Origin of the sequence: Pseudomonas sp. A25(2017) (assembly GCF_002001065.1) — a bacterium.
GTDB lineage: Bacteria > Pseudomonadota > Gammaproteobacteria > Pseudomonadales > Pseudomonadaceae > Aquipseudomonas > Aquipseudomonas kilonensis.
Window position 1 is genome coordinate 1 of the sequence record NZ_MUOA01000064.1, and the last position, 57,671, is coordinate 57,671.

General features: G+C 62.0%; 44 protein-coding genes (1 of these 44 running past the window's edge). 21 read left to right on the top strand and 23 right to left on the bottom strand.

Translation table 11 applies throughout. The features are described from left to right. Positions 1–507: 507 nt before the first annotated feature. The gene (locus tag B0E42_RS15505) at positions 508–7,566 is read left to right on the top strand and encodes a TcdA/TcdB pore-forming domain-containing protein (RefSeq protein WP_077506783.1); all 7,059 of its coding nucleotides are present in this window, start codon (positions 508–510) and stop codon (positions 7,564–7,566) included. Between the two features lie 11 nt (positions 7,567–7,577). Here the strand turns inward: B0E42_RS15505 and B0E42_RS15510 are convergent, their stop codons facing one another. Next, complete coding sequence (locus tag B0E42_RS15510) at positions 7,578–8,174, bottom strand: MarC family protein (protein ID WP_014336378.1); 597 nt, start codon at positions 8,172–8,174, stop codon at positions 7,578–7,580. Positions 8,175–8,420: 246 nt separating this feature from the next. Here B0E42_RS15510 and B0E42_RS15515 point away from each other — a divergent pair, with 246 nt between their 5' ends. From B0E42_RS15515 to B0E42_RS15525, 3 genes are all read left to right on the top strand, one after another. Beyond that, on the top strand, positions 8,421–9,197 hold the full coding sequence (locus B0E42_RS15515) for a hypothetical protein (protein ID WP_018605683.1): 777 nt from the start codon (positions 8,421–8,423) through the stop codon (positions 9,195–9,197). Between the two features lie 59 nt (positions 9,198–9,256). Beyond that, positions 9,257–9,985, top strand: a complete 729-nt coding sequence (locus B0E42_RS15520; RefSeq protein ID WP_053177933.1) for a hypothetical protein — start codon at positions 9,257–9,259, stop codon at positions 9,983–9,985. A 98-nt stretch (positions 9,986–10,083) separates the two neighbouring features. Continuing rightward, the gene (locus B0E42_RS15525) at positions 10,084–10,617 is read left to right on the top strand and encodes a hypothetical protein (protein ID WP_077506784.1); all 534 of its coding nucleotides are present in this window, start codon (positions 10,084–10,086) and stop codon (positions 10,615–10,617) included. Positions 10,618–10,646: 29 nt separating this feature from the next. Here the strand turns inward: B0E42_RS15525 and B0E42_RS15530 are convergent, their stop codons facing one another. From B0E42_RS15530 to prmA, 7 genes are all read right to left on the bottom strand, one after another. Further along, positions 10,647–13,421, bottom strand: a complete 2,775-nt coding sequence (locus B0E42_RS15530; protein WP_053177934.1) for a hybrid sensor histidine kinase/response regulator — start codon at positions 13,419–13,421, stop codon at positions 10,647–10,649. 99 nt (positions 13,422–13,520) lie between these two features. Then, complete coding sequence (purD, locus tag B0E42_RS15535; RefSeq protein ID WP_077506785.1) at positions 13,521–14,816, bottom strand: phosphoribosylamine--glycine ligase; 1,296 nt, start codon at positions 14,814–14,816, stop codon at positions 13,521–13,523. A gap of 221 nt (positions 14,817–15,037) precedes the next feature. Next, on the bottom strand, positions 15,038–16,645 hold the full coding sequence (gene purH, locus B0E42_RS15540) for a bifunctional phosphoribosylaminoimidazolecarboxamide formyltransferase/IMP cyclohydrolase (RefSeq protein WP_053177935.1): 1,608 nt from the start codon (positions 16,643–16,645) through the stop codon (positions 15,038–15,040). A gap of 83 nt (positions 16,646–16,728) precedes the next feature. Next, on the bottom strand, positions 16,729–17,049 hold the full coding sequence (fis, locus tag B0E42_RS15545) for a DNA-binding transcriptional regulator Fis (protein ID WP_003186237.1): 321 nt from the start codon (positions 17,047–17,049) through the stop codon (positions 16,729–16,731). After that, on the bottom strand, positions 17,046–18,053 hold the full coding sequence (dusB, locus tag B0E42_RS15550) for a tRNA dihydrouridine synthase DusB (protein ID WP_053177936.1): 1,008 nt from the start codon (positions 18,051–18,053) through the stop codon (positions 17,046–17,048). The genes fis and dusB overlap by 4 nt, the downstream gene beginning before the upstream one ends. Before the next feature lie 185 nt (positions 18,054–18,238). Continuing rightward, positions 18,239–19,471, bottom strand: coding sequence for a DUF3426 domain-containing protein (locus B0E42_RS15555; RefSeq protein WP_053177937.1), 1,233 nt, complete (start codon positions 19,469–19,471; stop codon positions 18,239–18,241). A 30-nt stretch (positions 19,472–19,501) separates the two neighbouring features. After that, on the bottom strand, positions 19,502–20,380 hold the full coding sequence (gene prmA, locus B0E42_RS15560) for a 50S ribosomal protein L11 methyltransferase (protein ID WP_018605709.1): 879 nt from the start codon (positions 20,378–20,380) through the stop codon (positions 19,502–19,504). Between the two features lie 193 nt (positions 20,381–20,573). Here prmA and B0E42_RS31155 point away from each other — a divergent pair, with 193 nt between their 5' ends. After that, positions 20,574–24,545: a dermonecrotic toxin domain-containing protein gene (locus B0E42_RS31155; RefSeq protein ID WP_077506786.1), complete on the top strand. Its 3,972-nt coding sequence runs from the start codon at positions 20,574–20,576 to the stop codon at positions 24,543–24,545. A gap of 80 nt (positions 24,546–24,625) precedes the next feature. On the opposite strand, the gene accC is transcribed toward B0E42_RS31155, so the two are convergent. The 5 genes from accC to B0E42_RS15590 all read right to left on the bottom strand — a co-directional run bounded on the left by accC (position 24,626) and on the right by B0E42_RS15590 (position 30,941). Beyond that, positions 24,626–25,981: an acetyl-CoA carboxylase biotin carboxylase subunit gene (gene accC / locus B0E42_RS15570; RefSeq protein ID WP_018605713.1), complete on the bottom strand. Its 1,356-nt coding sequence runs from the start codon at positions 25,979–25,981 to the stop codon at positions 24,626–24,628. 17 nt (positions 25,982–25,998) lie between these two features. Then, positions 25,999–26,463 carry an acetyl-CoA carboxylase biotin carboxyl carrier protein gene (accB, locus tag B0E42_RS15575; protein ID WP_018605714.1) on the bottom strand — a complete coding sequence of 155 codons (465 nt, stop codon included), beginning with the start codon at positions 26,461–26,463 and terminating at the stop codon, positions 25,999–26,001. 47 nt (positions 26,464–26,510) lie between these two features. Beyond that, positions 26,511–26,963 carry a type II 3-dehydroquinate dehydratase gene (gene aroQ, locus B0E42_RS15580; protein ID WP_018605716.1) on the bottom strand — a complete coding sequence of 151 codons (453 nt, stop codon included), beginning with the start codon at positions 26,961–26,963 and terminating at the stop codon, positions 26,511–26,513. A gap of 308 nt (positions 26,964–27,271) precedes the next feature. Next, the gene (locus B0E42_RS15585; RefSeq protein WP_077506787.1) at positions 27,272–29,218 is read right to left on the bottom strand and encodes a methyl-accepting chemotaxis protein; all 1,947 of its coding nucleotides are present in this window, start codon (positions 29,216–29,218) and stop codon (positions 27,272–27,274) included. A 52-nt stretch (positions 29,219–29,270) separates the two neighbouring features. Then, positions 29,271–30,941 carry a PleD family two-component system response regulator gene (locus B0E42_RS15590; RefSeq protein ID WP_077506788.1) on the bottom strand — a complete coding sequence of 557 codons (1,671 nt, stop codon included), beginning with the start codon at positions 30,939–30,941 and terminating at the stop codon, positions 29,271–29,273. 284 nt (positions 30,942–31,225) lie between these two features. Here B0E42_RS15590 and B0E42_RS15595 point away from each other — a divergent pair, with 284 nt between their 5' ends. The 6 genes from B0E42_RS15595 to B0E42_RS15620 all read left to right on the top strand — a co-directional run bounded on the left by B0E42_RS15595 (position 31,226) and on the right by B0E42_RS15620 (position 38,050). Next, on the top strand, positions 31,226–32,293 hold the full coding sequence (locus tag B0E42_RS15595) for a DUF2333 family protein (RefSeq protein ID WP_018605722.1): 1,068 nt from the start codon (positions 31,226–31,228) through the stop codon (positions 32,291–32,293). A 3-nt stretch (positions 32,294–32,296) separates the two neighbouring features. After that, on the top strand, positions 32,297–32,854 hold the full coding sequence (locus tag B0E42_RS15600) for an NUDIX hydrolase (protein WP_024617882.1): 558 nt from the start codon (positions 32,297–32,299) through the stop codon (positions 32,852–32,854). Between the two features lie 168 nt (positions 32,855–33,022). After that, a complete protein-coding gene (locus B0E42_RS15605) occupies positions 33,023–33,394 on the top strand; it encodes a translation initiation factor Sui1 (RefSeq protein ID WP_077506789.1) in 372 nt (123 codons plus the stop codon). Between the two features lie 211 nt (positions 33,395–33,605). Then, positions 33,606–35,519 (top strand): arginine decarboxylase, encoded by a 1,914-nt coding sequence (speA, locus tag B0E42_RS15610; protein WP_014336393.1) that lies wholly within the window; start codon positions 33,606–33,608, stop codon positions 35,517–35,519. A 429-nt stretch (positions 35,520–35,948) separates the two neighbouring features. Beyond that, positions 35,949–37,256 (top strand): type VI secretion system Vgr family protein, encoded by a 1,308-nt coding sequence (locus B0E42_RS15615; protein ID WP_077506790.1) that lies wholly within the window; start codon positions 35,949–35,951, stop codon positions 37,254–37,256. Next, positions 37,253–38,050: a DUF4123 domain-containing protein gene (locus B0E42_RS15620; protein WP_077506791.1), complete on the top strand. Its 798-nt coding sequence runs from the start codon at positions 37,253–37,255 to the stop codon at positions 38,048–38,050. The genes B0E42_RS15615 and B0E42_RS15620 overlap by 4 nt, the downstream gene beginning before the upstream one ends. A 3-nt stretch (positions 38,051–38,053) precedes the next feature. Here B0E42_RS15620 and B0E42_RS15625 read toward each other — a convergent pair whose 3' ends face one another. Continuing rightward, positions 38,054–39,403 (bottom strand): MATE family efflux transporter, encoded by a 1,350-nt coding sequence (locus B0E42_RS15625; RefSeq protein WP_077506792.1) that lies wholly within the window; start codon positions 39,401–39,403, stop codon positions 38,054–38,056. A gap of 183 nt (positions 39,404–39,586) precedes the next feature. After that, complete coding sequence (locus B0E42_RS15630; protein ID WP_018607618.1) at positions 39,587–39,880, bottom strand: hypothetical protein; 294 nt, start codon at positions 39,878–39,880, stop codon at positions 39,587–39,589. Positions 39,881–40,044: 164 nt separating this feature from the next. Here B0E42_RS15630 and B0E42_RS15635 point away from each other — a divergent pair, with 164 nt between their 5' ends. From B0E42_RS15635 to B0E42_RS15650, 4 genes are read left to right on the top strand one after another with little or no spacing between them, the layout of a single operon-like run. Next, entirely contained in the window at positions 40,045–40,350 is a 306-nt protein-coding gene (locus tag B0E42_RS15635) for a MazG-like family protein (protein ID WP_003186192.1), read from the top strand. Beyond that, the gene (locus B0E42_RS15640) at positions 40,347–41,096 is read left to right on the top strand and encodes a methyltransferase (protein WP_018607621.1); all 750 of its coding nucleotides are present in this window, start codon (positions 40,347–40,349) and stop codon (positions 41,094–41,096) included. The genes B0E42_RS15635 and B0E42_RS15640 overlap by 4 nt, the downstream gene beginning before the upstream one ends. Positions 41,097–41,107: 11 nt before the next feature. Further along, a complete protein-coding gene (locus B0E42_RS15645) occupies positions 41,108–41,725 on the top strand; it encodes a DUF4136 domain-containing protein (protein WP_014336399.1) in 618 nt (205 codons plus the stop codon). A gap of 20 nt (positions 41,726–41,745) precedes the next feature. Next, positions 41,746–42,303 carry a DUF4136 domain-containing protein gene (locus tag B0E42_RS15650; protein WP_024617878.1) on the top strand — a complete coding sequence of 186 codons (558 nt, stop codon included), beginning with the start codon at positions 41,746–41,748 and terminating at the stop codon, positions 42,301–42,303. A gap of 259 nt (positions 42,304–42,562) precedes the next feature. On the opposite strand, the gene B0E42_RS15655 is transcribed toward B0E42_RS15650, so the two are convergent. Together B0E42_RS15655 and B0E42_RS15660 are read right to left on the bottom strand one after the other, a co-directional pair. Continuing rightward, positions 42,563–43,417 carry a MaoC family dehydratase gene (locus B0E42_RS15655; RefSeq protein ID WP_077506793.1) on the bottom strand — a complete coding sequence of 285 codons (855 nt, stop codon included), beginning with the start codon at positions 43,415–43,417 and terminating at the stop codon, positions 42,563–42,565. Between the two features lie 2 nt (positions 43,418–43,419). Further along, positions 43,420–44,772, bottom strand: a complete 1,353-nt coding sequence (locus tag B0E42_RS15660) for a 3-oxoacyl-ACP reductase (protein ID WP_018607629.1) — start codon at positions 44,770–44,772, stop codon at positions 43,420–43,422. Positions 44,773–45,029: 257 nt separating this feature from the next. On the opposite strand from B0E42_RS15660, the gene B0E42_RS15665 reads away from it, so the two are divergent. Beyond that, positions 45,030–46,307, top strand: coding sequence for an acetyl-CoA C-acetyltransferase (locus B0E42_RS15665; RefSeq protein ID WP_018607631.1), 1,278 nt, complete (start codon positions 45,030–45,032; stop codon positions 46,305–46,307). Here B0E42_RS15665 and B0E42_RS15670 read toward each other — a convergent pair. Next, positions 46,294–47,322: a bile acid:sodium symporter family protein gene (locus B0E42_RS15670; RefSeq protein ID WP_077506794.1), complete on the bottom strand. Its 1,029-nt coding sequence runs from the start codon at positions 47,320–47,322 to the stop codon at positions 46,294–46,296. The genes B0E42_RS15665 and B0E42_RS15670 overlap by 14 nt on opposite strands. Positions 47,323–47,401: 79 nt before the next feature. Here B0E42_RS15670 and B0E42_RS15675 point away from each other — a divergent pair, with 79 nt between their 5' ends. Together B0E42_RS15675 and B0E42_RS15680 are read left to right on the top strand one after the other, a co-directional pair. Continuing rightward, positions 47,402–48,193, top strand: a complete 792-nt coding sequence (locus B0E42_RS15675) for a helix-turn-helix transcriptional regulator (protein WP_077506795.1) — start codon at positions 47,402–47,404, stop codon at positions 48,191–48,193. A gap of 240 nt (positions 48,194–48,433) precedes the next feature. Continuing rightward, the gene (locus B0E42_RS15680) at positions 48,434–49,327 is read left to right on the top strand and encodes a PA4780 family RIO1-like protein kinase (RefSeq protein ID WP_077506796.1); all 894 of its coding nucleotides are present in this window, start codon (positions 48,434–48,436) and stop codon (positions 49,325–49,327) included. A gap of 1,107 nt (positions 49,328–50,434) precedes the next feature. Here B0E42_RS15680 and cueR read toward each other — a convergent pair. The 3 genes from cueR to B0E42_RS15695 form a co-directional block, all read right to left on the bottom strand. Next, positions 50,435–50,836, bottom strand: a complete 402-nt coding sequence (gene cueR, locus B0E42_RS15685) for a Cu(I)-responsive transcriptional regulator (RefSeq protein ID WP_014336407.1) — start codon at positions 50,834–50,836, stop codon at positions 50,435–50,437. Then, positions 50,833–53,226 (bottom strand): heavy metal translocating P-type ATPase, encoded by a 2,394-nt coding sequence (locus B0E42_RS15690; RefSeq protein ID WP_077506797.1) that lies wholly within the window; start codon positions 53,224–53,226, stop codon positions 50,833–50,835. Before B0E42_RS15690 ends, cueR begins: the two co-directional genes overlap by 4 nt. Before the next feature lie 222 nt (positions 53,227–53,448). After that, a complete protein-coding gene (locus B0E42_RS15695) occupies positions 53,449–53,832 on the bottom strand; it encodes a hypothetical protein (protein WP_018603226.1) in 384 nt (127 codons plus the stop codon). Positions 53,833–53,980: 148 nt separating this feature from the next. Here B0E42_RS15695 and B0E42_RS15700 point away from each other — a divergent pair, with 148 nt between their 5' ends. Continuing rightward, complete coding sequence (locus B0E42_RS15700; RefSeq protein ID WP_053177948.1) at positions 53,981–54,178, top strand: heavy-metal-associated domain-containing protein; 198 nt, start codon at positions 53,981–53,983, stop codon at positions 54,176–54,178. 95 nt (positions 54,179–54,273) lie between these two features. Further along, positions 54,274–55,476, top strand: a complete 1,203-nt coding sequence (locus B0E42_RS15705) for a multidrug effflux MFS transporter (RefSeq protein ID WP_018603229.1) — start codon at positions 54,274–54,276, stop codon at positions 55,474–55,476. A gap of 1 nt (position 55,477) precedes the next feature. On the opposite strand, the gene B0E42_RS31160 is transcribed toward B0E42_RS15705, so the two are convergent. Then, positions 55,478–55,648, bottom strand: a complete 171-nt coding sequence (locus B0E42_RS31160) for a hypothetical protein (RefSeq protein WP_168188525.1) — start codon at positions 55,646–55,648, stop codon at positions 55,478–55,480. A gap of 218 nt (positions 55,649–55,866) precedes the next feature. Then, a complete protein-coding gene (locus B0E42_RS15710) occupies positions 55,867–56,880 on the bottom strand; it encodes a zinc-binding alcohol dehydrogenase family protein (protein ID WP_053185478.1) in 1,014 nt (337 codons plus the stop codon). Positions 56,881–56,993: 113 nt separating this feature from the next. Between B0E42_RS15710 and B0E42_RS15715 the strand changes: the two genes are divergently transcribed. Beyond that, on the top strand, positions 56,994–57,671 hold the 5' portion of the coding sequence (locus B0E42_RS15715; RefSeq protein ID WP_053177950.1) for a LysR family transcriptional regulator. It continues 252 nt past the right edge of the window; the window shows 678 of its 930 coding nt (coding positions 1–678); its start codon is at positions 56,994–56,996; its stop codon lies beyond the right edge, outside the window.

The following is a 57,671-nucleotide window of genomic DNA, read 5'->3' on the forward strand; positions in this document are numbered from 1 at the left end:
GGCCGTTACCGCAGCGATGGATATGTACTCGGCCATAAGCCTGGCCAGCTGTCAGACTGACTTCGTGAGCAAGCTCCTACCCAAAAACTCAGATATCTGATCTTCTAAATAGATTCCAAGGCGCAGGTTACACGGTGGCGAAAGGGTTCACTCTCCTATACGTGGTCACAGCATGCTGTGCCAACAACGACAGAGAAACATCGCCCTCAGGACCGTGCATTCGATTCTTTCGCTTTAGTTGTCGCCCGTATAAATAAAATAGCAAGTTGCAATCTTGACTCTTCTTTGAAATGCATTGAAAACCTTCCCGTTTGAGTTGTTGGTTTTCAAGCGTTAGTTTGCGTGCCTGATAAGTTGTCGGTGTGCGCTTGTCAGTGCTTGGCAAACGTTTTAGATGTCGCCAGGTTGCAAAATATTAAATCGAATCAATAGGTCGCCAGAACACGTGCTGGCGGCGGCGTTGTTATAGGCCTGTTTTTAATGGAACAGGCCAAGGAGTGTCTTTTTATGCAGGAAGCAAATATCAAGACAGGCGACAGTGCGCTCGGCTTCATCAGCCTTTTCAAACTGGCCGACCTCGAACGGGCACTGTTGCCCTACAAGAACAATGAGCACTACGACGCGGTCATCCGTTATTACTTTGCCTGTGTCGGCATGCCGGATTCCCACAGGCTGCTCGAGCCACTGGGGCTCTTGAAGCAGACGCTCGCCAAGCTGGTGGGCACGCGCAGGGTCAAGCGCAGCCAGGAGACACATATCTCTGGCCCTGCCAGGGCGGGGATTGATCTTGCGCAGATATACGACAAAGTCGAACAGCATGAAGCGCGCCTTCAGTTCAGTGCCGAGCAGATGAAAAAGTTGCCCGCGGAGGTGCCCAAGACGTTGCACTTCGTCTGGCTCGGCGGTGGCCTTGGCGACATTCAGCGCGATTACCTCAATGTATGGCGACAGGTGTTGGCCCGGCAGGGTTATACCCTGAATCTTTGGTATGACAGCGATGCACTGCTGGCCTGGCAAACCAATAAGCTTATTGTCGAGGCCGCCAAGGCCAATGTTTTTTTACATGACGTAGATGTGCGTATTAGTGAAATCGAGTTGGGTGCCCTGTACAACGAACATGCCCTGGTTCTGAAACAACAGATGCAGGCCCATATTAATACCGCGGTGACGAATGGCAGATCCGCCGATGAGGCCCGGATCGATTTACTGGCCCGCGCCTACGGTCAGGATACGCAAGTGCTGCGCCAACAATTGGAACGCAATCGGCGCAGTGTCCTGGACATGGACGGCTTCAAGTTGCGTGATCTAGCCGACGGCGCAGTTTCGCTGCAATTGCAGGAGGTCTATGACCGGCAGATGCGCTTGCTCGGCAATATGGCGGCAGCCTCGGATGTGGTGCGCGCTGAAGTCCTGTTTGCCGAAGGTGGCAGTTATACCGACATCGACCACCTTCCACCGTTATCGACAACCCTGGGCGGCGTCGACATCAGCGGGTTTAGCGATGATGCCCGCCTGGGCACCCTGCAATTGCTGCTGAACGAGAACCCCGGATGGATGCCGGGTCGCCAGGCTTCCTCCCGTTATCGCGTGCATATTCCCGCCGAGCATCTGCCGGCACTGCAAGCGTTCGTGCAAGGCCGGCCAAGCTTGAGCGAGGTCTTCGCATTGCCGACGGAGCGGTTGGCCCGACCTTTCGCGCTGCGGGCCTTGAGCATGGAAATGTCGTTATCCAATGCCTTCCTGATGGCCCATCCGGGCGCTGAGATGCTTGAAAGCGTGATCGATCGTCTGCGCGCCAATCACGAGTTGATTGAAGCGTCGGTCCAACTGGCCGCCCAACGCGATGTGACATTGAGCGACGTTGCTGGGATGTTGGCTCTGGTGGAAGAAGTCTTCGAAACAACCAATGGACCGCTGAGCCGCCTGCCGATGGGCGAAGTGCTCAGGGCGATCGCGCGAATATCGGGCGTAGCGACCCACTTCGGCGACGGCATTCGCTTCGAGAGCGAAGGAACCGTCCATCTGACGGGCCCCGGCGCCATGCGTGACGGCATGGCCGACTACGCGAACACACACTTGAGCGCGGAAGTTGCCAGCACCTTGCACAAGGAGGCAGGCATAGCCCCTCACCTGACGGTGAACGGCGCCACAGAAGAAGAGCAGGATCACTCCTGGAAAGAAAATGGCAACCAACCCGAAAAATGGGTCAGCAACGAGCAGGCACGCTGGCGTGAAGGTCAGTACCGCACGCGCTACAGCGGCGACATCGCCCAGTTGCTCAAGCATTCGACCGTTGAGTTCCAACAGGGCTGGCCGCTGATCGAAGGCCGCGCCGTGCTGCTGACCGATCTCCTGGAGCGATTGGTCGAGGGGCTCGGTGAGCCGTTCATCGAGGCGATGAGCCGGGGCCACGATGGTGAGATTCGCTTCGACAAGCCGCTGCCGTTGAGTTTCGATGATCGCCAGCGTATCCGGCAGCAGCCTGCCGATGCACTGGTTCCGGTGTTCCTGAGCGACGCAAAGATGCAAAGCCTGGGGATCGACGACGTACTGGGCGAGATTGCCAGCGGCTTGCGGCGCGTCATTGAGGCCAGCCCTGTGCAAAGGTTGTCGCTGGGCGTGTTGCTCGGCTTGGAGACTCTGGATAACCCGCATTTCAACGCGGCTACCAGCGCGCTGGAGAACCTGGCCAACAGCGTTGCCGAACAGGCTGTGGCCGGCCGTTACGCGGTCATCGAGCGGCAATTGTTCAAGCGCAAGGCGCCAGGGTTCATGAGCGGCCTGGCGAGCGATTTGGCGGATGTGCCGCTGCCGTCCGACAGCGCGCTGGCGCTGAAGAAAACCGCTTTGAAACAGGCGCGGACGCTGTTCCAGTGGGGGCGTCATGTCGCACGGATCCAGAAGGTGGCAACCCTTGAGCATCGCCTCCAAGTGGTCGAACGCTCCGGGCAGGTGCTGGACGGATTCGGCCACACCGGTGTGCAAATGGTCCCCCAGGATTTGCTGCTCAACGGCGATGGCGAGGCGATTGGTGGGCGCTGCTATCCCTTGGCGTTGGTGATGAGTGCAGCGCTTGCCCAGGGCGACGTCGCCTCCGGGCACTTGCGCGAGCGCTTCTTCCTGGCGGTACTCGAACCCGGACAAGCCGACTCCCAGGCCTTTGTGCAAAGCCTGGAAGCTCTGCGGGACGTGTCGCTGGGCGAGGTGGGTACGCGGCTTGGCCAGGCGAGCCTGGACCAGATCACTGCCGCACTCGAAAGACACGTCGCGCCCCGTACGCTGATGCTCAACTCGGACAACCATTCGATGCTGGTGGCCAAGACCGCTAGCGGAGAACGCGCCAGCTATCATTTTTTCGACCCCAACTTTGGCCTGTGCAAATTCGACCATGTGGACGGGCTGCAACGTGCGCTGGAACACTTTTTCCAGACCGAGGGCATGGCCCGCTATTACGCCGCCTATGGTTCTGAAACTCGACCGCAATTCGATCTGATCGACCTGCACAGCGCCAAGATCTCGACCTTGGAACTGTCTGACGGTTTCACGGTGGAGCACCTGCTCAAGCCCGATCCCTTGCCAGGAAAACCGGCGCTTGAGATTCGCCAGCGCTTGAACAGGGCCTATGGAAAATCCCTGGTCGACAATTCGCATCTGGGCAGCAGTTTGCTGGCGTTGGACAGCCATTGGTGGGGACAGCAGATCGCCCAGGCAACGGTCGGTTTGCAGGCGCTGCATGACTCGCCGACGCCGCTGGTGCCCTTGTTCGAAACGCTGGAGATCACGCCCGAAGGCCAATACCGAGTGAGCTTGATCGATCCCGCGCAACCGCAACAGCAGGTCCGCGTGCTCAGTGACGATCATCGCCTGCTGCGGATCAAGAACTGGTTGTCGGAACAGTTCTCGACCCTGGCCCGCCAACCTGTGCAGACCGGTGGCGTCCTGGATCCGACCGAGGCCGGCAGTGTCCATACCCTCAACGCAGGCTTCACCATCCAGGCCTTGATGAACGCCTTGCGCGGGCGGGAAGGGGATGACCGAACGTTGACCACTGCCGTGCGCTTGCATGCCTACGTCAACTACGCGCAGTTGGTGCACGGCAATGTCGTGGATGTGGCGGGGCTGGTGCAGTTGGCTCGCACCGCCCTGGCGGAAGAACGGCTCATTGCCGGCACGTGTGCGCCGGTCGTTGGTCAGGCGCTGGGGCATGCGGCCAACGAGGGCGTCGGCGCGGTGTTGGGGCTGGCCAATGTCGGCTTTGATATCTATCAGTTGAAGACCGCGCAAACCGGCATCGAAAAAGCTCAATTCGGTACTCAGCTGACATTCGACTCTGCCAGCCTGGCCTTGACGGCGGGCGGCGTTGGCGCGGGGTTGGCCGGGGCGTCTACCGCTGCGGCGGTGCTTGGCGGTGCGGGTGTGATTCTGGGTGGGGTGGCCGTCGGGGTGGCCGCCCTGGCCCAGGGGTTTGCCAGCATCGCGCAGCAGGCGCGGGACGTCGGTCAGTTTTTCGATGAGCTGGAACAGGCCTATCGTGGTGACGGCTACCACTACGATCACACGCTGGCCGCGTGGGTGGCACGGCCTTCAATGATCGTCAGAAGCATCGACCTGGCGGAGGGGACATTGCAGCTCGACAGTCCGAAGCTGTATCCCCTGCATGATCATTTTGGTGTGCCGGGCTTCGATCCCGATGAGGCGCGGGCGATCGACATCCGTCAAGAACTGGGGCTGCCCGGACGGATCGGATTCGTCCCGCCGGCCGGACAACCCATCGTGCTGCCCTGCACGCCGCAAACCACTTACGGCTATGAATACAAGGCGCTGCCCTTTGCTCGCTGGCGCCATGATCGCGGCTTCGACACGGCCCGGCGGCTGGAGAAGAGGCAAGCGGACGGCACCTGGCTGTTCTTGTTCTCGTTCTATTCGTTTCCGTCCGACTACATTCTCAATCGCCTGAGTCCGGTGTATGGCGAAACGGTCATCCGGGTGAACCTGGATGCGCTGGAGCGGACACTGGTGATTCCCGTGCTGCCAGAAGCCTGGCATGGAAAGTTGTCCTATCGGCTCAGGGGCGCGGGTGCGCGCTGTACCGTGACGCTCAATCCCGGGGTCGATATCAGCCTTGTTGCACCGAACCAGACGTATTGCCGCTGGGTGTTGCAGGCAACCTGGGCCAATGAGAGTGATATCCGTGTCGAGTCTTCCGGCGAACTGTACATCGGCTCCGTCCATGTCACGCGTTCCGGCGGCCGGCAGGAAGTGCTGATCCGTACCGCTGATCAATTGTTCAGCGTCACCGGGGACAAGCGCCAACTGGAGCTGATCGAGCAGACGGCGCCCGAGGGGCTCGATGAGCAGGCGCTGCTTGACCACTACACGGCCCTGGCGCGCGAGCATCGATTGGCGCTGCCCTATACGCCGATCCATCACTATCTGATCCCGTTCGAGGATCCCCGGCAACTGCGCTACACCACGGCCTGGTATGACGCGGGCGAAGACCGCTTTCTCTATATCCGCGACGACATGGCTGTGCTCGGCGAGCCGCAGCTGTCGGTCGTCATGGGCACGTCTGCGTATTTCTACGATCCCGACGGGTTCCAGATATGGCAGACGGATTGCGCGACGGGTTTGCTCAAGTGTCGCTACCTGTTACTGCTCCAGGAGGGGCAAAGCACCATTCGCAGCCTGGAAGCGGATGCGCAGGGGGTGATTCATGTGGTGCAGGAATACCGCCTCAATGATCAAACTGTCCGGCAATACCGCTACCTGATTCATGACGGGCAATTGCTGTTGAGTTCCGTCACTTACGACACTGCGCCGCAACTGCAGGCGCTGCTGCTGACCACCGATACCCTGCCCGAGTGGTCGTCCGTACTGGGCGACGTTCTGCGGCTGCCCCCCGGGCCTTCGAATAACGGGGCGACGACCGTCGATTGGCAACCGGCTTCGTACGTTTCGATCTGCTGGACGATTGCGCCCGACTCCCGAGACCTGGCGTGGGTACGCAGCAGCGATCGACGGCTGATCCTTGCGCAACCCGCCAGTTCTCATCCCCGTGGCTGGGATGACTCGATCAAGAACCTGGACGGGGTGATGCTATTGCCGATGGCCGACGACAGCGATGTGTTCTTCGTTTACCTGCGAGTGACCTCCAACCAGACGCTCTGCCGACTGCAGCGCAGCGTGTACGACGGTAGGGCGCTGTGGACCCAGCAATGGGTGCAGCCTGAGGGGCTCAAGCAGATCCTGGCCGTCGACGGGGGGTATGTGGCGCTCGATGAAAACGGGCTGTTTTTCAACCTGGGCGCGCAAGAGACGTTGCAATTTGCTGGCGTGAGCGAACAGTGGCTCAAGGGGCGTGCCCGGTGGTGGCAGGCGCTCGAGCCGTTGGCCACGCGCTACCCGGGCAAGGATTTTGCCATTGCCGGTCTGCGCAACGTTGCCGGTGACGGCAACCTGTGTGCCTGGTACGTGAACAGCCGATTGTTGTTGTGCGATCCGGGACTCGACAAGGAAGTTCGCTTGCTTGGCGTGACGCCCGATAACCAGTCGGTCTGGTTGTTCGATCGGTCGAGCGGTGAAGTATTGAACCAGGCATTCTTCGACCCGCAGCGGCTTGACCAGGCATTCGGCACTGGCTCGCAATTGTTGCCGGGCGACAGCCTGCCGGCGTATCAACGGGAGTGGGCGAGCTGGCGGTTTGCCGAGGTCACGCTTGAGGGCAGCGGCTTGCGCGGGACCCGCGTGGACGGCGTGTCGCTGGCGCTGCGTTATCAGGAAGCGGGGACCATCACCGGGGTCAACCACGACTGGGTGAGCGCCCAGGGCGAACGTCTGGTCGAAGCCCTCCAGCGCCTGCTGGAGCAAGCGCAGCATACGGAGTTCGTGTCGGTGGAATCCGAGCCTGGAAGCCTGCAATGGTATGACGTGCAAAGTGCCCGGCTGCTGCGGGTGACCGGCCAAAACCTGCCCAGGAACTTTACCTTGCTCGGCACTCAGGCTCAGGTCAACGTGCTGCTGCACAAGCATCAGGATGGGCGGGTGCTCATCTATCCGGACAAGCGCAGCATCGGGCCGTTCGATTATGTCCAGCGCAACGCCCAGGTGCTGGTCGTCGAAGGGGCGAAGGTCGGCCGCGATCTCTTGCCGCTGATTCCCGATGAGGTCAATACGTTGATCCTGCGCTTGGGCCAAGGCGCGGTGACGTGTCATTTGACGAAGACGGAGTGGCTGAAACTGGACTCGGTCATTGTCGACTGTCGACATGCCCTGGGTGAGCCACCCGCCACGGCAAGCACATTGATCTGGGCATTCGATGAGCCTGGAAAACTCGTGTTCGAGATTGTCCAGGCGCATCTGGTCATTGTCGATCCGGACAGTGAACACTGCCTGATCTTGCGTGATGTGTGTTCCGCCGATCCGGACTTGCGCGGTGAAATATGCCTGGGCTTCAACGCTGCGCAGGCCCGCCCGGTGTCGACGTTGGTGGCACGGTTACGGGACCTGGGAGGGGTCGGCAGTGCAACCCTGAAAGAGCTGCAGGCGCCAGCGCCGGTCCAAGGCTAGGCGGTCCCCCTTCAGGGGACCAGGTAGCCCCTCACCCCGGTAAAAATGATCTGCGCCGCCAAGGCGCAGACAAACAGCCCCATCAGGCGGCTGACGATCTGCAAGCCCTGGTCGCCGAGGATTCGTTCGATACGGCTGGACAGGTAGAGCACGACACCGACGGTGAAGCTCGCCAGGGCGATGCTGATGATGGCCATGAGTTTGTCGTCCCAGTGCGGCTGGCTCACACCCATCACCAGCAGGGCGCCGATGGTGCCGGGGCCGACGGTCAACGGAATGGTCAGTGGGACGATGGTCACGTCCTGCTGCACGTTGTCGGTCTGTACGGCCGACTTGCCCTGGGCCATGCCCAGTGCCGAAATGAACAGCACACTGCCGGCGCCGATACGGAAGGCGTCCACGGTGATGCCGAACACGCTGAAAATCACCCGTCCGAACAAATACAGCAACACGCTGGAGACCAGCGTCGCGGTCGCGACCTTCCAGGCCAGGCGGCGTTGTTCCTTGCGCGAATAGCCGCGAGTCAGCCCGATAAAACACGACAGCACGAAGAAGGGGCTATAGAGCACCAGCATCTTGAGGTACACGCTGAATAGCACGTGGAGCATGGTTCAGACTCATTGCGAAAGACATCGCTGGAGTCTATCAGCCTCTGAATCGACTGTCGGCATTTGATTGGATGTAATGGCGGGACGTTTTTTATTCGAAGGGTTGTTTTGACTTTGTTTTATTAATGTTGCTGGGTTGACTTTTATTTTGAAGTTACAAGTCAGGTGTTGTTGTGCCTGATTGAGTTGGTTAGTGTGGGGTCGCAGGTCATGGAGTGACTTGCTTTATAACTTAAGGAGTAACTTATGAGTTTTGAAGTGTGTGATAGCAGTGTGGCCGCCTGTGTGGCGCGTCTGGAAAGTTATGATATTTATCCCGATGTCAGTCCCCGCTCGTTGTATTCGGGTGATATCGAGCCCCCTGCGAAGGGATCGGTTGTCGGTGAAGGCATCCTGGCGTTCGCCGGTGGTCTTTCTCCCCAGCATCAAGAGGACGCGCAGCATGCTTTTCTCTTTGCTTCCCTGGTCGCCAACAGGCAATTCCCTCTCGAATCCCAAGGGCGAGAGTGGTACTACAAGTTTGTTGAAGTCATGACGAACGCCGGTTGGGTCGCTACCCAGCGGTTCTATGATGACCTGAGCATTGCCGGTAACACCGTGCGGATGGACAAACTGGTGTTGGACATCCTCGCGTCCGTAGTGTCGGGTATTGCCCTTGGAAGCGCGGCGTCGGCGTTGCTGTTGAAGGTCGCTGACAGTGCGATTACTGCCTTGCAGAAGAAAGAAAAGACGCTGACTCTTTTTGAGCGAAACCTGCTGGAACATGGGGTGGGCGGAATGGCGGCCGGTACCTGCGTCGAGATTGATGGTGAAGTCAGCATGTTGCTTGGCACCGTGCGCTTTATCCGGCGCAACAGCGCGACCCAGGTCTTGTTTGCAGATTGGAGCAGTCGCGAAGTGAAGTTGTATAAAGGTGAATCGGTTTTCAGGAAAGTGCCGAGTATTGTCGAGCGCACCCGGGGCATCATTATTGGCAGGTTGGGTAATCATGCCGTAAGCAAGATCGAAGAATACGAAATCTAAGCTTCATTTCAATAAGGCAGCCGGAGGGTCGGTTGCTTTTTTTCAAGAGGAATAAAAGCATGGACAAGGCATATTCGGTTTTTGTTAACGCGGCGGCGATTGTTTTAGTTCCCTCCATTGTGCGGGACGCAGCAGTTGACGACCTGATGAACTCGGTCTTGCTCGCGCAATTGGTGGCTAACAAAAATCTGCAACGCATACCAAACGCTGATTGGTACGGTAGTTATATGGACGTCCTGAGAGTCGCCTGGATATCAGGTGCCAAGCGGCGAAAGGACCTGCTACCGAAACAAGAAGGGACCAGCTCGCCATTGGAGTGGGTTGCAGAAATACCCTTGGACGATCGTCCGGATCAGCAACAGCAGATCATGGCGGTGTTGGACCGTGTCGCAGCGTTACCCGGCTCGCTGCCAGCGCTGAGTATCCTGCGCAAGCATATGCAAAAACACAACGAACCTGATCCGCCGCAGAGCCCTTCATCGTCCAGCCCCGTGCGCTTGTTGGTGATCGTGGCGCACAGCCCAGTTTCGATGACCGGTATCTGTTTGCAGTTCAACACAGGGAAATCAATCGATGCCAACCCTTGGCGGCAAGGCTTTGATGGCAAGGATATTGACGGTTGTGTGTCAGCGCGTTACGTCCGCATGCAACTGAGCGAAACATTGTTCGCGCCTGCCCGTGATGTTATCGCCCGTAAGGTTGCGGCTTTCGTCGGCGACAACATTGCCGATATCACCAAGGCGATCGATGATTCAGATGTTCTTCCTGCCGAAGAGGTCTGCAGATGAGGGGGCCGATTCCATCTGCCGCAGTCGTTGGCGGCAGTGTCGTTTCGTTCGCCGCCGGTCTACCTGATTCCCATCGGGAAGATGTGTACTTGAGCACGATGTATGCGCAACGGGCCACCTGGGCGGCCTATCGCGACGGGTTGTCTGGTCACTGGTTCGACTATTACTGCAATCAGCTCAGATTCCTGGGCTGGGACGTACCGCGCCCGCAGACGCTGCCGGTCATTGAAGGTCCGATGGGGGTGGGAGCGACACAACATATCGAGGCTCGTCTTGGCGAAGCTTTTCACGCCCCGGCCAGTGGTGCGTTGGTGGCATTGGAGAGTAATCCCAAAGCGCTCGAGCTGTTCGAATCAACCAGCCTGTCGCGCGACACGGGCATTTTCCAGATGATTCCCTGTGTGCCGAACGGCACCCATCGAATTGAAATGGGTGTCTATCACTGCCAGTTCCAGCTGCGTCGACAGACGTCTCGATTCTTGTTCATCGAGCGCGGCGACTGGGTGCGCAACAGCGTCGAGCAAATGACCGTCATCAACTTCAATACGCTGTACTACGCCACCTTCAGGGAAAAGGTAAAACGTTCGGTGATGTCCCAAACATCCGCCTACCTCAGCGCCCTGGAACTCTGAGGCGTGCTCTCCCGCAGGCTTGGCTCGGTTCAATAAGTCGATGCAGTCGGTTTTTGCTGATCGCGCTGGGCCACCCAGTGTTCGATCAGCTCACGCAACTGCGACAGCTCCACCGGCTTGGCCATGTGGCCGTCCATCCCGGCCTGGCGCGCGCGTTCCTTGTGCTCGGCCAGGATGTGCGCGGTGAGCGCCACCACGGGAGTGCGGGTCCGCTGGTTGCCCATTTCCCAGGCGCGCAATTGCTGGGTGGCGGAAAACCCGTCGAGGATCGGCATCTCGCAGTCCATCAGGACCAGGTCGTAGCGCTGCTCCTTCATGGCCTTGAGGGCTTCTTCGCCGTTGCTGGCAGTGTCGGGTTGCAGGTTGAGCTTGCCGAGCATGCCGCGGATGACCTTGGTGGAAATGCTGTTGTCCTCGGCCACCAGGATGCGGAAATCGCTCGGCACCTTCACCGGGAGGGGAGGGCCGGCGTTCACCTGCACATTCGTCGCCTGGCCCCGGTTGCGCTGGTTCAGCTCGTCCGCCAGGGTGGTCTTGAGGGTATAGCCGGCCACCGGTTTGGCGAGGATGCGCTTGACCCCGCTGTTGCGTGCCACGATCTTGCTCGGCGCATTGCTGATACCGGTGAGCATGATCAACAGGATGTCGTGGTTCAGGCTCGGGTCTTCCTTGATCTTGGCCGCCAGTTGCATGCCGGTCATGCCTGGCATGTTCTGGTCCAGCAACACCACGTCGAAATAATCGCGCAGGTGCGCCTTGGTGCGCAGCAGCGCCAGGGCTTCCTTGCCCGATGGCACCGCACTGACGTTCAGGCCCCACGCGCTGCACTGTTGCACCAGTACTTTGCGGCAGGTGTCGTTGTCGTCGACGATCAATACCCGCGCCCCTTGCAGCGGGCCATCGAGGTCGGAAGTCGGATGTTCGAGGCGATCCGGGTCCAGCGGCAGGGTCAGCCACAGGGTACTGCCCTGGTTGCTGCCGCTTTTGATGCCGAATTCCCCGTGCATCAGCACGATCAACTGACGGGCGATGACCAGGCCCAGGTTGCCGCCCAGGCGCGTGGCCGAGAGGAAATTCTTGCTGTGCAGCTCGGCGTGCATCAGCGTGTCGCGCTCTTCGGCGTCCATCGGCGTCCCGCTGTCCTGCACGGCGATGCGCAGGCGCGGCTGATTGCTGCGCTCGTCGAGGGCGACGACGATTAGCACTTCGCCCTCGTCGGTCTTCTTCAGGGCGTTTTCCAGCAGGCTCAACAGCGCCTGGCGCAGCCGCGTCGGGTCACCGCTGATCACTCGCGGCACCTGGGGCTGGATGAAACTGATCAGCTCGACATTCTGCTGTTCGGCCTTGGCCCGGAAGATACTCAGGCAATCCTCGATCAGTGCATTGAGGTCGAACTGCACGTCGTCCAGTTCGATCTGCCCGGATTCGAGCCGGGAGATGTCGAGGATCTCGTTGATCAGGGTCAGCAGTTCATTGCCGGCGCTGTGGATCGTCTGCACGTAGTCGCGTTGCTTGACCGACAACGGCGTACCCAGCAGCAGCTCGGTCATGCCCAGCACGCCGTTCATCGGGGTGCGGATCTCGTGGCTGATCTTGGCCAGGAACTCGGCCTTGGCATTGATCTCGGCATTGCTCGCCGCCAGGTCGCGGCTGATGCTGAACCGGCTTTCGTTGATCGAGCGCTGGCGTTCGCCCAGGGCGACACTCATCAACAGGCCGCTGATGCAGATGAAGGCCAGCAGGGTGATGATCAAACCCTGGGGAGGAACTTCCGTGAGCCCTTGCAGGGCTGGAAGGATGATCAGCGTGCCCAGGTTGAAGACCACCATGGCCGCGACGAACAACCGGGCCGGGCGGTAGCCCTTTTGCCAGTGCCAGGCGCTGACGAACAACATGCTCAGGCCGGCCAGGGCCACCAGGGCATAAGTCATGATATTGAGTGGCAGCGTATTGACGAACAACAGCAACAGGCTGCACAGCATGACGAACACGATGTCCCCCAGCAGCAGCCGGTTCAACGGGTGCGGTCCCAGGGGCGCGAAGAAACGGTAGGCGAACATCAGGCCGCAGGGCGCGGTCAGCAACAAAGCCAGGTAGGCCCCGGGTGTCTGGACGGCAGGCCAGTTGGGTAGCCAGGGCCCGGCCAGGTTCAGCAACAGTGCGAGGCTGAGCATCAGCAGCCCTTCACAGGCTGCCAGCCACAGGCAACTGCGTGAGCGGGTGTAGGCATAGCGGGTGAGGTTGTGCAGGATCAGCATGGCGATGCAGCCGAACAGCAACCCATAGATCAGCGTCTGGTTCTGATCGGCCGCGGCCACGACGGCCGATTGCAAGGTGATGTAGGGGCGCAGTTCATGGCGCGAGGACAGTCGCAGGTAGACGTCCAGCGATCTGTCGCTGCGTGGCAGGGGCAGCATGAAATCGCTGCTCGGTACCGCCGGTTCGGTGTGCGGCGTGGCATTGCCGCTGACTTGTTGGTCAACCAGGGCGTCGCCGTCCAGCACATAGAGGTTCAGGCGTGACAGGTCGGGCGCGAAGATGCGCAGGATCTGTTCATGCCGGTCGGGGGCCAGGCGGAAACGCAACCACAATGCCCCGCCGGGCTCGGCGGCCTTGAGGCGGTCCAGGTCGATGGGGCTGAATTGATTGGTGTAGCGGGCGGAACGGATGTCGCTCAGCGTCAGGTCGCCCTGTTCGTCGAGCAATACCGCCCAGCCACTGCCTGGCGCGGCCTGGGCCGGGAGCATGCAGAGCAGCGTCAGCAGGGTGACGGTAAGGCCTATGGCAATCCTGAGCCAGCGCACGGCGAAATCCCTTCGTAGGTTGATGCCAGATTATAACTATGCGCGGCGCCGGAACAGTCAGGCAAGGGCCGCAGACCCTTGCCTGGCTGAATGGCTGGGTTATTCCAGATTTTCGCCACGCTCGCGGGCAATGGCACGGTAGCCAATGTCCTTGCGGTAGAAGCAACCTTCCCAGTCGATCTCGGCGGCAAGCTTGTAAGCCTGCTGCTGAGCTTCGTCGACACTGGCGCCCATGGCGGTGGCGCAAAGCACACGACCGCCGGCGGTGACCACTTGCCCATCCTTCAACGCCGTGCCTGCATGGAAGACCTTGCCTTCCAGGCGGGCTGCGGCGTCCAGGCCCTGGATCGCGCTACCCTTGGCGTAGTCGCCCGGGTAACCGCCAGCTGCCAGTACGACACCGACGCTTGGGCGCGGATCCCACTGGGCTTCGACCTTGTCCAGTGCCTGGGCCAGTGCGGCCTCGACCAGCAGGACCAGGCTCGATTGCAGGCGCAGCATCACCGGCTGGGTCTCAGGATCGCCGAAACGGCAGTTGAATTCGATGACTTTTGGGTTACCAGCCTTGTCGATCATCAGGCCAGCATAGAGGAAACCGGTGTAGACATTGCCTTCTTCGGCCATGCCGCGCACGGTCGGCCAGATCACCAGGTCCATGACGCGTTGGTGTACTTGGGCGGTTACCACCGGGGCTGGGGAGTAGGCACCCATGCCGCCGGTGTTCGGGCCGCTGTCGCCGTCGCCGACACGCTTGTGGTCCTGGCTGGTGGCCATTGGCAGGACGTTCTTGCCATCGACCATGACGATGAAACTGGCTTCCTCGCCGTCGAGGAACTCTTCGATCACCACGCGGGAACCGGCGTCACCGAAGGCATTGCCGGCGAGCATGTCGCGCACGGCGGCTTCGGCTTCGGCCAGGGTCATGGCAACGATCACGCCTTTACCGGCAGCGAGGCCGTCGGCCTTGATCACGATCGGTGCGCCTTTCTCGCGCAGGTACGCCAGGGCTGGTTCGATTTCGGTGAAGTTCTGGTAGTCGGCGGTCGGGATCTTGTGACGCGCCAGGAAATCCTTGGTGAACGCTTTCGAGCCTTCCAACTGCGCCGCACCGGCGGTCGGGCCGAAGCAGTCCAGGCCACGGGCGCGGAACAGATCGACCACACCGGCGACCAGCGGCACTTCCGGGCCGACGATGGTCAGCGAGACGTTCTTCTCGGCGAAGTCGGCCAGTTGTTCCAGGGCCAGCACGTCGATGGCGACGTTTTCGCATTTGGCTTCGATGGCGGTGCCGGCATTGCCCGGTGCCACGAAAACCTTCTGCACGCGTGGATCCTGAGCCACTTTCCAGGCCAGGGCGTGTTCGCGGCCACCGCTGCCAATGATCAAAACATTCATTTCAAAAACCTCGGATGACGCTGATTCTGTTGAGCATCGCAGAGATGCTTTTCTGTGGGAGCGAGCTTGTGTGGGAGCTGGTCTTGTGTGGGAGCAAGGCTTGCCCGCGATAGCATCACCTCGGTTTGCCTGATGGACCGAGTTGCCTGCATCGCGGGCAAGCCTTGCTCCCACAGAGCCTTGCTCCCACACCCACCCAGCTCCCACAGTGAGTCGGTGTATCAGTGACGGAAGTGGCGCATGCCAGTAAAGACCATGGCGATGCCGGCTTCATCGGCTGCGGCAATCACTTCGTTGTCACGCATCGAACCACCCGGCTGGATCACGGCGGTGATGCCGACCTTGGCCGCGTTGTCGATGCCGTCGCGGAACGGGAAGAACGCATCGGAAGCCATGACCGCGCCTTGTACCTGCAAACCGGCGTGTTCAGCCTTGATGGCGGCGATGCGGGCCGAGTTCACGCGGCTCATCTGGCCAGCGCCGACACCAATGGTCTGGCGGTTCTTGGCGTAGACGATGGCGTTGGACTTGACGTACTTGGCGACTTTCCAGGCGAAGATCAGGTCGTTGATTTCCTGCTCGCTCGGGGCGCGCTTGGTCACGACCTTGAGGTCTTCGCTGCCGATCATGCCGATGTCGCGGCTCTGGACCAGCAGGCCGCCGTTGACGCGCTTGTAGTCCCAGGCCGGCACACGGTCGGCCGACCATTGGCCGCAGGCCAGCAGGCGGACGTTGGCCTTGGCGGCAACGATGGCGCGGGCTTCTTCGGTGACCGACGGGGCGATGATCACTTCGACGAACTGACGCTCGACGATGGCCTTGGCGGTCTCGGCGTCCAGCTCACGGTTGAAGGCGATGATGCCGCCGAAAGCCGACTCGGTGTCGGTGGCGTAGGCCAGTTCGTAGGCCTGGCGGATGCCGCCCTCGGCGTCCGGGCTCACCGCCACGCCGCACGGGTTGGCGTGCTTGACGATCACGCAGGCAGGCTTGACGAAGCTCTTCACGCATTCCAGCGCGGCGTCGGTGTCGGCCACGTTGTTGAACGACAGTTCCTTGCCTTGCAGCTGGGTGGCGGTGGCAATGCCGACTTCGGCAGGCTTGGCTTCCACGTAGAACGCCGCGCTCTGGTGCGGGTTCTCGCCGTAGCGCATTTCCTGGGCCTTGACGAACTGGGTGTTGAAGGTGCGCGGGAATTCGCTGCGGCCTTCGGTCGACAGGGTTTCAGCAGCCTGGTTCACGGTGCCCATGTAGTTGGCGATCATGCCGTCGTAGGCGGCGGTGTGTTCGAAGGCCTTGAGCATCAGGTCGAAACGCTGGGCGTAGGTCAGGCCACCGGCCTTGAGGTTGTCCAGCACGCTGGCGTAGTCGCTGGCGTTGACCACGATGGCTACGTCTTTGTGGTTCTTGGCCGCCGAGCGGACCATGGTCGGGCCGCCGATGTCGATGTTCTCGATGGCAGTCGGCAGGTCGCAGCCGGGCTTGTTGATGGTGGCTTCGAACGGGTAGAGGTTGACCGCTACCAGGTCGATCGGCTTGATGCCGTGTTCGTTCATGATGGCGTCGTCGATGCCGCGACGACCCAGGATCCCGCCGTGGATTTTCGGGTGCAGGGTCTTGACCCGACCGTCCATCATTTCTGCAAAACCGGTGTAGTCCGCGACTTCCACTGCGGCAACGCCGTTGTCCTGCAGCAGCTTGAAGGTCCCGCCGGTGGAGAGAATCTCGACGCCCAGCTGTTGCAGCTCGCGGGCGAATTCGAGGATCCCGGTCTTGTCGGAGACGCTGATCAAGGCGCGGCGGATCGGCAGGCGGGTGGTCTGGTCGGTCATTTCAATTTCCATCAAAAGCAAGGGAAGTCAGCAAAAAAGGCGACCGTTTTTTACGCGGGCGCCTTTCTGGTTTGATTGAATGCTTACAGCAGATCGTACTGCTTGAGTTTCTTGCGCAGGGTGCCGCGGTTCAGGCCCAGCAGCTCACTGGCCTTGGTCTGGTTACCCTTGACGTAGTTCATCACGCTTTCGAGCAGCGGCGCCTCGACTTCGGAAAGCACCAGGTTGTACACATCCGTGACGGCAGCGCCCTCAAGGTGGGCGAAATAATTGTGCAGCGCCTTCTCGACACTCCCGCGAAGGGTCTGGCCTTCTTCGCTGGGCGTATTGAGGTGCTGTTTCAAATTCACGTTGTCGCTCACGGGTGTTGTTCCACTCACTAAAGTCTCGGTCATCATCGTCATGCGGCCACCCCTTCGTCCCCTGTCAGGCTCTTGTAACGCTCAGCGAAGAACGCCTGAACGTCGGCGCATTGTGCTTGTGTACCATCCAAACGATTGAAACGGGCGCGAAACTCCCTGGCGCCCGGCAGGGTTGCGAGATACCAGCCCACATGCTTGCGAGCAATGCGTACACCCATGACTTCTCCGTAGAAGGCATGTAGCGCGGCCAGATGCTCTAGCAGAATACGTTCCACCTCGGACAACTGCGGCGCAGCGAGCTTTTCGCCGGTGCGCAGGAAGTGTTCGATCTCACGAAAAATCCATGGCCGCCCCTGGGCGGCCCGGCCGATCAACAGGCCATCGGCACCGGTCGCGTCGAGCACGTACCGGGCCTTCTCGGGCGAATCGATGTCGCCGTTGGCAAAGACCGGAATCGACACTGCCTGCTTGATCGCGGCGATGGTGTCGTACTCGGCTTCGCCGGTGTACAGGTCGGCACGGGTGCGGCCATGGACCGCCAACGCCGTGATGCCCGCCTGTTCGGCGATCTTCGCCACCACCAGGCCATTCTTGTTCTCCCGGTCCCACCCGGTGCGGATCTTCAGGGTCACCGGCACATCGACCGCGGCGACGACCGCCTGCAGGATCTCGGTGACCAGCGCTTCATCTTTCAACAGTGCCGAGCCTGCGGCCTTGTTGCAGACCTTCTTTGCCGGGCAGCCCATGTTGATGTCGATGATCTGCGCCCCCAGCTCGACGTTCGCCCGGGCCGCCTCCGCCAGCATCTGTGCGTCGCCACCGGCGATCTGTACCGAGCGGGGCTCGGGATCGCCTTCGTGGATCATGCGCAGACGCGATTTGCGGGTGTTCCACAAACTCATGTCGCTGGTGACCATTTCCGAAACCACCAATCCTGCGCCCAAGCGCTTGCACAGCTGACGAAAGGGCTGGTCGGTGACGCCCGCCATAGGGGCGAGAACCAGGCCGTTCTGCAATGTATATGGGCCGATGCGTACCGCCGACATAGGACTTCCCTGAAGTGGGGCCGGATCATGAGACTTCGAAAAAGGGTTGGCATGATACCCGCTCTCGATGACTGGATAAAGATCGAATTGGATAAAATCTGAACAGCTATTTTGTTATCGCCAGCGGTTTGGTCTGGGTGGGGTCAGTCAGAAAGCTGCCGTCAATCGGCCGACCCTGGCCGGTTTCATTCGGGGGAATGGAAGCTCAGGCTGTAGTTCACCGCCTTGGGCCCAGGGTCCAGGATATCCAGTGCGATGTGGATGGGCGTCTGGGGCGGCATTTCGCCGCGGTCCTGGAGATCGCCACCCAGGTACTCCCCGGGCTTGAAGCGGCGGCTGGCGATCAGGTGTCCGTTGAGGTCGGCAAAGCGCAGTTCCAGCAGCGGAAAAGGCTGGGAGAAGGGCGCACGGTTGTAGATGATCGCGTCCACCACTAGGGCACCGCTGAACTCCGGATGGCTGCGCACCACCAGGTTGCTGCTCTTGATCTTGGCGATGTCGACCTTGGACGGTACGTCGCAGCCGATGGTCGGGCAGATTTGCAGGAACCATGGCCGGTACTGGTCCTGACGGGCCAGTTCCTCGAAATGGTAGGCGATGTACTGGCCGCCCAAGGCCGCGGCGGCGAGCAATATCAGCAGGCCCCATAACATGCGTCGGCCCCAGGGCGAGCGGCGTTTGCGCCAGTCCAGTTGCAGCGGGTCGTCGTCCAGGTCGTGGAGGGCTTCGGCGCGTATTCCCGGCTCCTGGCGTTCCCGCGACTTGCGCAGCGGCAGCGGTCGCTCCGGCTCATCGTCGTGGTCGTGGTCATCGGTGGCGGACAGGCGTTCGAGGTGTTCCTCGGGCTCGTCGTCCGGCGCCAGGTGGAGCGGGGCGACCGGTTCGTCGTCCGGTTCCAGCGGTTCGAGGGCCAGGGACAGGGACGGCTCGGTACGCGGTGGCCGCACCGGTTCGTGGGGTTCGAACGGTTCGAAGGGGGTATCGAGGACGGTTTCGGCGCGTTCGCTCAGGGTTTCGCTGTACAGGCTGTCGTCCCAGGCGTGCTGTTCGCCAGAGAGCGAGTCGCGTTGCGCGCTCAGGTTGTCTTCCCGGCGCCGGCCGGTGTTTCCCGGCGCGCGATTGTCGCGCCGCTCCAGGCGCGCCAGTTCCTTGTCCAGGTCATCCAGATCCAGCTCGGCGGCGCTCCATTGTTTCTGGCTGATCGCCCGGGGCGGGGCTTCGGCGGCGGGCTTGGAGGGCGGCGCGACGGGAGGCACCGCTTGCTTGGCAGTGCGTTGTTCCAGCAACTGTCGTGCGGCATTGAACACCTGCAGGCACGAGCCGCAACGAACCACCCCGCGGGCCACGCTCAATTGAGCATGGCTGACGCGAAAACGGGTGTGGCAATGCGGGCACTGGGTGACGAAGCTGTCAGTCATGCGGCAATCCGGTGGATACAGGCGGTCATTCTAGCGCCGACGTCCGGTGATGCGCACCCAGCCATCGCGATTGGCGATCGGGTCCAGGTCAAAGTCCGCGGCATAAGCGGCGGCGACTTCTTCACCTTGTTCAGCGAGGATGCCCGACAGCGCCAGGCGTCCGCCCGGCTTGACCAGGCTCGACAGTTGCGGCGCCAGGGACACCAGCGGGCCGGCAAGGATGTTGGCCACCAGCACGTCGGCCTGGACCTGTGGCAAGTCCTGCGGCAAGTACAGCGGGAACAGGGCTTCGGCAATGTTGTTGCGTCCGGCGTTGTCGCGGGAGGCTTCCAGGGCCTGGACGTCGATGTCGGTGCCGACGGCTTCCCGGGCGCCCAGCAGGAGCGCGGCAATCGCCAGGATCCCCGAGCCGCAGCCGAAGTCGAGCACGTTGCACCCCTTCAGGTCCTGGCCGTCGAGCCATTCCAGACACAGTGCGGTGGTCGGGTGGGTGCCGGTGCCGAACGCCAGGCCCGGGTCCAGCAGCAGGTTGACCGCCTCCGGTTCTGGCGCGGCATGCCAGCTTGGGACGATCCACAGGCGCTGGCCGAAACGCATCGGCTGGAAATTGTCCATCCAGCTGCGTTCCCAGTCCTGGTCCTCGATCACTTCGCTGTGATGCTCGGGCAGCGGGCTGCCGGTCAGCAACTCGAGATGGGCCAGTACGCTGGCCGCCTCGGTGCCGCCTTCGAACAGGGCCAGCAGGTGGGTGTGGGACCACAGCGGGGTGGTATTGAGCTCCGGCTCGAAGATCGGCTGGTCTTCGGCGTCCATGAAGGTTACCGATACAGCGCCTACTTCAAGAAAAGCGTCTTCGTAGGTTTCGGCTTGTTCCGGGCTGATGGCCAGACGTACTTGCAGCCAAGGCATGGCGGGCACCTTTGAAAAAAATCTACAGGGGGCAGCGCTGGGCTGCAAAGGCGCGCAGTGTACGCCAGGTCGCGGGCAAAGTGGATAAGCGAGTCTCGCGCCGTCCGGGTGGGTGTTTCGATATATATATGTATGCCATGGGCGTATCGCCGGGCGGATAAGGTGCCGGTCCACACAGCAGGGAGGAATGTGTATGGACATCACTGCCGAACGGCACAGCAACATGGCGCGCACGGGGCTGGTCTCTTCCCCGCAGGCGGCGACTGCACACGTGACCCTGGAGAAATTGACGCGTTGGCAAGTGGCTATCGACGCGCGACTGCAAACCCAGATGAGCTTGCTGGAGGTGCTGGAAGAGTACCTGCTGGTCGAGCTGCGCACCCATTATCACCAAGGCAACATTGATCCACACTTCATCGACACCCTGCTCGACACGGTGTTGCAGCGCATGATCGACCAGGCGCCTGTGGTTTATGACGAAGAGCAGGATTTGCCCTACCGTTGGCCCGAGGGAGTAGACCTGGGGTTCGCCCCCGAGCGTCGTGAGTGCGTTGCCCAGGCGGTGGAAAGTGCGGCGCTGAGGTTTGTCAGTCACTACAAGGACTATCTGCGACGGCATTGGCGAATGGCGTCGCAGGACGCCTCGCTCGAAGCGTTGGTCAGGAAAAAACTTGATGAGCATGGGGTAGCGGTCGACGGGCTTTTTCAGCCTGACCATCTGGCCGGCCTGGACGTCGATGAATTGCGAGAACAGATCGAAGAGCTCCAGGACGCCTGGCGCCAGACGAGTCGCTTGACCGCGTTGGCAACAACCCGTGAGCGGCGGGATCTTGGAGCGCTCGCGCGATTGCAATTGCCGCATTGGCTGCGGGGTTTGAGCAATCCGGATCGTGAACGGCTGCGGGCGCTTGAAAACCAGGCCGCGCTGGCGCAGATACAAGTCGATGAACTGGTCGATGACCTGGTTTCGCTGCGGACCTTCGCTCGGCAATTGGCCAGGGACTATGTCAGGGATGAATTGGACATGCTGGTCGAACCCGACAGCATTCGCGTGCAGTTACAGTGGCGAACGGTGATGGGGCAGCCGGTGCACACCTACAGCCTGAGTGAACTGGTGACGGCAGGCCCGGTACGGCCGGACGCAGTGTCGGTGTTCCTGGTGGAAAATGGCGGCATGCTGCGTAACCAGTCCCTTTCGCCAGCCTTCATTGGCCGATTGCTGGCGAACGTCGATGCGCCTGCCGGGTACCTGCAAGCACTGGCCGACCGATATGAGCGGGCAGACCTGAAAGAGGCCATGCTCGATTGGTTTTTGGCGCGCCTGCAGCACAGTGCGTTTATCGCGCGTTGTGCGGGCCAGTTGTCGGCGACCGGCCATGACGCTCTCTGTGCCCTATGGGAGAGTGACGTCGCGACGCCAGCCGCCAGCGTGTGGCGTATCGCCGGCCTTGTGCTTCCCAATGGCCTGAAGTGTGCCGATCTTCCTCTGTTCTACCGCGAAGACCTGGGCGACGACGTCAGCGGCTTGCTGCTGTATGCCCCCGGCAAGCCCGATGGCCAGGAATGGGTCGAATTGACCTCGCTTCGGGCGCTGAGCGGGGAGGTCGGTGCCTGGACCCAAAACGAAGCCGGTCGCGAGTATCTGCTGCAGCAACTCTCTGCGACCGATCATGGGCGGGCCCGGGAGTACTTTGCCGGCGTGGCGGAGAAACCAGCCTCGTGGGACCTGGGCAAAGACCTCAGGGGGGCGGTCAGCGGTTTCAGGGCCGGTCTTCAGAACGCGGTCTTGACCGGCCTGGCCAATAACCTGATGCAAGTGGGACTGAACGAGTCGCCTCGCTGGTACTCGGCGTTGCCGCTTGAGTCCCGGCGCAACATCAGCGGCTTGAACCAGGCGTTTCTGGTTCAGCGGCAGGTGTTCGATGACCAACTGGTCGACTATGAAGTCTTCATCGACTTCGCCAAGCGCACTTTCGCCCATTCGATTGCGCCGTACCTGCGTAGCAAGGGGGTGCTTGAAGCGGTCGATCCGGCCACTGTGCTCATCGACTACAGCCCAGGGCTGGCAGCCGAGAAAAAAACCGCCAGCCTCTTGGACCTTGCCATTTTTGGATACGAGCACAACTCGGATATCGACGACCCTGCAAAAGGGGTGCGTTCTTCTGTCGGGCAGGACTTGAAGCAGGTTCGCAGCGCCGAACTGGCGTCATACATCCGCGTGGCTTACCTGGGGGAGCGATATGCCAAGCACATCCGCGCCAGCTTTCTCGATGCCAAGGACCCTGAGTATTCGAAACGCCGCGAGGCATATCGCTACATGCTGTTGGCCCGAATGGATCGCGACCTGCGTGTGGCCCATGGCAAGTCGATGTTGAACACCGACGAATTCCAGTGGCTCACCCGGCAAGTCACGCTGCTGAGCGATGGGAGGCCAGTGAACAGCGCCACGCACCCCGGCGCTGCCGTGACGCGCGAAGGCGTGATCAAGTTGACCGTCGGCGGTCATGTCGTACAAGGGGTCTACGTTTTCACCTACTTCGACCCTAAGGTTTTTTACTGGTTGTACACACCCGACGCCCCGGACGGGATCCTGTTTCGCAAGTACCTGGACTTCTCCGGGAGCATCGCCGCGCAACTGCATCATTACCTACTGGAGCGGGTCGCACTGAGCGCGCGTGCCGCTGCAGGACATTCGCTGGTGGCTCTGGCGAACGGGAGCACGCGCGTCGATACAGTGCGCGAACTCAATCGGGTCATGGATATCAGCGCTGAATTCGATGCCTGCATCGAGCGCGCTGTCACCGATGTGGAGGACATCACCACAAGTCGTGCCGAAATGATCAGGGATCAGGTGTTCAAGGGCCTGATCTTCGCGGCGGCTCCTGTGTGCATGGTCTACCCCCCGTTTGCCTTGTTGCTGGACATTGGCTTGGTGGCGGTCAGTGCCGGGCAGGCGGTCGAGGCGCATGGGCAGGGCGACACGGAAGGCGCGCTTGGCCACTGGCTGGCCGCGACCTGGGGGACGCTGTTCGCTACGCTCGGTGCCGCAAGCATGGCCACGCTGCTAGGACGCGCGGCCAGGAACCTGAAGCTTGCGGTGAAACCGCTGTCGTTGTCCGCTCAACGCTTGAGGCGCGCGACATCGGGCATCGCCAAAGAGGCTGGGCCGGTGATCCCGCCCATACGCCTGAAGCCGCAGCAGGCGGTCAGCAGAACACCGGAGCACTTGCAGCCGGTGACCGAGGAGGGGATTTTTTTTGGCACCTATCGCAGCCCACCCAGCGCAACGCAACCGCGAGGCGCTCACTACATCCGGAGCAAGGGCCGGTACTACCAGGTGATGGAGGATCCCTACTTCGGCGGGTTATGCCTGGTGGATGCCAGGCGTCCCGGCGCGTTGTACAAGCTGCCCATCCGCAGGCTGGCGAATGGCAAATGGACCCATAACAAGGTTGGCTTGAGAGGCGGCAATGACCATGTGCGCAACCTCGGGCGAGTGGGGGAGCTGCGGGAGGCGTTTCCCGGGCATGTCTTCCCGGACGTGACCAGGGGGGCGTTGCAGGGCGAAGCCGTGGTGGCGAGGTTCAGCGAGGCGGCGGACAATTATCTGTTCTCGCTGAATGCGCAAACGTGCGTGATCGCTTCGTTGTACAACCCTGCCACCAAGATGGGGGCGGTCATTCATTTCGATCACAACATCCGCACGCTGATCGAGCGCAGTGTTCGCGATGTGACGCGGCGCCTGGGGGGATCGCCCAAGGATATTCGTGCCACGCTGGTGGGTGGGGACTGGCTGACGGGGGCCGACATCGGCGAGCCGGTCAGGACAGTGCTGAGGCAACACGGGCTGCGACCGACCTGGGATCACTGGTCGTATTCTTCCTGCCTCGGCAATACCTATGGCGTGTCACTGGATCTGCGCAATGGGGTCACTTCGGTGTTCAAGACCTCCCGCGGACAAATCGAGCGCTATTACATACCGGTACTGGCGAGGGCGAAGCAGGGCTCTGATCCGGTATCGGTACGTGCGCGCGGGTTCATGACGCGCATGCGCAGCGAACCGTTGGTGGCCAATGCCAACGGTGCCGTTCGCACCCATCAGGGGCGGCCGGCGACTGCGGCGCAACTGGCCTTGCAGGAATTCTCTACGGTGCTGCTGAGCTGATGTTCTTGCCTGCATCGTGAACGACAGGCAAAAAAAGACCCCGGCCAATGGACCGGGGTCTTTTCACATCACTTGAAGCATCAGTGCTGGTTGCCCAGCTTGTGTTCCAGGTAATGGATGTTGACGCCGCCTTTGCAGAAGCCTTCGTCACGTACGAGGTCGCGGTGCAGCGGGATGTTGGTCTTGATCCCGTCTACCACGATTTCGTCCAGCGCATTGCGCATGCGCGCCATGGCTTCGTCACGGGTCGCCCCGTAGGTGATCAGTTTGCCGATCAGCGAATCGTAGTTCGGCGGAACGGCATAACCGCTGTACAGGTGCGAATCGACGCGAACGCCATTGCCGCCCGGGGCATGGAAATGCTTGACCGTGCCTGGGCTTGGCATGAAGGTTTTCGGGTCTTCGGCGTTGATCCGGCATTCCAGCGAGTGACCGCGGATGACCACGTCATCCTGGGTAAACGACAGCTTGTTGCCGGCGGCGATGCTGAGCATCTCCTTGACGATGTCGATACCGGTGACCATTTCCGAAACCGGGTGCTCCACCTGAACACGGGTGTTCATTTCGATGAAGTAGAAACGACCGTTCTCGTACAGGAACTCGAAGGTACCGGCGCCGCGATAGCCGATGTCGATGCAGGCCTTGACGCAACGCGCCAGGACTTCTTCGCGAGCCTGCTCGTCGATGCCCGGTGCCGGCGCTTCTTCGAGGACTTTCTGGTGACGACGTTGCAGCGAGCAATCGCGGTCGCCCAGATGGATCGCATGGCCCTGGCCGTCGGACAGCACCTGGACTTCGACGTGACGTGGGTTGGTCAGGAATTTTTCCAGGTAGACCATCGGGTTGCCAAACGCCGCGCCAGCTTCGGAGCGGGTCAGTTTCGCCGAGGAAATCAGGTCTTCTTCCTTGTGTACCACGCGCATGCCGCGACCACCGCCGCCGCCAGCGGCCTTGATGATCACCGGATAACCAACTTCGCGACCGATGCGCAAAGCGGTTTCTTCGTCTTCAGGCAGCGGGCCGTCGGAACCCGGAACGGTCGGCACACCCGCTGCAATCATGGCGTGCTTGGCCGAGACCTTGTCGCCCATCAGGCGGATGGTATCGGCTTTCGGGCCAATGAAGGCAAAACCGGAATTTTCGACCTGTTCGGCGAAGTCGGCGTTTTCCGCCAGGAAGCCGTAGCCAGGGTGAATGGCGGTGGCGCCGGTCACTTCGGCAGCGGCGATGATCGCCGGGATGTGCAGGTAGGAGTGCGCAGCCGACGCCGGACCGATGCAGACGGACTCGTCCGCCAGGCCCAGGTGCATCAGTTCTTTGTCGGCCTTGGAGTAAACGGCGACGGTCTTGATGCCCATCTCTTTGCAGGCACGCAGAATCCGCAGGGCGATCTCACCGCGGTTAGCGATCAGAACTTTTTCCAACTTCGCAGTCATCAAAGGCTCTCCGCGGTTCAAACGATGGTGAACAGCGGTTGGTCGTACTCAACCGGCTGGCCGTCTTCGACGAGGATGGATTCGATCACACCGCTGGTTTCAGCTTCGATGTGGTTCATCATCTTCATGGCTTCGACGATGCACAGGGTGTCGCCTTTCTTCACGGTCTGGCCGACTTCAACGAAGGACGGCGAGGATGGCGAAGACTTGCGATAGAACGTGCCCACCATTGGCGAACGGGCGACAGTGCCGTTGAGCACTGGCGCAGCCGGTGCGGCTGGCGCTGCTGCGGCAACCGGCGCTGCTGCTGGAGCAGGCGCGGCGGCTGGAGCATGCATCGGTGCCGGTGCATAGAACTGCTGGGCCGGGGTCTTGCTGTGGCGGCTGATGCGTACGGACTCTTCGCCTTCCTTGATCTCAAGCTCGTCGATGCCGGACTCTTCCAGCAATTCGATCAATTTCTTAACTTTACGGATATCCATGAATCATCAACTCCCAAGGGTCGGTCAGGGGCGCTTAACGCTTGTTTTCAAGCTGTTGCCTGTTTTTCAAGCTGCTCTAGGGCGGCCTCCAAGGCCAGCCGGTAACCGCTGGCGCCAAGGCCGCAGATCACTCCCACTGCTACATCGGAGAAGTAGGAGTGATGGCGGAAAGGTTCGCGTTTGTGCACGTTGGACAAATGCACTTCGATGAATGGGATGCTCACCGCCAGCAGCGCGTCACGTAATGCGACGCTTGTGTGTGTAAAAGCTGCTGGATTGATCAAAATGAAGTCCACGCCTTCGCCACGCGCGGCATGGATACGGTCGATCAATTCATATTCGGCGTTGCTTTGCAGATAGAGCAAATGATGGCCGGCGTTGCGGGCCCGCTGCTCCAGGTCCTGGTTGATCTGCGCCAGTGTCACGGCGCCGTAGACGCCCGGTTCACGGGTGCCCAGCAGGTTCAGGTTGGGTCCGTGCAGGACCAATAGGGTCGCCATCTGCTGTTCCTTGTTATCTGTGAGCAGGTATCAGAACTTGGCGACTATGCCGCAAAGCCTTTGTGACTGTCCAGTTCTCTGCAATAGCCAGCACGATGACCGATGTTTGCGCGAAATTTGTGACCATGCCCCAAGATCCGGTCACCCGCGTTCGGAAAACCTGCACTGGACCTTGTGGGAGCTTGTGGGAGCAAGGCTTGCCCGCGATGGCATCGCCTCGGTCTATTAGTTACACCGAGGTGTCTGCATCGCGGGCAAGCCTTGCTCCCACAAGTTCGCTCCCACAGGGATTCATGCAGTCGGTGGTGCTAAACCCGAAAGGCCTGCACGGCGGTGTGCAAGCGTCCGCCGAGTACCAGGAGATGGTCGCCCTGTTCGCGGCCCTGGCCGATGCGCAGCAGGTTGTCGCCGCCCAGTTGGTGAATCCGCTCGCTGTGATCGCGGATTTCGCTGACGGCGCCGCTTTGTTGGGCGGTGACGTCGGCGATGCGTACCGCGGTGTCGGCGATGGTCTGGATGGCGCCGACGATCTCATCCAGCGCGCCGTCGGCCGCTTGCGCCTGGTTGGCGGTGGCTTCGGCGTGTTCGACCTGGGTGCGCATGCCGTCCACCGATTGGCGTGCAGCCTGTTGCAGACGGGCGATCAGCGTCTGGATTTCGGCGGTGGCGCCGGCCGTGCGTTGGGCCAGGGAGCGGACTTCTTCGGCCACCACCGCAAAGCCCCGGCCCATTTCCCCGGCGCGGGCGGCTTCGATGGCGGCGTTGAGGGCCAGCAGGTTGGTCTGGTCGGCAATCGAGCGAATCACCGTCAGCACGCCACCGATGGTGGCCGACTCCTCGGCCAGTTGCTCGATCATCTGCGCGTTGCCTTGCACTTCTCCCACCAGCGCATGCAGGCCTGTGAGGCTCAGGCCGATGACTTTCTGCCCTTGTTCCACCGCCTGCCCGGCGCTGCGGCTGGCGTCTGCGGCCTGGCTGGCATCGCCGGCCACTTGCTGGATCGTCGCTTCCAGTTCGCTGAGGGAGTCGCGGATCAGCGCCGTGTCGCCAGCCTGATGCTCGGCCCCACTGTGCAGTTCGCCGCTCAGCTCGGCCAGGGTCCGGCTGCTACCCGCGACCTGTTCGGCGTTCACCCGAATGGTGCCCACCAAGTCCACCAGATAAGCACGCAGACGATTGAGCGAGGCCCCGATGTCTTGCAATTCGCGGTTACTGGCACCTACGTGGATATCACGGCTGAAGTCGCCCTCGGCCCAGGTCGACAGGGCCGGAGCCAAGTGCGTCAAGGTGCGCGCCAGGCGCCGCTGCAAGGTGTCGATGAGCAGCGCGATCAGCAGGATCAGGCCAATCATTACCCCCTGGATCAAACGAACCTCACCCTGGATCTGCCCATGCTGGGCCCGTACCGCCGGCTCCATGGCATCGATTGCCTGTTGCACATCGGCGATTTTCAGGTGCGTGGCGCTGCTCAGCTCGGTGCGTTTCTGGATCAGTTCACGGGTGCGGGCCAGTTCTGCCGGGTAACGACCGAGCAGGCTGTTGAGTTCGCGCTTGAGGGCGATGCCCGCATCTTCGGCGGCGGTTTTTTCCTGGGTTTCCAAACCCATCAGCGCGGCGAAATCATCGCTGCCTGATTCGCTGCTGGCGGTGACGCCCAGCAGTGGCAGGCTGTCTAGGCGTTCGGCCTCGACACGGATGCTCGCCAGTTCCCGCTCGACGTCGACGGCCAATTCGCTGCGGCCACTGCTGACCAGTTTGTCCCGCGTGAGGGATAGCCGGCCCAGGTGCTGAGAAGCGGCAAACAACGCAGGCAAGTAGTCCGGGGCGCCATTGGCGTATTGGGCCAGTTGGTCGAGGCTGGCACTCAGTTCACGCTCGGCCTGCAGCAGCAAGGCCTGCGGATCGCCGGCCAGTTTGCCGGCGGCCAGCAGATCGGTCTTGCTGAAGCCATCGAGGTTCGACAGGCTCGGGCGCAGGGGCTTGGCCAATGCCGGGGGGAATTGATCGAGGTCTTTTTGCAGGGTTTCCAGGGCCTGGGTCGCAGCACTCAGGCGCAAGGCGTCGCCGCTGGCCAGGTAGTCCTCGATATTGCGCGCCACTTCGCCCTGGAACTGCCGCGACAATCCCAGGTAGCGTTCCATCAGCAGATAGGGTCGTTCCAGGGCAATTTGCGACCACCACAGCGTGGCCCCAAGGCCCAGGCACACGGCAACTAAAAGAAGGGTGTTGAGATTGGTCAGCAGCTTCAGGCGCATTAAAGGTCTACCAGGGGCAGAATCGTAAGTGCCTGAAGTTATTGCGTTTGCGTTACAGGTTTATGACCGAATCGGTCGATTCCGATGAAAAGGTGGCACTTTGCTTTGATTGGCGGGCGCTCTGTACCCGGTTGCGCCCGGCATGCTTGGCGCGGTACAGCGCTTCGTCCGCCCGGCTGGCCATCATCAGGCTGTCGGAGTCATCGCTCATCTCCACCACGCCGGCGCTGAAGGTGCACCACAAATCATGGGGCTGGGCCGGGTAGTGGATTTCGGCAAAGCGCTGGCGAATTTCATCCAGCACTTTGCAGGCGGCGTCGATATCGGTGTCGGGCATGACGATGGCGAACTCTTCGCCGCCGTAACGGCCGATGAAGTCGGTCTTGCGCAGGCGCTGCTTGAGAAACAGCGCCAGGCTCTTGATCACGCGGTCGCCCATGGGATGGCCGTGGCTGTCATTGACCCGTTTGAAATGGTCGATGTCGAGCATGGCAAAGCTCAGGGGTTTGCCTTCGCGACGAGCGCGAAAGCTGCAATCCTCGAGCAGTTGCAGGATATGGGTGTGGTTGTACAGGCCGGTGAGGCTGTCGCGCACCATCCGCGCCTTGAGGTTGCGCGCCCGGGCGGCACGGTTGCGCACCGTGGTGATCAGGTGCCGGGGCTTGATCGGCTTGGTCAGGAAGTCGTCGCCGCCTTCGCTCATGGCATCGAGTTGCTTGTCCAGGTCGTCTTCGGCGGACAGGTAGATGATCGGCACGCTGACGTAGCGGTCGTTGTGGCGTATCACTTTGGCCAGTTCCGTGCCGGTGCAGGCCGGCATGTACATGTCGAGGATGATCAGGTCGGGCTGGAAGTCCGCCAGTTCGGCCATGGCCTGGATCGGTTCGATCAGCGTGCGGGTGATGATGCCGGCGCTGTTGAGCAGGCGTTCGGTGTGCATGGCTTGGGCGCGGGAGTCATCGATGATCAGCACTTTGTACGGATCGTACTGGGCGACGCAGGTCAGCACTTCGATTTTTTCCAGCAGGCTCGAGGCTTCGAGGGTGCCGGTGAGAAATTCCTGCCCACCGGCGCGCACCGCGGCCAGGCGGGTGGGCGTGTCGGTTTCCAACAAACTGAAGAACAACAGCGGCAGCGGTTGCTCCAGGCCTTCCTGGGCTTCGGCGGCCAGTTTCAGGCCGGCGCCAGGGGCGCTGAAATCCACATCCATGACAATCGCCGCCGGCAGGCGCTCGACCATCGAGGCGCGGAACGCCGCGACGCTGTCCAATGCCTGGGCGCTGAGGCCGAAGAACTCCAACTGCTTGGCCAGGCGCTCGGCGCGGTCATGGTCCTGCAGCAACACGTAGATGGGTTTGCGCAGCGGCGGCAGGAAGGTTTGTTCCAGCTGGTCGCCATGGCGCAGGCCGGTACGAGACAAACGCTGCATCAGGCGGTTGATTTCGGTGATCAGGTGGCTGCTCAGGCGCCCACGATTGGCGTCCACCGCTTGCAGCGACTGGCTGATGCCCTGGGCCAGCTGGGAGTGCTCGGGTTGTTCGAAGCGCTCGGCAAAGCGCAGCAGGCGCAGATTGGCTTCGCTGAGCTCCGACAGGTCGGTGCTGGACCACTCACTGCGTTGCAGGCGCTGCCAAATCTCCAGGATTTGACGAGCCTGATGAATTACCCGCTGGGCAAAGTGGTGCTTGAGGCGCTCACGGCTGGGGTCTTCTGGCTCGGTCATATCCTGACTACTAGTTAGGGTGCATGCTGAGATCGACTGGTGGCTCTATGCTAGCACCTCTTTTCCTCGGCATGAGTGTCATACGTCAATATTCTGTCCAGTCGCGAAATTCAGTTTGTGACTGACCAGTCTCATAGGCCGATGGCAGCGCTTCCTTTATAGTGCTGTTCGATTGCCCTGTCGCGCCCGGCATGGTTGGCGCCGCATTATCGCGTTTCAAATCAGGCACGATGGCGTAGGGTTGTGGTCGAACCGAGAACTCAAGTGATTGAAGGGATATCACCATGCTGGACTGGAAAAACCGCGCGGGCAGCGCGCCTGAACGTGCCGCCGAGCCGAAATCGGACACCCGCAGCTACCTGGGTGGGCTTTTTTTCAGCCGCGCACTGGCGACGCTGATCGCCCTTTACCTGCTGGTGACCATTGCCGTCGGCTGGTATTGGAGCCAGGAGCCTGCGCTGTTCCCCGTGCAGCAGAACGCCCAGGCCGCGGCCGAGAAAGATGGCCGGCAGATGGTGGTGGGCTACACCACGGTCGAGACGCTCAAGACAGTGGCCGGGACCCTGCTGACCAAGCAAGGCGGCTACATCTCCAATGACCGCTTCCCGCCTGGCCTGTGGATGGACAACATGCCGAGCTGGGAATACGGCGTGCTGGTGCAGGTCCGCGACCTGAGCCGCGCCTTGCGCAAGGACTTCGCCCGTTCCCAGTCCCAGTCCGCCGAGGACGCCGACCTGGCCAAGGCCGAGCCGCGCTTCAACTTCGATAACCGCAGTTGGGTGCTGCCCTCCAGCGAGTCTGAGTACCAGGAAGGCATCAATTCCCTGAGCCGCTACCAGGCGCGCCTGTCCGACCCAAGCCAGAAAAGCGCACTGTTCTACGCCCGCGCCGACAACCTGAACAACTGGCTGGGGGATGTCGGCACTCGCCTGGGTTCGTTGTCCCAGCGTCTGTCGGCCAGCGTTGGCCGGGTCAAGCTCAACACCTCGCTGAAAACCGAAGTCCCGGCCCCGGGCCAGGTGCCGCAGGTGGACGAAGAGGTGGTCGAGACCCCGTGGCTGCAAATCGATAACGTGTTCTATGAGGCCCGTGGCCAGGCATGGGCGTTGTCGCACCTGCTGCGCGCCATCGAAGTGGACTTCGCCGATGTCCTGGCGAAAAAGAACGCCACGGTCAGCGTGCGGCAGATCATTCGTGAACTGGAAGCGTCCCAGGAACCGGTCTGGAGCCCGATGATCCTCAACGGCAGCGGCTTCGGTGTATTGGCGAACCACTCGCTGGTCATGGCCAACTACATTTCCCGAGCCAACGCAGCGGTCATCGACTTGCGACAACTGCTGAACCAGGGTTGATTCATGAGCGAAAGCCCCCGGGAGGTCGCTCATCGAGTGGCCTCGGATGCCGAGCTGATTGCGTGGGTCGATGAGCACGACAACCTGCTCGGCAGCCTGGTGCGTTCAGAGCTGCGTGAGCGTGGCCTGATCGGACGCGGCACCTACATCATGCTGTTCAATTCGTCCGGTGAACTGTGTGTTCATCGGCGCACCCTGAGCAAGGCCATCTACCCTGGTTTCTGGGACGTGGCGGCGGGCGGCATGGTGCAGGCCGATGAGACTTACGCCGAATCGGCTGCCCGTGAGTTGGCGGAGGAGCTGGGCGTGAGCGGCGTGGAGCTCACCGCCCACGACCATTTTTATTTCGAAGACCCTGGCAGTCGCCTGTGGTGCTCGGCGTTCTCGGCGGTGTGGGACGGCCCGTTGGTCCTGCAACCCGAAGAAGTCCTCGAAGCGCGTTTCCTGCCCCTCGAGCAGGTGCTCGATGAAATCCAGCGCAAGCCTTACTGCCCGGACTCCCTGGCGGCGCTTGAACGCTATTTGCGGGTCCATGGCGGCAGCGTCGCAAAGAAGCTATAAATTGGCGCTGATTGGCCCTTAGCAAGTCGGCTTTTTGCCGTTACACTGCGCGACTTTTCAAGCTGAACCGTGTCTGCGGTCCAGTAGCGCTGCCCCTGCCTGAGTGGGGTTTCGCGGTCGAGGCATGTTCCCCCTCGACCAGTCTTTGTCCTCCCAAGAGGATTGCCGGTGGCCAAAAAAGCCGCATCCTTCGCCGCCCTGGGCGGCCTGGTATTTTCTACCGACGCCGGTCGTCATTGTCCTGATTGCCGTCAGCCGGTGGATGCCTGCATCTGCAAACAGACCGCCATCCCCGCCGGTGACGGCATTGCGCGCGTGCGCCGTGAAAGCAAAGGTCGCGGCGGCAAGACGGTGACCACGATCACCGGCGTGCCGCTGGCCGAAGACGCGCTCAAGGAACTGTCCACCACGTTGAAGAAACGCTGTGGCACCGGTGGTGCGTTGAAAGACGGCATCATCGAGATCCAGGGCGATCACGTCGAGCTGCTGTTGGCGGAACTGGTCAAGCACGGCTTCAAGGCAAAGAAATCCGGCGGCTAGCAGCTTCTGTGAAAACCACCCTCGGCTTGACCCGAACCCGACGTTCGAGGTCGCCCGCATGGTTTTCACAGAGCCTGTTCTGAACGGGTTTCTAAACTCATCGCTGGGAGCAGGGTCTACCTTGCTAACAGGCAATTCGTCATTTTCACTCTCTAGACTGCCCCAGCCTCCGACCGGATGGTGCATTTTGACTTCTTTATAGGGGACTTCGATGTCCGTACGACGCACACGCAAAGACGATGGCAGCCAATGGACAGTTGCGGACAGCCGCAGTGTTTACGGGATTCGCCATTGGGGGGCCGGGTATTTCGCGATCAATGAAGCCGGTCGCGTCGAAGTCCGTCCGAACGGTCCCGACAGCTCGCCCATCGACCTGTTCGAGCAAGTCGACCAGTTGCGCCAGAGCGGCCTGTCGCTGCCCTTGCTGGTGCGCTTCCCCGACATCCTGCAAGACCGTGTGCGCCAGCTCACCGGCGCCTTCGACAGCAACATCGCGCGCCTGGAATACCAGAGCAAGTACACCGCGCTCTATCCGATCAAGGTCAACCAGCAGGAAGCGGTGATCGAGAACATCATCGCCACCCAGAACGTCTCCATCGGCCTGGAAGCCGGTTCCAAGCCGGAGCTGCTGGCGGTCCTGGCCCTGGCGCCGAAGGGCGGGACCATTGTCTGCAACGGCTACAAGGACCGCGAATTCATCCGCCTGGCGCTGATGGGCCAGAAGCTCGGTCACAACGTCTTCATCGTCATCGAGAAAGAGTCCGAAGTCGGCCTGGTGATCGAAGAGGCCGCAACGCTCAAGGTCAAGCCGCAGGTCGGCTTGCGCGTGCGCCTGTCGTCCCTGGCGTCGAGCAAGTGGGCCGATACCGGTGGCGAGAAGTCCAAGTTCGGCTTGTCGGCCGCGCAACTGCTGTCGGTGGTCGAGCGCTTCCGCGCTGCCGGCCTGGACCAGGGCATTCGCCTGCTGCACTTCCACATGGGCTCGCAGATCGCCAACCTGGCGGACTACCAGCACGGCTTCAAGGAAGCGATCCGTTACTACGGTGAGCTGCGCAACCTCGGCCTGCCGGTGGATCACATCGACGTCGGCGGTGGCCTGGGCGTGGACTACGACGGCACGCACTCGCGCAATGCCAGTTCGATCAACTACGACATGGACGATTACGCCGGTGTCGTGGTCGGCATGCTCAAGGAGTTCTGCGATGCCCAGAGCCTGCCGCATCCGAACATCTTCTCCGAAAGCGGCCGCTCGCTGACCGCTCACCACGCCATGCTGGTGGTGCAGGTGACCGACGTCGAGAAACACAACGACGACGTGCCGGTGATCGACAACAAGCAGGAACTGCCGGAAACCGTGCAATGGCTGGTTGACCTGCTGGGCCCGACCGACATCGAGATGGTCACCGAGACTTACTGGCGCGCCACCCACTACATGAGCGACGTGGCGACCCAATATGCCGACGGCAAGCTGACCCTGGCCGAAAAAGCCTTGGCCGAGCAGTGCTACTTCGCGGTGTGCCGTCGCCTGCACAACTCGTTGAAGGCGCGCCAGCGCTCGCACCGCCAGGTGCTGGACGAGCTCAACGACAAGTTGGCCGACAAATACATCTGCAACTTCTCGGTGTTCCAGAGCCTGCCGGACACCTGGGCCATCGGCCAGGTGTTGCCGATCCTGCCGCTGCATCGCCTGGACGAAGAGCCGCTGCGCCGCGCCGTGCTGCAAGACCTGACCTGCGACTCCGACGGCAAGATCAAGCAGTACGTCGACGAGCAGAGCATCGAGACCAGCCTGCCGGTTCACGCTCTCAAGCCGGATGAAGACTATCTGCTGGGCATCTTCCTGGTGGGCGCCTACCAGGAAATCCTCGGTGACATGCACAACCTGTTCGGTGACACCGACTCGGTGAACATCTACCAGAACGCCGATGGCAGCGTGTACCACGCCGGTATCGAAACCCACGACACCATCGAGGACATGCTGCGCTACGTGCACTTGTCGCCGGAGGAGTTGATGACTCACTACCGCGACAAGTGCGCCAGCGCCCGTATCAGCGCCGCCGAGCGTACCCAGTTCCTCGATGCCTTGCGCTTGGGGCTGACGCGTTCGTCTTATCTGTCTTCTTGATAGAGCCATGAGTATTCGCTGAGCAAAGAACTCCCTTTGTGGCGAGGGGATTTATCCCCGCTGGGGCGCGAAGCGGCCCTAAATGCCGACAACACGGTGTGTCAGGCAGATTGAGTTAACTGCTTAGGGGCTGCTGCGCAGCCCAGCGGGGATAAATCCCCTCGCCACAAGATTACAGCGGGGTTCGCCCTTTTAACTGATCGGCACCGCCCTCCGGGGCTGTCAGAAAATGCACCGCACGCTGCGGGTTTTTTCGGACAGTCCCGGAGGGCGTTTTTATTTGTGCCGTCGTTATTTCTGAACGTCGGTGCATTTAATCGGCGATGTCCTTATTTCGTGTAGTCCCTTTCCTAACTTGTACTTGGCCCCTCTACTCGGCCATGGCTCTCGGCGAGAATCCCCGACCGCCCCTCCTGTAGAGAAATGCCGATGTCCGATCCAGCCAGCGCGCCAGCCTTTCGTCTGGAGATAGCCGGTCTGCCCGAGCCTGTTGACGTCGTGGCTTTCACGGGTAGCGAAGCGATCAGCGAACCCTTCGTCTATGAAGCGCAGCTGTCGTTGCGCGACGCGAACCTGGACCTGGCGGGCCTGTTGTACCGCAGCGTCTGGTTGAGTTTCGGGGCCCCAGGCCGGGGCATTCATGGTCAGCTTCATGAATTGGTCCAACACCGTCATGGCGCCGGCTGCCGGGTGCGTATCGGGCCGAAGCTGGCCTGTCTGGCGCAGCGTTTCAGCCAGCGGGTCTTCAGCGCCCGCTCGGTGCCGCAGATCATTCGCCAGGTGCTCAAGGCTCATGGCATCAGCGGTCGCAGCCTGTGCCTGGATTTGAGTGGCGATTATCCACTGCAGGATTTCTGTACCCAGTATCGAGAGTCGGACCTGCAGTTCCTGCAGCGCGTGTGCGCCCAGGCGGGTATCCACTTTCATTTCGAACACACCCGGGACGGGCATTGCCTGGTGTTCGCTGATAATCCGCACAGTTTTCCCCCTGCCGGTAAGGCGGTCTACGCGGACGACGAGTCGATTGCTGCGGTGCGGTCCTTCAGTGTGCAAACCGATGTGTCGGGGGAGCAGGTCGCCCAGGGCCGCAGCGACTTGATGAACCTGCACGGTGGTCAGGTGCTGGCGCTGACGGCCCATCCGTTTGCCGGCTGGAACCGGCGCTGGCTGCTGACGAAGGTCGAGCACCGCGCAGAGGCGGGGGTGTACGGCAATCATTTCAAGGCCATTCCCCGGGGCGTGCTGTTCACGCCGGACGAGGTCCCGGCAAAACCGCGCATGGTGAGCCGGCAACGTGGCTGGGTCGTGGCGCTGGACGAGCCGTCGGAGCTGGGAGCGGGGCGCGTGGCGGTGCAGTTTGACTGGCTCTACCAGGGTGAAGGTTCCAGCCCCAGTCATTGCTGGCTGCCTTTGGCACCCGAACTGGCCACGGGCGTGGCGGGCGCCTTGAGTGACGGCACCGAGGTGCTGGTGAGCTTTATCGAAGGCGATCCGGATCGGCCAATGATCAGTGCATTTCTGGATGCGCCTGCCTCGGTAGAGGTTGTGGATGAGTCATCCACAGGCGAAACGCGTGGGCCGTCGGTTGCCGATCCGCTCCTGTTGTCTGCAATCCGGGATGCCGATCCGCTGGTCTTGTTGTGCTTGTTGCCCGAAGGCGGGCCTTTCAGCCCCTGCGCTCAACCGCTGTGCACCTGCCGTATGCTCATGCGGCGCGGCGCGGGCGTTGCTCGATGAATGCCGCGGCCTTGTCTGGATCAACGCCGCAATGGCTGTTGCTCGACGTACCGAGTGCGCCTGGCGCTGCGCAGCTTGTGCACGCGCAGTTCGCCAAGGCCCGGTGCTTTGCCTTGTTTGAAAACACCGAGCTGCATGGGCTGCGAGAGCACGGTCCGCTGCTGGTGGATCTGCGCCACTCGCCTGCGTTGGTCAGCCTCTGTCACCTGGACCCACGCTCGTGGCCGGGGTTGTTGTTGGTCAGCCCATCGCCCGCTGCGCAATTGCTGGCGCATCTGCGACGCATGCTGACGGTGACCCTGGGTCTGCATCACAAAGCCTTGTTGAGCTATTACAACCCGCACATCGCCAGCTATTTCTTCGACGGTTGTGACCCGCAAGAACTCAGTTGCTGGCTGGGCCCGATCAGTTTGTTGCGCTGGTTTGGTGGCACCTGGGCCGACCGGGCGATCGGCAGTCAGGGTTGGCAACAACTGTCCAACCCGGGGTTGTCGGTGGCGGCGCTGGAGAAAGAGCACGGCCTCAGCGACCGACAGCAGGAGCAGTTGCAACGATGCCTGCTGGAGCGTCACGCCTGGCAATGGTCCCGTTCCACCGGATGTGATTACCAGCGGCTCTGGGGGGATTTGCAGCAGGGCCTGACGCTGGGGTTTACCGAGCGCGCGGTGCTCGATGACTGGCTGTGGCTGCGCCTGCAATACCCCGATGCCCGGCCAGTGTCTGGCCTGACGGGCGGTTCGCAGCGCGAGAGACTCGATCAACTGCGGCGGCGCTGGCAGGGCAGCCAGGATTGAACGTTAGTGGTCTGATGCTCCGAGCCAGCGGTCGTGCCGCTGCAAGTGCCAGGCGAATGCGCCGAGAGTCAGGCTGCGCAGGGCCATGAACAGCAGGAAGGTTATCCACAGCCCATGGTTGCCCAGCCCTTGCAGCGCCCAGGCGATGGGCAACACCAGCAGCAGGGTCAGCAGCATGCCGTTGCGCATTTCCCGGGCACGGGTGGCGCCAATGAACAGCCCGTCGAGCAAGTAACTCCAGACGGCAATCAGTGGCAAGGCGGCCAGGTAAGGCAGGTAGTGATAAGCGGTGGCGCGCACGTCGGGTATGTCGGTCTGCATGTCGATGAACAGGTGGCCGGCGAGCAGGAACAGCAGGGCAAAGCCCAGGCTTGCGATCAACGACCAGCCACACGCCACCACCAGCGAGCGGCGCAGCGCCAGGCGGTCGCGGGCGCCAATGGCATGGCCGCACAGCGCTTCGACGGCATGGGCCAGGCCGTCCAGGGCGTGGGCCGTCAGTAGCAGGCCGTTGAGCAGCAAAGCATTGGCTGCCACGGTCGCATCCCCCAGGCGTGCGCCTTGCACGGTGATCAGGAAAAACACCGCTTGCAGCGCCAGGCTACGGATGAAAATGTCCCGGTTCACCGCCAGCAGCGGGCGCCAACTGTGCCACAGCCCCAGGGCGGTCCAGGCGATCTGTCCGGGCCAGGCGCGCAGTGTGTTGCGGGCCAGGGCCAGGCCGACCAGCGCGCCGGTCCACTCGGCAATGACCGACGCCCGGGCCGACCCGGTCACGCCCCAGTCCAGGCCGATCACGAACCACAGGTTCAGGGCAATGTTGACCAGGTTGGTCACCAGCAGGATCGCCAGCGGGGCCCGGGCATTCTGAGCGCCGAGGAACCAGCCGACCAGCGCATAGCTGGCCAGCGCCGCCGGCAAGCCGAAGAGCCGGGTGTGAAAGAAGTCTCGGGTCAACTGGTTGAGCTCGGCGGACGGCTGCATGAAGTGCAACGCCACGTCGCTCAACGGCACGCCGATGGCACCGAGCAGCACCGCCAACCCCATCGCCAACAACAGTCCTTGTAGCAACACTTGTCGCAACGCTGCCCCATCACCACGCCCGGCAGCCTGGGCGGCGAACCCCGTGGTGCCCATGCGCAGGAAACCCATGGCCCACGCCAGCACCGTATACAAACTCGCCCCGACCGCCACGGCGCCCAGCTGATGAGCATGGGGCAAATGGCCGATGACGGTGCTGTCCACCAGCGCCACCAGCGGTACGGAAATGTTCGAGAGAATCATTGGCGCAGCCAGCGCCCAGACCCGGCGATGGGTAAGGCGGTCGCGCCAGTCGGTGGTCAGGTTGGGCATGCGGGCTCCTTGATGGAGCGCGATTGTAGCGGGTTCTCGCCTGATCGTTCCCACGCCGGAGCGTGGGAAACGAGCAAAATCTGTGGGAGCAAGGCTTGCCCGCGATGAAGATGACGCGGTCTTTCAGGGAACCGAGGCGCCTGTATCGCGAGCAAGCTTTGCTCCCACCCAGTGCTCTGAGCCCTAGTGAATGATCCAACTCAACAACCACAACCCCAGCACCAGCCAGATGATGCCCATGACGATCGAGGCCCGCATGAACGCGCGGATCGCCGAGTAGAGCAGCATCAGCCCGAGGATCAGCGCGATGATGCTGATGATCGAGGTGTCCATGCCCAGGGTGCGTGACAGCCCATCGACAAAATTTCCGCCAGCATTGGCCAGGGTGTTGAAGAGACCGCTGAGCAGGTCGACGATGAAGCGGATCACCGAACCGAGCGCCTGGCCGAGCCATTCGAAAAAGCTTTCTGCCTGCATATGTGCATCCTGATGGGAGGGGATCTGAGCTGAGCCGTTGGCTCCTGATTGTAGGAGCTGTGGCGGCCGAGTTGGTTCGATTATGGGGCAAACCGTCGCTTCGTACCGAGACTCTTGCCTTCCCTGGTCATCCCCCTGAAGCTATGCGCATTCAGGAGAACCCGATGAACCTTGTTGAACTGACCGAACGCCTGCATGCCATTCGTGACCGTAACGACTGGCGGCAATTCCACAGCCCGAAAAACCTCGCCATGGCCGCCAGTGTGGAAATGGCCGAACTGGTGGAGATTTTCCAGTGGCTGACCGAGGACCAGTCGCGCCAGTTGCCGGCGGACAAACTGGCCCACGCCGGGCAGGAGGTCGGTGACATCGTGTTGTACCTGTTGCTGCTTTGCAGCGAGCTGGGCCTGGACATGGACGCTGTGGTACGCAGCAAGCTGGCCGACAGCGAACGGCGGTTCGGCCAATGAGCGACCGTCATTTCGATCAGCTCGCCACGCGTTTTGCCGAAAAAATCTACGGCGGGGCCAAGGGCGCGATCCGCCTGGCGGTGCTTCAGGCCGATCTGCTGGAAAGCTTGCCACAGCGTCCGCTGCGCGTGCTGGACATCGGCGCCGGCCTGGGCCACATGTCGTTGTGGCTGGCCGAGCGCGGTCACCAGGTGACCCTGGCCGAGCCGGCCGAGCCCATGCTCGAAGGCGCCCGCCAGCGTTTTGCCGAGGCGGGCCAGAGCGCCACGTTCATCCAGGCGCCGTGGCAGGATCTGCTCGGCCAGCTCACCGAGCCGTACGACCTGGTGTTGTGTCACGCGGTGCTGGAATGGCTGGCCGAACCTCACGCGATCCTGCCGGTGCTGCATCAACTCACGGTCCCGGGCGGTTGGTTGTCCCTGGCGTTCTACAACCGCGACGCGCTGGTCTATCGCAACCTGCTCAAGGGGCATTTTCGCAAGTTGCGCAAAAATGACATGGCCGGTGAAAAACAGAGCCTGACGCCGCAACAACCCCTTGATCCGCGAGAATTGGCGGCGCAACTTGAAGGCCTGTGGCAGGTCGAAAGCCAGAGTGGCGTGCGGGTTTTCCATGACTACATGCCGGTGGAGTTCCAGGGCCGCGTGGAGCTTGCGCAGTTGCTGGAAATGGAACTGGCCCACCGTCGCCATCCGGCGTTTGCCGGGTTGGGACGTTATCTGCACTGGATCTGCCGTCCAGTGTGACGGAGAGCGAAATGAAAGGTCGTTCAGGGTTGTTGATGCTGTGCCTGGGACTGGCGGCCTGCCAGGGCAGCAATCCCTATGTCGCCACGTCCAATCCACTGCCGCCGGCGCCACCCGAGGCCGCCACGGTGTTCGACCGCAGCGCTTACCCTGCGCCGCCCCGTGACTATGGGCGCTATCGCAGTTGGGCCTGGCGCGACGGGCGCCTGCCGTCGGGTACCGCCTGGGCGGATTCGGCCCAGGTGGCCGAAGCGGTGAGCAATGCCCTGGACCAGCGTGGCCTGCGCCCGCTGCATGACAACCGGCCCGCCGACCTGTTCGTCAGCGCCGACCTGCGCCTGGAGACCCGCGTGCGTCAGGTTCGGGATGATTATGATGCCGGCTATTACGGCGGCTATAACCGTTATGACCGCTACGGTCCGGGTTATGGCATGTACCATCCGGTGCCGATGGTGCGCACGTATCAGGAGCAGGTCGTGGTGGTTCGAGTGGATCTGTTCGATGCCCGCACGGGGCAACCGGTGTGGAGCGCCAGCGCCGAGACCGGCCAGCGGGGCAGTCAAAGCGAGCGCACCGATGCCATTCGTGCGGCAGTGGAAAAAGCCATGTCGGCGTATCCACCAAGTTGATTACGCAACGGAGAAAAACCATGTTTCGCCGTCTCGCTCTACTGGCCTTCACCCTGTTGTTGGGCGCTTGTGCCTCTAACCAGGTCAACCATGACTTCGACACCAGCCGCGATTTCGCGGCGTATCGCAGCTGGAGCTGGAAAGACCCGGCGCTGCAATATCGCCCCGATGACCCACGCATCAAGAGCGACCTGACCGAACAGCGGATCCGCCAGGCGGTGGCCGATCAACTCGACCAGCGCGGCCTGCGTCCGGCGGCGAGTGGGCACGGCGATGTGCTGGTCCAGGCCTATCTGATCGTCGAGGACCGCCAGCAGCAGGTCACCACCAACTACGGCGGTGGTGGGTGGGGCGGGCCTTGGAATGGCTATTGGGGCGGGCCGATGTACAACGAAACCCGCAACATCAGCTACAAGGTCGCCACCGTGCAGATCGACCTGCTCGATGGCAAGGACGGCAAGCTGGTGTGGCGTGGCAGTGATGAACAGCTGCTCAGCAACTCGCCCAACCCGACCGACCGCAACACGGCCGTGCGCGAGACGGTGGGGCGGATCCTGTCCAATTACCCACCGCGCTGAATAACTGTGGGAGCGGGCTTGCTCGCGAAGACGGTTGCACAGTCAACATTGATTCAGACTGACCCACCGCTTTCGCGAGCAAGCCCGCTCCCACAGGGATTTGGGGTGAATACATGCCCCGTGAACACCCCGGAACAACTGTGGGAGCGAGCCTGCTCGCGATGACGGCGGCACATCCAACTTGGATGCAAGCTGACCCACCGCTATCGCGAGCAGGCTCGCTCCCACAGGGGATGGGTGTAGAGGCCATTTATTCTGCTCAGGCCACCGGCCGCCACTCTCCCACCATATGCTCCAACTCCCCAGCCCCCATCAGTTGCAGTTGCCCGCTGGACCCCGCCGCACTCGCCAGCAGCGTGACTTCACTGGGCAGGCGCACCGGTTTTTTGAAGGTCACATCGATCTCGATGTTGGCCTCGGGCAGGTGGTCATCCAGCGCCGCCAGGGTCCGGGCCTTGTTCCACAGGCCATGGGCGATGGCGGTGGGGAAGCCGAACAACCGGGCACTGATACCACTCAGGTGAATCGGGTTGTAGTCGCCAGACACCTTGGCGTATTGCCGACCGATGTCCGCCGGTGCGGTCCAGTGCGCGACTTCAATCAAGGGCAGGCTGGCCTGCGGTGAATCCTCCACGAGTGCCCCGTCGAGCTGGACACCTTTGCACAGCATCTGGCTTTGGGCCTCCCATAGCGGCCCCAATTGATCATCGAGGCGAGTCACCAGGTCGAATACCGCGCCCTTGGGGTGGGCTTGGAGGTTCTCGACGTTGACGCTGGCCCGCACCTGCCCAACCCCGCCCATAGGCCGCAATACGCGGATGCGATTGCTCAAGTGGATCAGCCCCAACAGCGGAAATGGAAAACTCCGGGCGGTGAGCAATTGCATTTGCAGGGCGAACGCCAAGACGTGGGGATAGGTCGGCGGCAGCAGTCCGTTATCGATGAAACCGCAGACTTTGCGATAGGCCGCCAGGCGTTGCGGGTCGACCTGAAGCACCTGGCGCAGGCCTTCCTCGGGCAAGGTCGTTCCGGTGACCTTGCGCCGTGTCGCCGCTTTCGAATAAAGCCCGGACATCGATGGCGGGCTGCTGACTTCGTGCCATTGGATCGTCATGGTCACGCTCCCAGAAGGCTTTGCCCGCATACCCGCAGGGCCTGACCGGTCACGGCCCCCGTGCCTGGTTGCGCGAGCCAGGCCACGGCTTCGGCGACATCCTGGGGCAGGCCGCCCTGGCCCAGGGAGCTCATGCGCCGCCCGGCTTCGCGCAAGGCGAAGGGAATGTCGGCGGTCATGCGGGTTTCAATGAAGCCCGGCGCCACGGCGTTGATGCTGATGCCGCGTGGCTGCAGCAGCGGCGCCCAGGCCTGGGCCAGGCCGATCAGCCCGGCCTTGCTCGCCGCATAGTTGGTCTGCCCACGGTTGCCGGCAATGCCGCTGATGGACGCCAGCAGAATCACCCGGCCATTGTCGCGCAGGGTGCCGCTGTCGAGCAGGGCCTTGGTCAGCACTTGCGGGGCATTGAGGTTGACGGCCAGCACGGCGTCCCAGAATTCCGGGGTCATGTTGGCGAGGGTCTTGTCCCGGGTGATGCCGGCGTTGTGGACCACGATGTCGACGCCGTCGGGAAGGTGCTCGATCAACTGGGTGGCGGCGTCTTCGGCGCAGATATCCAGCGTGACGCTGCGTCCGCTCAGGCGTGCCGCCAGGGCGTCGAGGTCGGTCTTGGCTTGCGGGACGTCCAGCAGGATCACGTCGGCGCCATCGCGGGCCAGGGTTTCGGCGATGGAGGCGCCGATCCCGCGGGCTGCGCCCGTGACCAGCGCCTTGAGCCCCGTGAGCGGTCGGGTCCAGTCCTGGACCTGGGTGTCACAGGCGTTGAGGCGAATGACTTGCCCGGAAATGAAAGCGCTCTTGGGCGACAGGAAAAACCGCAGCGCACCCTCCAACTGGGCGTCGGCGCCGTCGCCGACGTACAACAGTTGCAGCGTCCCGCCGTTGCGCAACTCTTTGGCCAAGGAGCGGCTGAAACCTTCCAACGCCCGCTGGGCACTCGCGGCGAACGGGTCGGCAAGACTTTCCGGCGCGCGACCGAGGATGACGACATGGGCGCTGTGGTCGAGGTTTTTCATCAGCGGCTGGAAAAATTCCCGCAGCTGCTTGAGCTGGTCGGCCTGCACCAAATGGCTGGCGTCGTACACCACCGCCTTGATTTTCGGGCCATGGCCGGGGATCCACTCGGTGGCCAGGGTCGGCTCGCCGCCGTAGATGAAGATGGTGTCGGTCAGGCGCTTGGCAAACCTGCCGATCTGTTCGGTCAACGGCCCGCCGCCCAGCAGCAATGCGCCTTCGATCGGCCGCAGGCGCCCGGCCTGCCAGCGCTCCAGGCGTACCGGCGAGGGCAGGCCGAGGGACCCGACCATGCGCCGGCCAATGGGCGAATTGGCGAAGTCGATATAACGGTCAGACATGGAACACACTCCGGCTGATGAGGTTCCAAGTGTGGACCATGATTGGCAATCAGTCGTTCGATCGGCGAGATAAAGCCTAAGCTTGAGCGGGAGCGCTTTTTCCAGGGCACCGAATCCCTGTGGGAGCAAAGCTTGCTCGCGATGCAGACACCGTGTTTTTCAGGTAGGTCGCGTCATCGTTCATCGCGAGCAAGCTTTGCTCCCACAGGGTTCGGTTGAGTCTTCACAGGGCACTAGACCTACACAGGGAGTTCTTCATGACACAACTACGCCGCGTCGCGATCATCGGTGGTAACCGCATTCCGTTCGCCCGCTCCAACGGGCCCTATGCCACCGCCAGCAACCAGGCGATGTTGACGGCTGCCCTCGAGGGGCTGATCGAACGCTACAACCTGCATGGCTTGCACATTGGCGAGGTGGCTGCCGGTGCGGTGCTCAAGCACTCCCGGGATATGAACATGACCCGCGAATGTGTGCTCGGCTCGCGGCTGTCACCGATGACGCCGGCCTATGACGTACAACAGGCCTGTGGCACCGGGCTGGAGACAGTGCTGCTGGTGGCCAACAAGATTGCCCTGGGCCAGATCGACAGCGGCATTGCCGGCGGCGTCGACACCACCTCGGACGCGCCGATCGCGGTCAATGAAGGGCTGCGCAGGATCCTGCTGCAAGCCAATCGCGCCAAGACCACCGCCGACAAGATCAAGACCTTCCTACAGTTGCGCCCTCAGCACCTCGTCCCCGATCTGCCGCGCATCAACGAACCGCGCACCGGCCTGAACATGGGTGAGCATTGCGAGTTGATGGCCCAGACCTGGCAGATCCCCCGGGAGGCGCAGGATCAGTTGGCCCTGGAAAGCCATCAGAAAATGGCCGCGTCCTATGCCGAAGGTTGGCAGAACGACTTGATGACACCGTTTCTTGGCCTGACCCGGGACAACAACCTGCGCCCGGACCTGACCCCGGAAAAACTCGCTTCCCTCAAGCCGGCCTTCGAAAAAAGTGCCAAGGGCACGATGACCGCGGGTAATTCCACGCCACTGACCGATGGCGCTTCGTTGGTGCTGCTGGGCAGCGAAGAGTGGGCCAAGGCTCGAGGCCTGCCGATCCTGGCGTACCTGCGCGACGGCGAAACGGCGGCGGTGGATTTCGTCAATGGCGCCGAAGGGCTGTTGATGGCCCCGGTGTACGCCGTGCCGCGGTTGCTGGCGCGCAACGGCTTGACCTTGCAGGACTTTGATTACTACGAGATCCACGAAGCGTTCGCCGCCCAGGTGTTGTGCACACTGAAGGCCTGGGAAGACCCAGACTACTGCAAGACCCGCCTGGGCCTCGACGCGCCGCTAGGGTCCATCGACCGCAGCCGGTTGAACGTCAAGGGCAGCTCCCTGGCCGCCGGGCACCCGTTTGCCGCCACGGGCGGGCGCATTGTCGCCAACCTCGCCAAGTTGCTCGATGCGGCCGGGCGAGGTCGCGGGTTGATCTCCATCTGCGCCGCCGCGGGCCAGGGCGTGACGGCGATTATCGAGCGCTGAGGACGGCGCCGTCCTGGCGGGACGCCAGTTCCCGGTGATGGCTGGCGTAGCGCTCGGCGAGGATCGAGCAGACGATCAACTGCAGCGGGTGATAGATCATGATCGGCAGTAGGATCAACCCCAGGCCGGGATGGTTGCCGAAAATCAACGCCGCCATGGGCACGCCGGCGGCGAGGGATTTCTTGCTGGCACAGAACACCGCGGCCACTTCATCGGCGCTGCGCAATTGCAGGGCGCGGGCGGTACGGGTGGTCGCCCACAAGATGATCGCCAGCAGCACGGCACTGCCAAGCACTGCGCTCAATAGCACGCCGTGGCCTTGCTGTTGCCAGATGCCGGACACCATCGAGTTGCAGAATGCCGCATAGACCAGCAGCAGGATCACCAGTTTGTCGATGATGCTGGTGTAGCGCTTGTACCTGCCGAAAAAGCCAGCCAACCAACGCCGCAGGAACTGCCCCAGCACCAGTGGCAGCAGCAACATCATGCACAGGTCGAGCAAGGTGGACCCCAGGTCGATGCCGCCGGCGCCGCTGCCGACCACGAAACTGACCAGCAGCGGTGTCAGGAAAACCCCCAGTACGCTGGACAGGCTCGCGTTGAGAATCGCCGCGGGCACGTTACCGCCAGCACTGCCGGTCAGCGCCACCGAGGAAGAAATGGTCGAGGGCAGGGCGCACAGGTAGAAGAACCCCAGCATCAGCAGCGCTGGCACGTGGTTGCCGACGAGCCAGTGGCTGAGCAGCCAGATCAATGGAAACACGCCAAAGGTGAAGCCCTGCACCATCACATGCAGGCGGATGTTCTTCAAACCGTGGCGGATCTGTTCGCCGGACAGGTTGACCCCGTGCAGGAAGAACACCACGAAGATGCCGATGTTGACCACCCATTCAGCATGCATGGCGCCGCCCGTGGCACCAAAGGTTGGAAAGAAGTACGCCAACAGCGTGGCGAGCAACATGCCGCACAGGAACCAGTCGGTCACCATGCGTTTGAGGTGTCTGAGGATATGCATAGGGCACCGCAAGTTGTAAGAAAAGTCGACTTAGCCTAACGTCGTTCCTACCAGTCGTCTTGCGACATAAGGCCAATCAATGCCGGCTAACGGACACCAACAGCTCGAACGCCGCATCCCCGACCTGGCGCAATTGCCGAGGCCGCTGTACGCCCGTGTCGAAAGCTTGAGCGCCGGTTCCTGGACGCAAGCCCATCGTCATGACTGGGTGCAGTTTTCCTACGCCATCAGCGGCGTTCTCGGCGTACACACCGCAGCGGGTAGCTTCTTTGCCCCGCCACAACGGGGCATCTGGATCCCGGCCGACCTGGAACACCATGTGGTGACCTCCACCCGAGCGGAAATGCGCAGCCTGTATGTGCATCGCCACGCCTGCCCCTGGGCCGATGAGCGTTGCCGGGTGCTGGAAGTCACGCCACTGGCCCGTGAGTTGATCAAGGTGTTCTGTCAGCTTCCGGTCGATTACCCGCAAGGCGACACCCAGGAACAACGGTTGGTGCAGGTGTTGCTGGACCAGTTGGCGACTTTGCCGGAGGTGGGGTTCTCCCTGCCGCTGCCGCGACATGCCCGTCTGCTGGGGCTGTGTAACGAGTTGATCGAACAGCCTGAGCAGAACGTCACCTTGCACGCCTGGGCTGAGCGCCTGGGCACGTCGGAAAAAACCTTGATGCGCCTGTTCCAGCGCGAGACCGGCCTGAGCTTTCGCGCCTGGCGCCAGCGCATGCGCTTGTTGTCGTCCCTGGGCTCGCTGGAGCAGGGCGACAGCGTCACCAGCGCTGCGTTGTCCTGCGGGTATGATTCAACGTCCGCGTTCATTGCGGCGTTCAAGGGGATGTTCGGGTTTACGCCGGGGGAACTGTTCAAGCATTGAGTCGTCGCACTTTCCTACAGCCGATGGTAGACATGACTGTCAGCTCTTGTCGCAAATGCCTGGGCATTCAGTTAGCAATGTCAGGTTCGGTCTCGGCTATGATTCGGCTCGGTCGATTGATCCGGCACATTGTGTGCATCACAGGTTCATAGGTCGGCAACCCCTCCCCGTGGAGGAAGGATTGCCGTATAACGACTGTCATTCGCGTGTTTGGTAATAAAGGACCCACAATAAAAGCTGATGAAGACTCCAAAACGCATTGAACCCCTGATCGAGGACGGTCTGGTCGACGAGGTGCTGCGCCCACTCATGAGTGGTAAAGAAGCAGCTGTTTATGTGGTGCGCTGCGGTAACGAGCTACGTTGCGCGAAGGTCTACAAGGAGGCGAACAAGCGAAGCTTTCGTCAGGCGTCCGAATATCAGGAAGGCCGCAAGGTCCGCAACAGCCGTCAGGCCCGGGCCATGGCCAAGGGCTCGAAGTTCGGGCGCAAGGAAACCGAGGACGCCTGGCAGAATGCTGAAGTAGCGGCGCTGTTCCGCTTGGCTAGCGCAGGTGTGCGCGTGCCCAAGCCGTACGACTTCCTTGAAGGCGTGCTGCTGATGGAACTGGTGGCCGATGAGTACGGCGATGCAGCGCCGCGTCTGAACGATGTGGTGCTGGAGCCGGACCAGGCCCGTGAATATCACGCCTATCTGATTTCCCAGATCGTGCTGATGTTGTGTACCGGTCTGGTGCACGGCGACCTGTCGGAGTTCAACGTCCTGCTCACGCCGACCGGGCCGGTGATCATCGACCTGCCGCAGGCCGTGGATGCTGCGGGTAACAACCATGCCTTCAGCATGCTGGAGCGGGACGTGGGCAATATGGCGTCCTACTTCGGTCGGTTTGCCCCGGAGCTCAAGCGCACCAAGTACGCGAAGGAAATGTGGGCGCTGTACGAAGCCGGCACCCTGCACCCGGCCAGCATGCTGACCGGCGAGTTCGACGAGCCGGAAGAACTGGCGGATGTCGGTGGGATCATGCGCGAGATCGAGGCCGCCCGCCTGGACGAGGAACGCCGCCAGGCCGTACGTGCCGCCGACGATGCCCCGCCCGGCAAGACCGAAGAACCGCCGCCGCCATGGATGCAATGATCGGTTGAACAGAAACCCGGCCAATGGCCGTAATGCTGTTCACTTAGAAAAAACGGCGCTTCTTTCAGAAATGGAAAGGCGCCGTTTTTTTTTGGCTTCGTTTTTTGGGGGGATTTTGGGGGTGGTGTGTATATCCATTTCTGCGGTAACGGCGGCTTAGGGTTCCGCCCTTACGGCGGGTCACTTTTGGAAGAGCCGGGAGCCGGACCAGCCAAAAGTAACCAAAAGCGCTTTGTCCCACCACTCGGTGCCTCGCCTAGGCTCGGCATCCATGCCGAGGTGCCCACTGCGCAACACCTTCGTTCAGCCATCGTGGTTAACGGGGCGCCCGAGATCAACGTCCACCGCGAGGCGGCCTGATAGCCGACCTGGCTCTTGCGGTCGTACACCCATTAGATCTGTGGGAGCAAAGCTTGCTCGCGATGACGGTGTCCCAGTCAATGAAGATGTTGGATGTACCGGCCTCTTCGCGAGCAGGCTCGCTCCCACAGGGGGCTCTGGATGCACATAAATATTGTGTCTACGGAAGATCCAATGTGGGAGCGAGCTTGCTCGCGATAGCGGTGGCTCAGCCACATAGATGCCGGAATAAGCCCCGCTCTTGCTTTGGATCTTGATCTTGATCTTGACGCCCCGTTAAACCACGCTGGCCGAACGCAGGCATTGCGCAGTGGGCATCCCGGCATGGATGCCGGGATAGCCGCGCTGGGCCATGGATGGCCCTTCGCGGCGGGCCCACGGAGCAATGCCGGAGTGAGGGCACACCGAGCCTAGGCGAGGTGCCGAGTGGTGGGGCAAAGCGCTTTTGGTTACTTTTGGCGCTCTTCCAAAAGTGACCCGCCGTAAGGGCGGAACCCTAAGCCGCCGTTACCGCAGAAACGGATATACACCCTTACCCCAATGGGTCGAAACTGAAGATCCACAGCCTTAAGTGAACAGCATTAGGCCCTGGCCGGTTTTTTTGTGGGCACTCCAAAATCTCATACCCACCGCAGCCCCCTGTGGGAGCGAGCTTGCTCGCGATAGCGGTGGATCAGCTTGCATCGATGTTGAATGTGCCGCCGCCTTCGCGAGCAAGCTCGCTCCCACAAGGGCCGGCGGTGGGCATCAACTTTTGCAACACCCCGACGCCAGTTCCTTGAGGATCGGGCAGTCCGGGCGGTGGTCGCCGTGGCAGTGTTCCACCAGATCCTGGAGGGTGTCGCGAAGCTCAGCCAGTTCGCGGATTTTCTGGTTCAGTTCTTCGATGTGCTGGCGGGCCAGGGCCTTGACGTCGGCGCTGGCGCGTTGGCGGTCTTGCCAGAGGGTCAGCAGTTTGCCGACCTCTTCCAGGGAAAACCCCAAGTCGCGAGAGCGCTTGATAAAGGCCAGGGTGTGCAGGTCATCGGCGCCGTAGATCCGATAGCCGCTGTCGGTACGATGGGCGGCCTTGAGCAGGCCGATGGATTCGTAATAGCGGATCATCTTCGCGCTCAGGCCGCTCTGGCGGGCCGCTTGGCCGATGTTCATCGCTTGTCCTCCAGCTGCTTGGGTGTCCAGAACTTCAACAGTAACGCATTGCTGACCACACTGACGCTCGACAGCGCCATGGCCGCGCCGGCCAGCACCGGGTTGAGAAACCCGAAAGCCGCCAGGGGGATGCCGACCAGGTTATAGACGAACGCCCAGAACAGGTTCTGGCGGATCTTGGCGTAGGTCTTGCGGCTGATGTCCAGCGCCGCCGGCACCAGTCGCGGATCGCCGCGCATGAGGGTGATGCCCGCGGCATGCATCGCCACGTCGGTGCCGCCGCCCATGGCAATGCCGATGTCGGCGGCGGCCAGGGCGGGGGCGTCGTTGATGCCGTCGCCCACCATCGCCACCACCGAATGGCGCTTCAACTGTTGGACGATGGCGGATTTGTCCGCTGGCAAAACCTCGGCATGGACATTGGAGATACCCAGCGCCTGGGCCACGACCCGGGCGCTGCCTTGATTGTCGCCGGTGAGCAAGTGGCTGGCGATGTGCTGTTCATTCAAGGCCTGTACCGCGGCGAGGGCGCCGGGCTTGAGCGTGTCACCGAAGGCGAACAGGCCGAGCACCCGAGGCGTCGCGCCTTGTTCGATCAGCCAGGACAGCGTGCGGCCTTCGTTTTCCCAAGCCTGTGCCGACTTGGCCAGCGAACCGGGCTCCAGGCCCAGTTCGTCCAGCAGGCGTCGATTGCCCAGGGCCAGGCGGCGTCCGTCGAGGCTGCCGGCGATACCGCGTCCAGCCAGGGACTGGCTGTCGCTGACATCCGCCACGTCCAGGCCACGCTCGGCGCAGGTGTCCAACACGGCTTTGGCGAGAGGGTGCTCACTGCCGCGTTGCAGGGCGCCGGCCATTTTCAGCAGCGCGTCTTCATCTCCCTCCAGAGCCGTCAAGTGGGCGATGCGCGGCGTGCCGGAGGTCAGGGTGCCGGTCTTGTCGAATACTACGGTGTCGACTTCATGGGCGCGCTCCAGGGCCTCGGCGTCCTTGATCAGAATCCCGTGGCGAGCGGCCACGCCGGTGCCAGCCATGATCGCCGTGGGCGTCGCCAGGCCCAGGGCGCAGGGGCAAGCGATCACCAGCACGGCGACGGCGTTGATCAGCGCGGTTTCCAGTGGCGCACCGTACAGCCACCAGCCGATCAACGTCGCCAGGGCCAGCACCAGCACCACCGGTACGAACACCTGGCTGACTTTATCCACCAGTTTCTGGATCGGTGCCTTGGCGGCCTGGGCGTCTTCCACCAGGCGGATGATGCGCGCCAGGACGGTTTCGGTACCCAGGGCCAGCGTGCGTACCAGCAGCCGGCCTTCGCCATTGATGGCGCCGCCGGTGACTTTGTCGCCGGGCTGCTTGGGCACCGGCAGGCTTTCGCCGCTGATCAGCGCTTCGTCGGCGTGGCTCTGGCCTTCCAGCACTTCGCCGTCCACCGGGAAGCGTTCGCCGGGTTTGACCAGAACCAGGTCATTCAAGCGCAGGGCGCTGATGGCAACGTCCCGCTCCTGGCCATCGACTACCTGGATCGCCCGCTCTGGCCGCAAAGCCTCGAGGGCGCGGATGGCGCTGGCGGTTTGTCGCTTGGCGCGGCTTTCCAGGTATTTACCGAGCAGTACCAGGGCAATCACCACGGCCGAGGCTTCGAAATACAGGTGCGGCATGCCGCCAGGGCGGGCAATCACCCATTCATAAAGGCTCAAACCGTAGCCGGCGCTGGTACCCAAGGCCACCAGCAGGTCCATGTTCCCCGCACCGGCACGCACGGCCTTGAAGGCGGCGACGTAGAAACGTGCACCGAAGATGAATTGCACCGGCGTGGCCAGGGCGAACTGCACCCAGGCCGGGAGCATCCAATGCACGCCGAACGGCTGCAGCAGCATGGGCAGTACCAGCGGCACGGACAGCGCAATCGCCAGCATCAATATCAGGCGTTCACGGTTCAGGCGATTGGCCTGCGTGTCAGCGGGCTGTTCGGCCTGCCAGACAGTGGCGTCATAGCCGGCGCGCTTGACCGCATCGATCAGGGTTTGCGGGTCCACCTGGCCGAGCAGTTCGAGGTGGGCCCGCTCATTGGCAAGGTTGACGCTGACCCTGTTCACGCCGTCGACCTTGCCCAGGGCGCGTTCGACCCGGCCGACACAGGAGGCGCAGGTCATCCCGTCGATGTTCAGCTCCAGGGTTTGCACGGGGACGCTATAGCCGGCCTGTTCGACGGCCTGCATCAAGGCTGGCAGGCTGCCTTCGGGGGCCTGCACGCGCGCCAGTTCAGTGGCCAGGTTCACACTGACAGCGCGGGTGCCGGTGACTTTGCTCAAGGCCCGCTCGACCCGCCCGGCGCAGCTGGCGCAGGTCATGCCGGCAATCGGTAGATCGAACGTGGTGGATTCGGACATCGGTCAGGCTCCCTGTAGTGAATGACTACAGGATCAACCTTGCCATGCGGGCAAGGTCAAGCGCCAATCCAAAAAGCGCTGCCGATCCCTGATTTGGGAGCTGGCTCTGTGGGAGCAAGGCTTGCCCGCGATGAAAGCACCGCAGTCTTTGAGTGACCGCGGCGCCTGGATCGCGAGCAAGCTTTGCTCCCACAAAGCTTGCTCACCGGTGCAAGTGGTGTGTCAGTAACCGAGCCCAGCCTGTTTGAGGTACATGCCTTGTTCATTCATGGCGATGCGGAACTTCAGGATGTCACCGGCCCTGAGGGTGATGTTCTGCGACCCTGGTGCGAGCATGCCCGGGTTGCACCCCGGTGCCTGACCTGGCAGCAACTTCAGGCGCAAGGAAAACTGGCCCGGCGGCAGGTTGAACGAAGTGCTTTGCTCCTGGAACAGCCTGGCCGAGAGCTGATCCTGGATGTAGATGCCGATTTCGCAATTGGTCGACACTTCCAGGCGCTCGCGGGAAATGATCACCACGCCATAGTCTTCGCCGGCGGCCGAGGCCTGGGGCGCCACCGCTGAAAAACCGAGCATGCAAAACAGGCTGAACGCTGACCAGCGCATGGCTGAACCTCCGGTGTTAAATCCTTGATGTGTGCAGCTTGGCTGAGCGCGATGCCGATTGCCAGCCCGGCAGTTTTTGTCAGAACTTGACCTTGCCATGATGGCAAGCTTGAGACTGCTGGCAACCTCAATCCCAAGGAGTCATCTCATGCACACTTTCAATGTCCAGGGCATGTCGTGCGGTCACTGCGTCAAGGCTATCACCCAGGCTGTCCAGGCCAAGGACCCGGCGGCCGATGTGCAAATCGACCTGGGTGCCAAGACTGTCCAGGTCCAGAGTTCGTTGCCGGCCGATGCCGTGCTTGCGGCCATCAAGGAGGAGGGCTATGAGGCCAGCCCTGCTTGAAGTTTTTTAATCGTTAGCGACCTACCGGAATGTTCAAGAGCGTCCGGCACGGCTAGACTGTCAGGCTGTCGAACGACGCCTGAGCGGGACGCCCGATGAACCTCCGTACCATTCTGATTCTTGGCGCCTTGAGCGCTTTCGGTCCCTTGGCGATCGACTTCTACCTGCCTGCCTTTCCGGCGATGGCGACGGCCTTCGGTACCGACGAAAAACACATTCAGTTGACCCTGGCGGCTTATTTCCTCGGCTTGTCCATCGGGCAACTGGCCTATGGGCCGGTGGCGGATCGCTTCGGACGGCGCATTCCATTGCTGACCGGTGTTGGTTTGTTCACCCTGGCCTCCCTGGCCTGCGCCTACGCGCCGAGCCTGGAATGGCTGATCGGCGCCCGCTTCGTCCAGGCCCTGGGTGGGTGCGCCGGGATGGTGATCTCGCGGGCGGTGGTCAGCGACAAATGCGACGCGGTGGGTTCGGCCAAGGTGTTTTCGCAGTTGATGCTGGTGATGGGCCTGGCGCCGATTCTCGCGCCGATGCTGGGCGGGTTGCTGGTGAACCTGCATGGTTGGCAATCGATCTTCATTGCCCTGACCGTGTTCAGCGCATTGGCGTCGATGGCGGTGGCCTTGTGGCTGCCGGAAAGCTTGCCGGACCATGTGCCTCGGCAACCGTTGTCGGGGGCATTGCGCCAATATGGCCGGTTATTGACCGACGCCGTCTTCCTCGGTCATGCGCTGACGGGAGGCATCGCTATCGCTGGGATGTTTGCCTACATCGCCGGTTCGCCTTTCGTCTTCATCAAGCTCTACGGGGTACCGGCCGAACACTTCGGTTGGCTGTTCGGCACCAACGCGGCGGGCTTCATCCTGGTTGCCCAGGTCAACGCCCGGCTGCTGTCCAAGCGCGGTCCGGCGTTCCTGCTGAGCCGCGCGGTATGGGTCTACCTGGGCGCCGGGCTGAGCCTGTTGGCCGTCAGCGCCTTGCAACCTGCGCAGTTGTGGCCGCTGCTGGTTCCGCTGTTTATCTGCATCGCCAGCCTGGGGTGCATCCTGCCCAACGCCTCGGCTTGCGCCATGAATGGGCAGGGCGCCCGGGCCGGCAGTGCTTCGGCGATGCTCGGATGCCTGCAGTTTTCCGTGGCCGCCGGGGCAGCTGCGTTGGTGGCGGCGCTGCATGACGGCACCGCCGTGCCAATGGCGCTGGTCATCAGCCTTTGCGGGCTGTTGGTGGTGGGCGCAGCGATGCTGACCCGTCGCCTGCAAAATGCCCGGGCGCTGGCCCAGGCCAGTCGCGAAGGCTGACTCAGCCGGCCGCGCGCTGCTGTTGTTCGGGGAAATGATGGGGCGCGAGGATCCGCGCTTGCAGAGTGTGGGCGAAGGCCTGGGCTTCGGCCTCGGTACGGAAGGTGACGACGTGCTGGTCAAGGCGTACTTGCCATTGGGATTTTGCCACTTCTTTTATCAGGATCTTCATTGCTGACCTCCTCACGAAAAGATTGCGTTGCAAAGGCCTCGAGTGTAGACCCGAATGCGATCGCAATTGTGACAAGGATCAATTCTCGGACTGACGGCATGGTTTTTTGTGGGAGCAAAGCTTGCTCGCGATAAATGGCGACGCGGTTTTATAGAGAACCGCGGTGCCTCCATCGCGAGCAAGCTTTGCTCCCACAAGCGCCAGGCCCTCATCGCGGGTCAGAAGCCCTCGAGCACAATCTTGCCCTTGGCCTTGCCGCTTTCCAGCAAGGCATGCGCCCGGCGCAGGTTCTCGGCGTTGATGGTGCCGAAATGCTCGCCAACCGTGGTCTTCAGCGTGCCGGCGTCGATCAGGGCGGCCACGCGGTTGAGCAGTTTGTGTTGTTCAAGCATGTCGGCCGTCTCGAACAGCGAGCGGGTGTACATGAATTCCCAATGCAACGACAGGCTCTTGCGCTTGAGCTTGGTCACGTCCAGCGCCTTGGGATCGTCGATCAGCGCCAGTTTGCCCTGGGGCGCGAGGGCTTCGACCAACTGGTCCAGATGCTGGTCGGTCTGGGTCAGGCTGGCGACGTGAGTCACCTGGGGCTGGCCCGCTTCTTTCAACACTTCGCTCAATGGCTGGCTGTGGTCGATCACCAGGTCGGCCCCCAGGCTGCGCACCCAATCCTGGGTCTGCACACGGGACGCGGTGCCGATCACCTTCAGCCCGGTGAGTTGGCTGGCCAGTTGCGTCAGGATCGAACCCACGCCGCCCGCAGCGCCGACGATCAACAGGCTCTGGCCCAGGTCGCTTTGGCCTTCCTGGATTTGCAGGCGCTCGAACAACAACTCCCAGGCGGTAATGGCCGTCAGCGGTAGCGCCGCCGCTTCGGCGAAACCAAGGGTTTTGGGCATGTGGCCGACGATGCGCTCATCCACTACGTGCAACTCGCTGTTGCCGCCGGCCCGGGCGATGGAGCCGGCGTAGAACACCTGGTCCCCGGCCTTGAACAGCGTGACCTCGCTGCCCACCGCCTTGACCACGCCGGCCACGTCCCAGCCCAGCACCTTGGCTGCGCCACCTTCGGGCTGGACGTTCTGGCGGACTTTGGTGTCCACCGGGTTGACCGAGATGGCCTTGACCTCCACCAGCAGGTCCCTGGGACCGGCGACCGGTTCCGGCAGCTCGATGTCCTGGAGCGATTGCGGGTCGGTGATGGGCAATGAGTGGTAGTAGGCGATGGCTTTCATGAAGCGGCTCCGTGAGATGAGTTCGATGAAGGCCATGTTTAGCTATTTATCGTCGAGATAAAACCGGCTAAAAGAACAGGCTCTTTCAATAATTTTTTGATAATGGAGTCGTCATGCTTCGCTTCGATGACTTGCAGTTGTTTGTCCGGGCGGCGGACCTGGGCAGTCTTTCGGCTGCGGCCAGGGTCATGGACCTGTCGGCGGCGGTGGCCAGTGCCGCGTTGAAACGGATCGAGCAGCACCTCGGCGCGCGGCTGTTGGCCCGCTCCACCCGTAGCCTGCGCCTGACGGCCGAAGGTGAGGGTTTTCTCGAATATGCCCGGGCTGCATTGAGCAGCCTTGACGAGGGCCGGCGGTTGTTGACCAGCGGCCAGGATCAGGTCAGTGGGGTGTTGCAGTTGTCCGCACCGTCGGACCTGGGACGCAACCTGCTGCTGCCCTGGCTGGACGCGTTCCAGCGCGAGCACCCCGGGCTGACGGTGCGGCTGTTGCTGGGCGATCGCATGGCCGATCTGTTCAAGCAGCCGGTGGACATCGCCTTGCGTTATGGCGAGCCGGAAGATTCAAGCCTGGTCGCCTTGCCCATTGCCGCGGATAACCGCCGGGTGTTGTGTGCATCGCCGGACTATCTGGCTCGCCAGGGTGAACCCCATCAGCTGGAACAACTGGCCCAGCACAACTGCCTGTTGTACATGCTTGGCAGTCGGGTCCATGACCGATGGGGTTTTCATGACGGCAAACGGGAAGTGAGCCTCACCGTCAGTGGCGACCGTTTCAGTGACGACGCCGAT

Bases quoted from the DNA above. Each gene is read 5' to 3' on its own strand.
- B0E42_RS15505 (WP_077506783.1), top strand. From the start codon at position 508: ATGCAGGAAGCAAATATCAAGACAGGCGACAGTGCGCTCGGCTTCATC.
- B0E42_RS15510 (WP_014336378.1), bottom strand. From the start codon at position 8,174: ATGCTCCACGTGCTATTCAGCGTGTACCTCAAGATGCTGGTGCTCTAT.
- B0E42_RS15515 (WP_018605683.1), top strand. From the start codon at position 8,421: ATGAGTTTTGAAGTGTGTGATAGCAGTGTGGCCGCCTGTGTGGCGCGT.
- B0E42_RS15520 (WP_053177933.1), top strand. From the start codon at position 9,257: ATGGACAAGGCATATTCGGTTTTTGTTAACGCGGCGGCGATTGTTTTA.
- B0E42_RS15525 (WP_077506784.1), top strand. From the start codon at position 10,084: ATGTATGCGCAACGGGCCACCTGGGCGGCCTATCGCGACGGGTTGTCT.
- purD (WP_077506785.1), bottom strand. From the start codon at position 14,816: ATGAATGTTTTGATCATTGGCAGCGGTGGCCGCGAACACGCCCTGGCC.
- purH (WP_053177935.1), bottom strand. From the start codon at position 16,645: ATGACCGACCAGACCACCCGCCTGCCGATCCGCCGCGCCTTGATCAGC.
- fis (WP_003186237.1), bottom strand. From the start codon at position 17,049: ATGACGATGATGACCGAGACTTTAGTGAGTGGAACAACACCCGTGAGC.
- dusB (WP_053177936.1), bottom strand. From the start codon at position 18,053: ATGTCGGCGGTACGCATCGGCCCATATACATTGCAGAACGGCCTGGTT.
- B0E42_RS15555 (WP_053177937.1), bottom strand. From the start codon at position 19,471: ATGACTGACAGCTTCGTCACCCAGTGCCCGCATTGCCACACCCGTTTT.
- prmA (WP_018605709.1), bottom strand. From the start codon at position 20,380: ATGCCTTGGCTGCAAGTACGTCTGGCCATCAGCCCGGAACAAGCCGAA.
- B0E42_RS31155 (WP_077506786.1), top strand. From the start codon at position 20,574: ATGGACATCACTGCCGAACGGCACAGCAACATGGCGCGCACGGGGCTG.
- accC (WP_018605713.1), bottom strand. From the start codon at position 25,981: ATGACTGCGAAGTTGGAAAAAGTTCTGATCGCTAACCGCGGTGAGATC.
- accB (WP_018605714.1), bottom strand. From the start codon at position 26,463: ATGGATATCCGTAAAGTTAAGAAATTGATCGAATTGCTGGAAGAGTCC.
- aroQ (WP_018605716.1), bottom strand. From the start codon at position 26,963: ATGGCGACCCTATTGGTCCTGCACGGACCCAACCTGAACCTGCTGGGC.
- B0E42_RS15585 (WP_077506787.1), bottom strand. From the start codon at position 29,218: ATGCGCCTGAAGCTGCTGACCAATCTCAACACCCTTCTTTTAGTTGCC.
- B0E42_RS15590 (WP_077506788.1), bottom strand. From the start codon at position 30,941: ATGACCGAGCCAGAAGACCCCAGCCGTGAGCGCCTCAAGCACCACTTT.
- B0E42_RS15595 (WP_018605722.1), top strand. From the start codon at position 31,226: ATGCTGGACTGGAAAAACCGCGCGGGCAGCGCGCCTGAACGTGCCGCC.
- B0E42_RS15600 (WP_024617882.1), top strand. From the start codon at position 32,297: ATGAGCGAAAGCCCCCGGGAGGTCGCTCATCGAGTGGCCTCGGATGCC.
- speA (WP_014336393.1), top strand. From the start codon at position 33,606: ATGTCCGTACGACGCACACGCAAAGACGATGGCAGCCAATGGACAGTT.
- B0E42_RS15615 (WP_077506790.1), top strand. From the start codon at position 35,949: ATGTCCGATCCAGCCAGCGCGCCAGCCTTTCGTCTGGAGATAGCCGGT.
- B0E42_RS15620 (WP_077506791.1), top strand. From the start codon at position 37,253: ATGAATGCCGCGGCCTTGTCTGGATCAACGCCGCAATGGCTGTTGCTC.
- B0E42_RS15625 (WP_077506792.1), bottom strand. From the start codon at position 39,403: ATGCCCAACCTGACCACCGACTGGCGCGACCGCCTTACCCATCGCCGG.
- B0E42_RS15630 (WP_018607618.1), bottom strand. From the start codon at position 39,880: ATGCAGGCAGAAAGCTTTTTCGAATGGCTCGGCCAGGCGCTCGGTTCG.
- B0E42_RS15635 (WP_003186192.1), top strand. From the start codon at position 40,045: ATGAACCTTGTTGAACTGACCGAACGCCTGCATGCCATTCGTGACCGT.
- B0E42_RS15640 (WP_018607621.1), top strand. From the start codon at position 40,347: ATGAGCGACCGTCATTTCGATCAGCTCGCCACGCGTTTTGCCGAAAAA.
- B0E42_RS15645 (WP_014336399.1), top strand. From the start codon at position 41,108: ATGAAAGGTCGTTCAGGGTTGTTGATGCTGTGCCTGGGACTGGCGGCC.
- B0E42_RS15650 (WP_024617878.1), top strand. From the start codon at position 41,746: ATGTTTCGCCGTCTCGCTCTACTGGCCTTCACCCTGTTGTTGGGCGCT.
- B0E42_RS15655 (WP_077506793.1), bottom strand. From the start codon at position 43,417: ATGACGATCCAATGGCACGAAGTCAGCAGCCCGCCATCGATGTCCGGG.
- B0E42_RS15660 (WP_018607629.1), bottom strand. From the start codon at position 44,772: ATGTCTGACCGTTATATCGACTTCGCCAATTCGCCCATTGGCCGGCGC.
- B0E42_RS15665 (WP_018607631.1), top strand. From the start codon at position 45,030: ATGACACAACTACGCCGCGTCGCGATCATCGGTGGTAACCGCATTCCG.
- B0E42_RS15670 (WP_077506794.1), bottom strand. From the start codon at position 47,322: ATGCATATCCTCAGACACCTCAAACGCATGGTGACCGACTGGTTCCTG.
- B0E42_RS15675 (WP_077506795.1), top strand. From the start codon at position 47,402: ATGCCGGCTAACGGACACCAACAGCTCGAACGCCGCATCCCCGACCTG.
- B0E42_RS15680 (WP_077506796.1), top strand. From the start codon at position 48,434: ATGAAGACTCCAAAACGCATTGAACCCCTGATCGAGGACGGTCTGGTC.
- cueR (WP_014336407.1), bottom strand. From the start codon at position 50,836: ATGAACATCGGCCAAGCGGCCCGCCAGAGCGGCCTGAGCGCGAAGATG.
- B0E42_RS15690 (WP_077506797.1), bottom strand. From the start codon at position 53,226: ATGTCCGAATCCACCACGTTCGATCTACCGATTGCCGGCATGACCTGC.
- B0E42_RS15695 (WP_018603226.1), bottom strand. From the start codon at position 53,832: ATGCGCTGGTCAGCGTTCAGCCTGTTTTGCATGCTCGGTTTTTCAGCG.
- B0E42_RS15700 (WP_053177948.1), top strand. From the start codon at position 53,981: ATGCACACTTTCAATGTCCAGGGCATGTCGTGCGGTCACTGCGTCAAG.
- B0E42_RS15705 (WP_018603229.1), top strand. From the start codon at position 54,274: ATGAACCTCCGTACCATTCTGATTCTTGGCGCCTTGAGCGCTTTCGGT.
- B0E42_RS31160 (WP_168188525.1), bottom strand. From the start codon at position 55,648: ATGAAGATCCTGATAAAAGAAGTGGCAAAATCCCAATGGCAAGTACGC.
- B0E42_RS15710 (WP_053185478.1), bottom strand. From the start codon at position 56,880: ATGAAAGCCATCGCCTACTACCACTCATTGCCCATCACCGACCCGCAA.